We start from the raw sequence: 57,671 nt of genomic DNA, 5'->3' as shown, positions 1-57,671 counted from the left end.
CGGGTTGTGAGTTCATGGCTTACAATTCCATCAACGGACACGGCCAATTTGAGTGTGTACAAATGCTGTTTGCCTTTGTTTAATGGCCACCAGAGCTTTGGATTTTTCAGGATTAATTCCGGATAATTTTCGGGCAGGAAAGTAACCGTTTTTCTTTCTCTGGGCTTCAGTACAATGGTTTGTCTGATCGTTTTACCCAGCCCTTCAATTTTTGCAGACACGATGGCCTGCTGCACTTTATCTGTCGCATTAAAAGTTTCTACTGATATGGTTTCCTTTGCACTTGTGGTATCGGGCAATGGCAACTTTGTTTGTACAAAAGCATGATCTAACAGGATGGCATTGGTGGCAAAAAGTTCAACATCGCGCCAGACTCCGGTGTTTCTATCGCGGATGCCATCTGGTGCTGTAAAGTCCCAGCCAACGCTCATCAGCATGCTCACATTTTTGCCCATTTCACCGTCGCCCCCATTTCCATTCTCTCCAAAGGCTCCTGGCCTTTCTTTCTTAAATTTATTGCTGGTTCCTGGAACATCAACAGGTTTAACCTTAAGCGCAACGGCGTTCTTTCCAGAAAACGACACGATGTCTGTAATGTCAAATTCCTGTGCATGAAACATTCCAGCCATAGTCCCGATATGTTTGCCATTTACCCAAATTTCTGAGCGGTAATTGATGCCATGAAACTTTAACCAGACTCTTTTACCTGCAAAACTTTTGGGAAGCTCAAAATCTGTTCTAAACCAGTAATGATAAAATTCAATCCCCGCATCTGCAATATCCGGAATCAGTTTACGCTCCTTTCTATTTTGATCTCCATAATAGGGTTCAGGATAAATTTTATTGGCAATTAAACTATTGAGTACCGTACCAGGTACTGTTGCAGGCAACCAACCTTTGGTCTGATAACCAGGCTTAGAAATTTCAGCATCATTTTCGGTAAGTGCCGAAACTTTTTGAATTTGCCATTTAGACGTACCCTTATAGGTTTGCTGCGATCTTAGAAATATAGAATTTACTGCAGAATGCTCAGTTAATGAAGCATTTTGTGCGTTGACAAGAACGGGCAGGATAATACACAGCAAAAATAATTTAAGGCTACTGATTTTCATAGGTTATCATTTTGATTATAAATTGCAACACCTACCCTACTGTCTGCGCCACCGTAGTACAGAACCCATTTTTTCTTAAAATAAACAAGGCCCTGGATAAAAACTGTACCGAAGGGATACTGCCCACTTTTTTCAAAAGGTTCGGTTGGGACGAAAAATGGCTTAGACAGGCGTGAAATAACTTTTGAGGGATTGTTCAAATCAAACAGCACCTGACCAGCTGCATAAGTATTTGCTGCATAATTGGTATCCCTATCGCTGTTCCCCTTATTTTTACCATTGTACAAAACCAAAATACCTTTATCGGTGACAATTGCTGGCGGACCACATTCCGTCATGTCGCTATCAAAATGATTTTTCCTGGGGGTTACAATCAATTCAAGTGCTCCAGTTTTGTTTAATGTCGGTTCCCAGTTGAGGAGATCATCGGAAGTGGCAATATTCATAAAACGTTCTCCCCAATACATCATGTATTTCCCATTGATTTTTGTAATCACCTGTTTTCCGTTTTCTATTTTAGTAACTACGGAGGCTGATTTACATTTCAAATCTTTAAATCTGCCGTCATAAGCCTGGTGAAATGCCGGGCCATGCTTGGTCCAGTTTTTCAAATCTCTGGATGTAGCTACTGCTATCCTGAATATTTTTCTGTTCCATTGCGTATAGAACATGACATACAATCCCTCTTTTGTAACCGCAATCCGGGGGTCTTCACAACCGCCGGGCCATTCGTGTTCTTTCTGACTGTCTTCATCAGGATACATGACCGGTTTTTGGCTCTTCTTCAGTTTAATGCCATCTGTGCTTTCCGCAATCCCCAACCGGGAAGTACGTTTACCTATTCCGTTGCCAGAGCGGTCTTCGCCACGATAGATCACATAGATTTTGTTGTTTTTTACAGCCGCTCCAGGGTTAAATACATCGCTTGCTTCCCAGGCAATCTTTTGTTTGCTCATTGGGTCGAAGAACATGCTTTTGGCATCGGGAGAGATCACAGGATTTACTCCGGCAGGTCTTACAAAAGGACCCAAAGCCCATTCCGGAAGTTGATCTTCGAATTTTGCAGCTTTATCCTGAGCTTTTGAACTCTTTAAAAACAAGAACATTAAAAGGGGTATAATCAAAGGTATCCTTTTCATACGGTTTAACTGAAATTTGGTTATCAAGCGCTAAGTAAATCAATAAAACTTACAAAATCTATTCAGTTTTTTGTCTCTGCGTCTCATTTTCAGCTGACATTTCCAGTCAAAACATGCATTTTTCATATCATCCAGCAGCGTATTACCTATTTTGAGATGAATCGACAAAAAATTGAACAAACTTCACCAGGATCATTCCCTAATTTCAATGGTAATTAACCAAATCTAAACCCTAGCTTAATGAAAACAAGATTATTTACCGGGCTTGCTGCTGTTACGTTTTGCCTAACGGCTGCTTGTCAAAAAGAACCATCCAGAGATGTGGACAAAGCAGACATGCGACTTCAAAAAAATGCGACTGCGATCATCAGTGCAGCCCCGCCATTGGGTACACTGATTGATGGCGCGACCTACCGCATCAGGGGTATATCATCAACATCACCCGGCGGACCTGTGGTGGAGGTAACAGGTAATTCCAGTGCAGAAAATGCGGCAATCCAACAATGGTCCTGGTTTCCCAACAATGGGCAAAAATGGAAGCTATTGCAAATTGACGCAGTTTATTACAAGCTGGTGAATGTAACCAGCAATAAGTGCCTGGAATCACCCTCTGCAACATCAGGCGATATTTTACGGCAGGCCACTGATAATGGCAGTGATTCCCAAAGCTGGTCCATTGCCTACTCTGGCAGCAACAATGTGTTCTCTTTAACCAACAAAGCCACAGGTATGAAAATGGTGGTCGATCCTGGAGATGATACCCCAGGGAGAAAAATTAAACAAAAGAGTACTGTTTCAGGAACACAGGATATGTTCAATTTTCACAATGTCAATTATCAAAATCCACTGATTGATGCCAGCAGACCGGATCCTTATGTTGCGCAAAAAGATGGATATTATTATTTTATGTATACCAGGGGAAATAAAATCGGCCTCAGAAAAACGACTTCCATGTCCTTACTATCAACGGCAACAGAAACAGTAGTATGGACCCCGCCTTCAGGAACAGCTTATTCATCTAACATATGGGCCCCTGAATTGCATTTCCTTTCAGGAAAATGGTATTTATATTTTGCAGCGAATGACGGAACGGGTGATTCACATCGCATGTATGTCCTGGAAAATCCCAATGCTGATCCGATGACTGGTACCTGGACTTTCAAGGGCAAAATAGCTGATGCAAGCGATCAGTGGGCTATTGATGGTACCGTACTCACTATAGGATCGGCTAACTATTTCGTTTGGTCAGGCTGGGAAAGTACGGCCAGCAGGTATAAACAATATCTTTATCTGGCATCCATGTCTAATCCCTGGACGATTGATGGTCCACGTGTCAAGATATCATCACCAACCAATACCTGGGAGAAACATGAACCCAGTTCTATAGGTGCAGGTGTCAACGAAGGACCGATTATGTTACAAAAGGATGCCGGCAGTCCTGTTTTCATCATTTACTCTGCCAGCAGATACAGCAGCGACGATTATTGCCTGGCGCAGATTCAGTTGACCAGTGGAGGAAACCCGACCGTAGCCACCGATTGGATCAATAAGAAGCAAGTTTTTGTACGAAATGACGCCAACTCCGTATACGGACCAGGGCACAATGGTTTTTTCACCAGCAGCTACACGGATCCAAATGGTGTGGAACGAAAAGAAAACTGGTTCGTGTATCATGCAAGAAGTCTGCCGAATGCAAGCGGAACTCCCAGAACCCCGAGGATGCAAAAGTTAACCTGGAATACAGATGGCTCACCAAATTTTGGTATAGCCGCTGCCAGCGGCATTGACATTCCGATTCCTGTTGGAGAATAATCTCTAATCTAAAGGCAAACGTTAACGTTTGCCTTTTTTTATACCCATTATAATCCTGGGCTTTAAGCAAACGAATTGAGACAAAACGACAAAAGAACGATCAAAATATCCAAAATTGATTGGTTTTCTTTGGCGGGGTATGAACACTAGACTATTATATATTTTACTCTTTTTGACGCTCTCCTCCTGCAGTGTAAAAAAAAAGGAAACCACAACAAATACTGCTGCCGACCTCCCAATTGTGAACCCGGCTTTGCCCGGGGATAACCCTGATCCTTCGATCATCCGGGTTGGGAACGTATATTATGCCACTTCCACGACAAATGAATGGGCTCCCTATTTCACCATTTATAAATCTACCAATCTAAAAGATTGGAAATTGGTCAATCATGTATTTCCGGAAGGATTTAAAGACATGAAAGACCAGTGGGGAGAAAATAATTTCTGGGCCTCTGAACTGGCTTATGATGCCAAACAAAATCGCATTTACGCGTATTATACTGCACACCATCGTGAAATTAAAGGTAATCCAGGTCTGCAATGTGGCATCGCCTGGATCGATGCGGATCAAATTGAATCGGGAAAATTTACCGACAATGGGCCGGTAATTATAGCAGACGATTGTGGGGCTATAGACGCTTTTGAATTACAGGACGATGGAAAAATCTACGCGTTCTGGAAAAACGATGGCAATGGTTGCGGAAAAGAAAGCTGGATATGGATGCAGGAGATCAATGCAAGTCGCACCAAGCTTTTAGGACAAAAAAAACAGGTCTATACCAATAGTCAACCCTGGGAAACTGCTTTGGTAGAGGGCGCCTGTTTTTTTAGAATGGGGGATTACATCTATAGTCTTTATGCAGTTGGTGGTTGCTGCGATGCCCGCTGCAATTATAAGACAGGAATTGCAAGGACTAAAGACCTGGCAAGCGGAACATGGGAGAAATATGATAAAAATCCGATCATGGTGAGTAATGACCGTTGGAATTGTCCAGGTCACGGAACCGTTGTCCGATCTGCGGATGACAGACTATTTATGCTTTACCATGCTTTCAATAAAAATTATGATGTGTTTGTTGGACGCGAAGGCATTATTGAAGAGTTAAAACCAGGAGCCGATGGCTGGCCAGTACTTCACAATGTGGCAGTGGCCAATCGGCCAAAGTCGGAACTCGACTTTTTTGATGATTTTCAAAAAGACAAAAAACTTAACCTTGCCTGGCAATGGCCATCAAAACTACAAAGGCCGGTGATGACCTTTGAAAGTGGGCTGAGGTTGTCTGCTTCCAATGACAACCATGATCTTGGCACTTTCCTGGGGCAATACATTAAAACAGTAGATTTTGACATCATTGCCGAAGTTAACATTGGTTCTGCGTCAACAGGAATTTGTCTTGGAGGTGCTATTTTTAAAAGCAAGTGGCCAGGAGAACTCGGTGCAATTGGTATCTCGGCTTCCGAAAGCGGATATGCTATTTTTAGTAATCTGGAAGGCAAATACACAGTCATGAAGCAATCAGAAGCGTCACTATCGGGAGTTAAACAATTAAAAATGAAAGTCGATCAAGGTGGAAGGTACCTCAGCTTTTACTATAAAAATGAGGCATCGGACTGGGTAAAATTTCACGGCATGGAATTTAATGCGGACAAATATGCACCCTGGGGCATGGGTTACCGGGCTGGCATTGTGGCTAAAGGTGAAGCGTCATCTAATGGGGTCTTTAAAAGTTTTGAGTTAAAAAACAACTAAAAAACAGCAGACACCGGAAACTATGAAGACTAAACTCCTGTTCCTTTCAGCGATCTTCTTTTGGCATGCTGTTTCTGCTCAAAACACTGAAATCAGTGCTATCCGGTTGAAAGCCATCAGCCAGTCTCATGATGTTCAGACAGGAGACTGGGGACCTTATTCCAAGCAATATGCGGGAATTTCTCACATTCCGGACCTGTCTGCAGGCTTGCGTTTCGATTTCTCAGTCATGCCAGGGTATTATCGCAATAAAGTACTGATTCCAAATGTAGGGTTTGAATCCGGATACTTTCCCTGGGATGCAGATCTGAAGACCAGGCAATACAGTTACCGGTATGAACTGGAATGGAAAGATCAGGTATATGTAGACGTCAATTACCGGGTTCTGGACCAGAACAGTGTAATGGCGACCATCAAATGTGTGAACCGTACTTCCATTCCTCAAAACCTGACGATCAATCTGATGGGTTGGATTGCTTATCCTGAAATATGGCCGTTGAAGCAATTGCGTAAACCAGAGGGAAGCACCTGGATCAATGCTGTGGATTACCAATCACTTGACTTTGCCATCTCCAATCCGAAAGACAACCTGGTAACTGACGGACTAATGAAAGGAGAAGTTAGGAGTGCCGATTTTCTGGACGGCTCGGCCTTAAACAATAGGTTTGGCCGTTCCAAAGGAGACGTGGCGACCTATGCCGTACCGACATCCATCAAAAAAGGATACCTCAGCATCGTATACCGCACGGGAGAAAATACAGTCAATAAATTTCGCTTATCGGGTCTGATCAATCAGGAGATCACCTTGCAGGGGAACGGTAAATTAACCCATATTGAACTCCCATTTGATTCCACAGGAGCCACAAGCCTCAGGCTGATTTCATCAGGCGGTAACAACATAGAAATCAATGGTCTGCTCTGGAGTACACAAGCAAATTCAAAGCTGAACATCGTGGATCATGACAAGCAGATGCAACCGGAAATTGTTGGACGTCCTCAAAAACGCCAGTTGTTATTGCGTTATAGAGATGCTCCCGGATACTATGGCCTGGCCTGGGATGAGGCGCTGTTCAAAATCAGGGAAGTCAGAAATGACGAGCTGGATGTTTACTTCAGGAAAATGGTACACAACCACGTCGACAGTATACTTCAGGGAAACGGCAAGGGTCATTTCGAAAATGTTTTCATCAGACCAGTGCAATTGGCTCCTGGGACTGAACAGGTGCTCCACTGCCTGATCACACATGGTAAAAATGCGGCGGAGGCGAATGCCGCCTTGCAAAATTTTGAGGAACTGAAAAAAAACAAGTTGAAGACACCAGTTGCTGCTGTCCTGTTACCTTCTGGAGCAGACCATCAATTCAGTCAGCGTTTGCTTAATGCCGCCTTACTGGAAAATGTGGTTTACCCCATATATACCCAGCGCAACTACATCAGACATTATACCCCCGGTAAATGGTGGAACAGCCTTTATACCTGGGATTCCGGTTTTCTGGCTTTAGGTCTTAATGAAACGGACTTGGATCGCGCTGTTGACTGCATCAATGCCTATACGACAGCCCCCGGAAGCCAGTCTGCTTTCATCCACCATGGCTCCCCTGTGCCAGTGCAGGTTTATGCCTTTCTTGACCTTTGGAATAAAACCCGGTCAAAAGCCTTGCTCGATCATTTTTACCCCCGTTTAAAACAATATTATCATTTCCTTTCCGGCCAGCTTGGTAGTTCCTCTACGCGGGTTTTACCATCCAACCTGCTTAAGACCTGGGATTATTTTTACAATTCAGGAGGTTGGGACGATTATCCGGCGCAACTTGCTGTTCACCAGCAACGACTGGAGTCGTCGGTTACACCCGTAATTACTACTGCCCAGTGCATTCGATTTGCTAAAATCTTGCGTATGGCCGCAGCGTATTCCAACAAGCCAGCAGATGTGAAGGCTTATGATAAAGACATCCGCTTATTTACAGCAGCACTTCAGAAGTACTCCTGGAATTCCAATAGCGGATATTTTAGTTATGTATGTCACGACGCTTCAGGCAGGCCTACCGGGCCTTTTAAAAATGAAGCGGGTATAGATTACAATATGGGCCTGGATGGCGCCTATCCACTGCTCTCTGGCATCTGCAACCAGGAGCAGCAACAATTGCTGATCACAAAAATCTTCTCCAGGGAGCATCTCTGGACACCAAGCGGATTGGGCGTTGTGGATCAGTCTGCTCCGTATTACCGCAAAGACGGGTATTGGAATGGTGCTGTATGGATGCCACATCAATGGTTTATGTGGAAGACCATGCTTGATTTGGCTAAGCCTGAGCTGGCGATGCAGATTGCACAAAAAGCACTGGATGTATTTGAAAAGGAAACGCGCAATTCCTATTACACCTTTGAGCACTTTCTTGCTGAAAGCGGTCGTGGTGCTGGCTGGCATCAGTTTTCGGGTTTATCCACACCTGTGCTCAGCTGGTTTAACGCCTGCTATAAACGCGGAACACTAACCACAGGATTCGAGATCTGGCAGCTCAGTGGTGATTTCAATGCGGATCAGTCTGCATACCATGGAGAATTGAGTTTCGATCAGGCGACGAAAGAACATTCCCGAAGCCTGATGGTATGCCTCAATCCTGCAAATCGGTATGAAGCCTTTTTTGAAGGCCAGGTACTGGACGTGTCACAAACGTATCCGGGACTGCTCTGTATCACCCTTCCGGCCACCAATCGCAAAGGGAAATTAACGATCAGGACTAGGCGTTAGGCAGATTGTATTCTGCTTTCCAAAACGTTGGTTTTTTATCGTACAATGCTGTATTTGCGAGATCCACGCAAATGGCGGTACGTGCGCCTGTAGTTACATTACTATCGGGCATACGCTTGGTTTGAATACATTCGTAAAACTCGTTAAAAGCATACCAGGTACCATCTTTTGTCGGTTCGGGCAGGATCGGCGTGCCACCTTCCTTATTCCAGACAATTCGGGTAGCACCTGTCACGCCATCCACCAATTCTTTATTGTTCAACAATTTCTTTTCCGGGTAAAAGATACCCTCATTTGTCAGCAAAGAAATTGTACCTAAGGTACCTTTAATTTTGAACAGGTAACCATCCCTTGAATTTCCGCAGGTGGCTCCAAAGTTACCGATCATACTGTGTTTACCGGTATAACGGAACATCACCTGCGCATTGTCAAATGTTTCCCTTCCATCTTTAAAAATGTCAATTCCACCGGTTGCAAAAACCTCATCCGGGTGGGTATCAAATGCCCAGTTGATGAAATCTATCTGATGAGACATCAATTCGGCGATCAGGCCGCCAGAATATTCCTTATACATCCGCCAATTGATCTGGCGCTCCAGTGATGGATCAGGTACAGCACGCCTCCAGTCGGCATTCCTATCCCATCGACATTCAATCTGGCTAATGTCTCCTAAATAATTTTTAGCAATCATTTCCTTTACGCGGTAATATAAAGGTGAATACCGGTATTGATGTCCTACCTGTAAAATTTGTCCGGGGCGGCTTTTTGCCAGTTTCACCAAATCCAGCGCCTGGGTTAAATTGTAGGTCATGGTTTTCTCCAGGTAGAGGTGACGGTCGGCTTTCAATACGGCAACAGCGATCTCATAGTGCAGGTATAAAGGTACTGCGACCACGACAGCGTCTACAGCCTTATCGTCCAGCAACTTTCTGTAGTCTTTATATACATTTGGTGTATTTGTTTTGCAGAGCTTCCGGGCATCAGTTAAACGAAAATCCAGAACATCGCACAGGGCAGTAATCCGGAATTTATCCGGCGATTGATTGATTACCTCTATGATACCCTTACCCCGATCGCCGCAGCCAATGATGGCAATTTTCAGCACCCCTGCCCCGCTACCTGCTAAAACATCCATATTACCGATTAATAAACCTCCTGCAATGAGTGCAGTGTTCTTTACAAAAGTTCTTCTTTCCATCCCAATTAATTTATAAAGTCTTCCATCACCCCAGCCGCATGCCGCTTCAACTCATTATCAAATGTAGCTTTTTCAACAATGTTAAAAATTATAATTTATTTTTTCCAGGCGGCTTAAAAAGTAAAATTATCAATACATATCCATTTCCCGGTTGCTTTACTTCAAATTGGCCATTTTACGCGATGATTACTGCTATAAATGGAAAAAAATTGAGACGCATAAGCAAAAAGTTGATACAAAAACGTAGCCTTAGCGAGGCTCAATCGTTTAATTTTACCTCTCAATTAACCAAATAAAACCTACAAGTCAACTTTACACACAAAAGATGAACAATTCCAACAAATTAAGATTTCTGACATTGCTTACCTCCATTTTATTTACGATGGGAGGAACTCATGCTCAGGAAAGAAAAGCGCCCTCGTATCCGCTGATCACACACAATCCCAATTTCAGTATCTGGTCCAGTGCCGACCAGCTCTATGCTGCTTCAACTACCCACTGGACAGGCGCAGATCATTCGCTTCTGGGCCTGATCAGTGTTGATGGCAATATCTATCGGTTTATGGGCAAGGAGGAGGTAAATTACCAGACCGTCCTGTCCACCTCTGATGAAAAACCTTACACTGTTGATTATACAGAGACGGAACCTAAAGGCGACTGGCTTGCTGACTCTTACAATGCCGGCGAATGGAAATCAGGCGCTGCCCCGATAGGAGACGACCCGAAACAGGTAAAAACGCTTTGGAAATCTAAAGACATCTGGCTGAGGAGGACTTTTCAGATCGCCAATCCGGCAAATATCAACGATCTCTTTTTAAAACTGAACCATGATGACAACATTGAAGTTTATCTGAATGGTAAAAAAGTATACGAAAAAGTAGGTTGGACGCATATTTTCCAGTATTTCCAGCTCAATAAAAAAGATCTAAAAACGGGCCCTAATGTGATCGCTATCCATCTTGCCAATTCAATGGGTGGCAGCTACCTCGACTTTGGTCTGGTCGACAAGTTAAAAGACAATTCAGCGAAAATTCAACTGGCAAAACAGAAAAATGTTGCAGTCACCGCTACGCAGACCATTTATGATTTCAGCTGTGGTAAAATAGATATGAAACTAACTTTTACATCGCCACTGCTGATGAACGACCTGGGTCTGCTGGCACGTCCGGTTTCTTATATTACTTACAAGATCCAATCTAACGACAATAAGAGCCATGCAGTAAAAGTATTCTTAAGTGCCTCTTCTAACATTTCCGTATACAGACCAGCTCAGGAAGTAAAAGCGACTAAATATAACACACCTCAGCTGGCTGTAATGAAAGTTGGCACAGTTGAGCAGGCCATATTACAAAAAGCCGGTGATGACATGCGCATTGATTGGGGTCACCTATATGTTGCAGCACCGAAATCAAGCAATACCGTACAGTTCATCACCAGTGGCCGTGCTGCCGCGGATGCTTTTAGAACAGGATCTTCAGTTTCTACTGCAAGTCTGGGAAAATCACTGGCATTGAATACAATCAGCAACTTTAGTAATGTAGGTATAAGACCCGTAGAACAGTTTATTGAATTGGGTTACGATGAAATTTATGCCATCCAGTACTTCCAGAAAAACCTGAGGCCCTGGTGGAATACGTCGGGTAAGGAGACCATGGAAAATCAGCTGGGCAAGGCAGCAGCCGAATATAAAACGGTTATGCAGCAATGCAAAACATTTGATGAATCCGTTTATGCAGATGCGTTGAAAGCCGGTGGTGAAGCCTATGCACATTTGTGTGCGCTGGCTTACCGTCAAAGTATTGCCGCACATACATTGGTAAAAAGTCCGGAAGGTGAAATCCTGTGGCTGTCTAAAGAAAACAACAGCGGGGGCTTCATCAATACAGTCGATGTCACTTATCCTTCGGCACCCTTATACCTCATTTACAATCCTTCATTGTTGCAAGGCATGTTAAACGGTATTTTTTATTTCAGCGAAAGCGGAAAATATCCGCATCCATGGGCGGCTCATGACCTGGGTACTTATCCCCTGGCGAATGGACAGACTTATGGTGAGCCGATGCCGGTTGAAGAATCTGGCAACATGATTATCCTTACTGCTGCTATCGCAAGTGCACAAGGCAATGCTGAGTATGCTAAAAAACATTGGAAAACATTGACCATATGGGCAGATTACCTGAGCAAGGAAGGCCTGGATCCAAAAACACAATTGTGTACCGACGATTTTGCTGGACACCTGGCAAGGAATGCGAATTTATCTGTAAAGGCAATTGTGGGAATCGCATGTTATGCACAAATGGCAGAAACGCTCGGCTATACTGAAACTGCAAAAAAATATCGGGCCATAGCCGAAAGTATGGTTCCCAAATGGATGGAGATGGCTGATGCCGGTGACCACTATGCCCTTACTTTTGACGATAAAAATACCTGGAGCCAGAAATACAACCTGGTTTGGGATAAGGTTCTTAATTTAAAGCTATTCCCTCAAAAGGTGTATGACCTGGAAACCAAGTATTACCTGGGCAAACAGAATAAATTCGGAATTCCACTGGACAGCAGAAAGGCCTATACCAAAAACGACTGGATTTTGTGGACTGCAACCTTTGCACCTACACAAAAGGAATTTGAAGCGCTGGTAGCCCCAGTTTACAAACATGCGATAGAAACAGAATCCCGTGTACCGCTGAATGACTTTTATGATTCAAATACAGGTATTCGTGACAATTTTAAAGCAAGAAGTGTAGTGGGCGGCTTTTACATGAAGCTTTTTGCAGACCAGCAAAAAGGAAAATAAAATCAGATTCCCGGAAAGCAAAGCAGGCACTTTGTGAAGTAAGTATATACTTTACAAGGTGCCTGTTTTATCATGAGTAATTGGATTAAAGAGATAAAAGCTCTGGCATCTCCTGGTAGGTCTTCCAAAGCAATTCACCGAAAAGTGTATTAGACCAGGCAAACCATGCCCGGGTAAATTTAGCCGGGTCATCTTTATGAAAAGATTCGTGCATGAAACCTTTACCAGCATGTGTATTCTGCAATAAGCGGATGCAATTCTTTATTTCATTTCGGTCAGTGGCGGTCAGTGCCCGCATGGTAATGCTCATTGGCCAGATCATATCCTGACCAACATGTGGACCGCCTATGCCTTCGGCAGCAGTTCCTTTATAGAAATAAGGGTGCATACCAGCACGGAGGGTGCTGGTATGCTTAATAAATGTTCTTCTTCTCATGTTGATGCTACCATTGAATTTGCTGATCTTCATTAGGGATCAGGGTATTCAGGTCGCGTTGCATGGATAAAGTACCTTCTACTTTATATTTCAGCCTTTGTCCGGGGATTGTCGTATAATCCTCAAACTCGTACGACAAAAACAAAGTGATATAGATATGTTTCATGTAGGGAAGTTTCGCATCCATTTCCTCGTCCATTGTATAATATGATTGCGATGCGCCCAATTTAAATTTGTTATTTACTGCGTTATCACTCCAGACTTCCAATTTTTTCTTTTGAACGTCTATTTTCTCATCAGTAAACCTCATCAATACCTTGTAGCTCTTTCGGTCCAGATAATCAATATCCCGGGTCCCGGCGTATAGAAATATCGTTTTGTCATCAGCTACATAGGTGCGATGTTTGTTCAGGGTTAACGGCTCGGTATCCCCATCAAGAAATATCTTGTATAAGGTACCGCCGTACTCCCCAGAGTAATTGTTAAATGGCATAACACGCAACATTGCTCTACGAAAGCTTTTGTTTGGATTTGCTTTGTAGTCATAGGATGGATCATCTAAAATCTGCAAGGGTAATACCCACTTATCAGACTGGTCCAGATCGCCCATGGTAAAATTAATGGGTAATGAGATTGTACTGATGCCCTCAGGAACCGTAATTGTTGTTGGAAGCTTATAATACTTTGGATCTAATTGTCTAAAATACAATTCCTGGCGGTGACCATATTGCTCTTGATTTAATCTCGCAAGTGTGTCAGGATCCAAACCGATATGTATAGTCCGGGATTTATTATTTGGAGTAGACCCACTCATTATAATTGGAAGATTGTACCGCACTTCGCCGTTAGCATTGTAACGTAAGTAACTCCAGGTTACTCCTTGACCACCTGGTATAGCTTTAAATGATGCCATCTGGATAAATTGCTCATCTTCCCACTCATTTTTACATGAAACAAAGCAGATTGCTGTTGTTAACATCAAAAATAATATATATAAAATCTTTTTCATTGTCGCTAATTAAAATAAATTATTCAGGATTTGTCCAACCTGGGTTCTGTACTAAAAATTTGTTACGTCTGAGTTCATCATAATGGATTGGCCAAAACCACATTTTTAGGGTAAATATTGATGGTAACGAGGGGGTTTCGACTGGGGTATGGAAGAGGTCTGCCTGCGCTTTGGTCGCATAAGCATTATATCCATAAATGGGCGCAGATTCTTCGCTCGGAGCGTCTGTCCATCGACGCAAATCGAAGTAACGGTGTCCCTCGGCAAATAACTCAATCTGACGTTCTCTTTTTAATTTAATACGGAATTTTGCCGCATCAGAATACACATCATTTGTGTAGTCGGCTAACCCTGCCCTGATCCGAACAGGCTGAATCCCTCTTTTTATTTCCCCAATATCCCGAGCAATCGTATAGGTGGCTTTACCATCCCAGGAAGAGACGGAATACGATCCATTCAATTCATTTAAAGCTTCCGCATAAATCAACAGGATTTCTGCATATCGGATTGCCGGATCAACTTTATCTTTCATGCGACTCTGGTCAAGCGAAGTAAGTATCGTATTACTGATATCGTCAGGGTGCACGTACTTTTTAATCCCTATGCCTGTACGAGTCCAATACGTTGTATTTTTGTAGCCATTAGGATCACCGCGATAATAAAATATCTGCACATTAGGTTTTTCATCTTTCGTCGCTTCTGCATTCAATAAATTCCATGTCGAACCGTTGTAAGAAACTGAAGCATAAAAGCGAGGCTCACGCTTTGCAAATTGTTTACTTACACCAGCAGCCAATGCACCCAACTCAGGATAATTTGCCGATTCAGAGGCCTGAACAAAACCTGCCGCGCGCGGCTTTGTGTTATACCGATCTTGATAACCGAGTCTTCCAGCATACATGCTATTCATTCCAGGGATATCAGTACCGTCGTTCATATAATAGGCATCAGCCTGTTTTAACGTCATGCCATGTGAGTTATAGCCTTTTCCTTCCAGCCGGGGTAGTTGATGTACTACCATATTACCAATAGATTCGCTCCCCTCATTTCTCCCACGGGTAAAAATAAGTTCGCGATTCTCGGAAGCCGAAACTGCTCCGTTGAATACGGATCGATAAGATTCAAATGGGTCAATATCTTTCCAACCGGCTGGCCAGTTACTATTTGAAAAATTATTGTCAGAAGGAGGCGGAACCGTTGCCGGATAGGCGATATCGCCAACAGTCTTCTTATAAGCCACGAACAATTGATATTGTCCAAGATCAATGACATCCTTTGCTGCTGCAGCTGCCCTGGCCCATTTGGATTCATCATAAGTTGGGGACAGTAGCGGCTTTTTATCTTTATTCACCATTAATGCGGCTACCTCACCAGGCGCTTTACCATTGGCTAAAGGGCTAGCGGCATACAGCAATACTTTAGCCCGGAGAGCCAATGCAGCTCCGCGCGTAGGTCGTGCAAGCTGTTGCACCCCGTTTTGAAGTGGAAGTCCTTTCGCTGCTTCAACAAGTTCATTGGAGATATAATCTGCGCATTCCGCATAAGTATTTCTTGCCTGCGCGATTTCATCATACTCTTTGGTGTAGTCGATGCCTTCGTCTGGAATAATTGGTACCGGACCATACGTACGGAGAAGGATCCAATAAAAGTAAGCTCTTAAAAACCGGGCCTGCCCTTTAAGATCTGCCATTTCCTGTGCGGTAAACTGCTTGTTGATATCAATGTTATTCAGGAAAATTGAGGCTTGCCGGATTCCCTGATATCCGGTTACCCAGATTGTTTTGCTTTCCCCATCCAGGCCATTTTCAGTGTACTCTCCATTTTTCCAGCGTTTATATTCATCATTTTCATCTCCATAAAACATATCATCAGCGAAATTGAAAGGTATCACCTTTTTACTGGCAACATCTTGCATTACGTTGGTTCCCAAAAAATAATAGGCCCGTGCCAACCATCTGTTTGCATAATCGGAATTGGAAAATACATCCTCCGTAGTCATTCGTTCATCGAACAGATAATCCGAATCCAGATATTTTTTACACCCGACAATTGCCAAAACTGATGTAGCAAAGATTAAAATTATAGCTATTTTTTTCATATTTTTTTTTCTTATAAACTGACAGATAGTCCCAATGAAAATGTTCTGCTCAACGGATAAACTTTTCCGTCTGGATTTCCCAACTCCGGATCCCACAACTTAAATTTCGAAAATGTGTACAGATTAGTACCAACAAAAAATATACGGGCATTGCTTATTCTGGCCCTATTCACCAGCGACTTCGGGATTTGATAGCCAACATCAAGCGTCTTCAAACGCATATAGGATCCATCTTTCAACCAGAATGAAGATCTTTGATAATTGTTGCTGTTATTTCCGTAGGTCAGTCGTGGATAGTCGGCGTTCGGATCCTCATTTGTACCAAGAATCCAGCGGTTACTGTTCGCGAGGGAAGTCAACACATTTCCCCATCCATCTCCACCCGAAAACATAAAAACCGAACTCCCATTGATAAAGTAACTTGATTTGCCTACACCTTGAAAATGCATGTTGATGTCCAAACCTTTCCAGCGTGCAGAAAGGCCAAATCCATAGGTCAAATTTGGTTTGGTTGTTGCACCTATCATAACAAAATCCGTCGCATCTACCTTACCATCACCATTTACATCTTTGTATTTGATGTCGCCTGGCATAACTTCACCAAAGGTTTGCTGAGGGCTATTTCTAATGTCATCATAATCTTTGAACAACCCTAAAGAAATCAATCCTCTCGCTTGATCAATGCGATGCCCTTCTTGCAATCTATATTCATAGATTGTATTTTCTTCATCGCGTTCAATGATCTCATTTTTACTATAGGTAACATTTCCGCGGAAGGTTAGATCTACATTGAAGACCTTCTGAGTGACCGTAATATTTCCATCGAATCCATGTACTTTTACAATACCTACATTGGCCGAAGGATTACTTTCCAATCCAGTGAAACCTGGAAGATAATCACGCTTCATGTAAATACCTTCCCGACGTTCACTAAACAAGTCGAAGGCACCGTTAATCTTATCTCGAAAAAAGGAATAATCGAATCCAAGATCCTGTTTAGTCGCAATTTCCCAGGTAACATTTGGAGATGCTATAGATGAGTAACGAATTCCATCCCATGAATTACTGCTTTCATAACCACCGAAATTATATCCTCCCCCGGTCATTTGCTCAATGTCATACAAATAAGGGAATCTAATATCTCTATTTGAATTATCTTTACCCATATTATCATTTCCTGCCTTTCCATAAGAATAACGTACTTTAAACATGTCTACCCATCCCAGTTTTTTAAGAAAAGGCTCCTCTCCAACGTTCCAGGCACCTGAAATGGCCGGAAAGAATCCAAACCTGTAATCCTTGTGAAAATTCTCCGAACCTGTATAACCGAAGTTAAAATCGATGTAATACCTATGGTTCCAATTGTAGTTTACACGTCCTGCAATGCCCTGATTCCGACGGGCTATTCCATTTTTAAGGTCTGTGCCAATATTCTGGGTAAATACTTTAGAGGATTGTGTATATTTTGTAACAGCACCAAAATGATGGTTTCCCAAATCTTTATTATACAATAGATCCCATTCAAAGAAATCACGCCGATCGCCATCCGAGCCAGAGGTTTGAGTCATTTTTTGTTCTTCGGCAACCCGCGTGAACACCAAAGACCCATCTGCGTTGCGGTAACGAGCGGCATTCCACAATTCTGGACGCTTGAATCGCTTAACGTAATTGTCATTATTGGTATCGTATCCATACCTTCCAACGAACCTAAGTCCATTAGTAATAAAATCCAGTTTCTGCTCTAAGTTTAACGTGGTCTGAATGTTATTTGTCCAACTTTCGTTGTATCCGGTCATCGTGCCTTGTACCCAAGGATTGAGATTATCATCTTTTCCTGTCCATGAGGGGATTTTCCCATTTGAATATTGCATCGGCATCATGATTGGGTTATATCCCATGAGTGTAGTCCAGATGGCTTTTGTTCCAACGCCTGGATCATTCTGCTGCCTCAATGAACCGGAAACTCCGACCTTTAACAGCATAGATTTGGTGATGTCCATATCTACGTTTAAGCGATAGGTATACTTTTTAAAATTGGTATTGGTATTGTAGTCACCAATTGCCTCATCCACTTTGTACATTCCCTGTTGATTCTGATATCCTCCAGATACAAAATAACGCGCAGTTTTACCACCCCCGCTTAAATTCAATATACTGCGCTGGCTCTTCGCTCCGCCACGAAGCAAGACATCCATCCAGTCCACATTAGGAAAAAGATCGGGATCCAGGCCAAGACGTAGTATTTCCATTTCCGAAGCTGAGTACAGTGGTTGCAGATTTCGGGTAGTCTTAGCTTCGTTAGCCAGTGAAGCATAGTTGTATCCATCTGCAAAATCGGGAAGTTTCGTAGCGGTATTGTAAAATCCTTCTATTTTCGCATTAATCTCCACTTTACCTTCTTTACCCCTTTTTGTCGTGATCAAAATAACCCCATTCGCACCCCTGCTACCATAAATAGCTGTTGCCGAAGCATCTTTCAGAACTGAGAATGAGGCTACATCTTCCACATTAATTTCATTCAGATCCCGTTCAAAACCGTCTATCAATACAAGTGCAGAATTATTTGCCCCAAATGTAGATATACTCCTGATCCAAAATTCCGACACACTGCCCGGTCTGCCTGAACTTTGCATGGCCTGAATACCGGGCACAACGCCCGCTAAAGCATCTGCCATAGAAGTAGATGGATTTGACTTTAATCGTTCCACATCTACTGTCGTAATCGCTCCCGTTACAGCAATCCTTTTCTCCACGCCTGTAGCGGTAACAACAACTTCATTAAGCTTGCTTTCATCATCTTCTTTCATTATGACATTGATGGTACGCTGGTCTTTCACCAATACCTCTTTTTTCTGATAACCAATATAACTGAAGATCAAAGTTTGAAAAGGTCGCATTTTTATGCTGTATTTTCCATCTGTCACTGTGGTGGTTCCCAATCCGGGCACATTGCTCACAGCAATACTTACACCTATAAGGGGTAAATTTTGCTCGTCGAGAACAACTCCTTTTACAGTTATCTCATCCTGGGCCAGAACCTTAAAGAACATCCCAAACAAGATCAAGCAGTTTAGTAAAATAAATTTCATAGTTTATATTTGAGTGTTAGTTTCTATTCTTCTCTTGCTATTTTGCGAATCAGCCAATTGCCGGAGTCACCAACGTAAAAGCATTTTTTTGTTTCATCATATGCGAGGGCCGTGGGATTATTAAAACGTGCCTCGGTTCGTAAATCACCATTTGCGTATCCAATAGTACCATTATTTCCACGTCCGGCGAACGTGCCTACTCTTCCTTGTGGGGTTAGCGTACGAATGGCATGATTACTCTTGTCGCAGAAATAAAAATCATACTGATCTCCTCCCGTTGCTTCATAATCCGGATTTTTGACAAATACGCCCTGTACTGGATTATTCAGACGAGCATTGGTACCTATTCCATCAGCATAACCGGATGTGCCGGCTGCTCCGCAAATTGTATAAGGAATTTTAAACGTTTTATTTACACGATCATAATCAGTGCGCATGATATAATGCTTATCATATTCCATTAGATAGGCGTAATCTCCAGTAGGATGCATCACCATGTAAATAGCAACACCACTATATGGATTTGTAAATACAGGTTTATCTTCTTTAGTGGTAAAGTCGTACCTTCGAACGTCTCCTGCTCTGAATCTAGAATAATACAATTCTCCGTTTTGTGGATGAATTAGTGTTCCTCTCACTCCACGAGAGTACACTTCAATCGCTTGCTTCTGAACAAAATTCGATTCCCGGCTAAATATATAGTTACCGTATTTGGTATCACTAGCATGGTTGTGCGAAACAATCATATCCCGATTTCCATCGAGTTTCCATGTCATGACTGAAGCATCGTCGAGACCAGTTCTAAAATAGCTTACATATTGCTTTTCGAAATCAATCAATCTGCTGCTATTTGTACCTGCTGTAAAATATAGCTGTTTGGGATTTTTAGGATCAAAGGATAACCATTGTATACCTTTGAATGCTCCACAATCATTAAACGGGCCTTCTTTTTCCTCAAAAGCAGAAGCTACTTCATAATATTTTCCCAGAAATGTCGAAGCCAGCCATTTCCGGGTATAAGCAAACACCTCTTTGGCAGCAGCATTAGCAATCTCATTGTTGGCATCGTCAACAACGAACACCTTAATATCCCCGTTGTAAGCCTTCTCTGGAATAAGGCAATACAGGCTGTTATTTTTCACACCCACTACTACGGCGGGTTTTCCACCAATCATTACTTTAATCTTGGATAAATCACTGCCAAAATTTTCCCCATAAATTACCAGATTGTTTCCGGCTCCCCCTTCCTTAGGATAGAAATCTGAGACAGTTACGGGTTTTGAAGGATCAAACCGATCTTCTTCCTTTACTTCAGATTTTTTACAATGTGTAAAGCAAAGAACAATCAATCCCAGCAACATCCAATGGATATGCCAAGGTCTGGTATTGTATTCTATTTTCATATTTATTGTTTTTATCCGACGAACGTCGGGTTAATTACATTTAATTAATTAACCACCTGGGTACCCAGATAGCAGTCCTAAAAAAATTATTCGGTAAGAAGATTACTGATTGAGTTGGTCATAGATGTTGACCTGAGTAACCAAAGTGGTTACCATTAAGAAATGTAAATTTTCATTCATACACTGGTTTTTTACTGCAATTACCGTCGGTATTATCGCCGGATGAAGCGCATGCAATTGGTTTATATTTGGTTGATTAATAGTCAAATTAACAGATTACGATTTGCATATTTTGTTCAACTTTTTGTCGAATTATCTCAAATATTTAATAAGCCTTTCTAATTATAACAAACTGAAAAACAGATTTATACTTCTACCGTCGGCCAGATAATGTAATTTTACCAGGGTTCTATTCAGAAATATCGAAATCGTTTTCGGAGAAAAATATATCAAGAGTTTTTTCACCCAAGCCATAACTCATCATTTTTGTAGTATATGAAACATTGTGTGTGAGTGTATTGCTGCACTTGGCATGGACCGAAATCCTTCCACCCGAAGATCCGATCCCTATCATTTTATTTTTGCCAACGCCAAGGAAATTAGGGCTTTTATCTCTAATCGTCTGAGTAAGTCCCCCAGATAGATTTTCTATTTCATATGAGAATGAATAACCACTTACGGTGGGTAAATAAACCGACACTAAAATTTGACCTTCGGTTACATCGTTCGGATCAGCGTCTGTCCAACCACCCCCACCAGTTTGCTGAGGTTGCGGTCTTCCATAACCCCAGTAATTGTAATACGAAGGCGCAGTAGATCCCAATTCTGAACTCCAGGGTGAGACTAAACTACGATCATAAAGATCGTAAGCATCGAAATCTGGAGCTAACGTTAGAAAGTCTTTATGAATCACCCTTATCCTTACTCTAATTTGACTTCCGGATTCACTATATGGAAAAGCATATGCAGGTAGATCTTCCAAAACATCAGTGTATCTTATTCCGGTTAATCCATAACCTGGACTACCATATATATAACTCCATGGCACGTCATCCCCATATCTCCATTGGATTTGCATTTTATAATCTGCAGCTAAATGAGGATAGTCTGGCCCTTCGGATGGAAAGCCATGCCAATAAAAATGGATATAGTTACTATAATTATTATCAAGTTTGTAATCAGGGTTATCACCGACGTACAAATAATTTGGATCAGTTGGTTGATAAGGACCTGTTCCTTCTCGATCTTGTATCCACGACAAAGGGGATGGTATTGTATCCCAAGGATTTGTCATTGTAGACAGCCTTTGATTAGCTTTCCCCAGTTTATCAAGATGTTCATTTTCAAAATCATTTTTCATTAAACTGTTGCACGAACAACATAGGAATAAAATTAACAAAGCACATCCACTTAATATTTTTTTCATATCTTAAAAATTATAAATACACATTTTCAATAGATTAATAACGAGGCACCAGGATATATATCCAGATAAAAAAACTTGTTGCTTCTAACAGGAAGCTAATTCATTGATTTAATTGCCTTTAGAAAACTCCGTCGTTAAAATTATCTATCCAAAATAAATAATTTGATTTCCATACTATAAGGTTCGATTTTTCTAACAGGTTGTTTTTCCGATGCATTGCTTTGTTAAAAACTCAGATTACCAAAAGGAGCCTAATTAACAGAAGGAAATAAGTTTAAATTATCTTCTGGATAGTCCAAAGGCAGTCTCAAAAGAATATTTTGGTCAAGAAGATCACACAATTGACCTGACTGGGCTTAAGTCAACTAACAAACTTGTTTTGCCATATCCCATGACCTTCGAAAGAATTGCGGTAATAAATAAGAAGAGTAAATTTGTTTTCATAAAATGGTTTTATACTGCAATTGCGATTGGTACGATGGCCAGAAAAGGAATATGCAGTCGGTTTATATTTGGTTTATTAACAATCAAATTAAATGAATTTGATTTGCATAATTTGCTCAACTTTTTGTCGATTCGTCTCAAACTTCTTCAGCAAAAACCTTATAATCCACTGTAAATCAAAACACAAAAAAAATCGATAAGCTTTACAAGCTTGAGGTATTCATCAATAAAGAAACAGCTGTAGAGCAGCCAAAAGCAGATTCAGGACGGGCTTCCGGAGTTTTCGTGCCCCACCTGGTATGTATAAGTCCTGAAGAATTGCGGTTTTCATAGGCAGTTTTAGCATTCAGCAGCATCCATTCTGCCATCAGTTTATCTTTGGTTTCGGCTATATAACTCCGAGCATAGCGAGCAAAAATGCCTTTGAAGCCTGGCAAATCATCTCCATTATCTTCGTTATTGATGACCTGACCTTTGTACATAGTATCCTTTGTATAATGCGCTATTTTCCTGGCGTTCTCCAAATATTCAGGATCTTTTGTATGCTTGTACAACATTACTGCAGCGCCCATATAGGTACCCTGATTGTATGTTGAGCTCCAGGGAAATACCTTGATCGTTTGTGTGGCTTTATCCAGATTGATGGCATCGTTTACTTTTCCAGTTTCTGGATTAAAGAGATAAGTTTTAGACCATTTGTATAGGTCTATCGCTTTATTGTAATAACTGTTATCACCCGTACTTTGCGCCAGATAACAACAAGCAACCATGGCTGGACCGTTGATACAGGCATTTTTGGAGGTTTTTGATTCGTTCCAGATCAGCCCGCCACCATAACTTGGCGTATACGCCCTTGCATACATTTTATCAAACTGATCTTTTGCTTTTTGAAGGTAGACTTTATTGCCTGTAAACTTATATGCCCGCACGCAAAAAAGAACCGCCCATGCAATGTCGTCATTGAATTCATTGTACATCCAGTCCTCCCGATGAACAGCAATAAAATTTTGATAGAGTCTGTCAAATCTTTTCAGGTAGGCGCGGTCTTTTGTCACTTCATAAGCATCAAGTACTACTTCCATCATCTCAGCCTGATCCCAGAAACCTTTTCGGTTTTCAAGATCGTATTCCCAATACCAAACCTCGAACGCCTCCCTTGCCGCTGTGTTTTTATGATTTTCAGGAGATTGGAGGGACTTTGTGCCCAGGGATTGGTTTAATTGTGCGACAGCAACATGCTTATGCACTAAAAATACGATGAGCAAGGCTGTTAATTTTTGCAATAATTTCATTGTGTGATGTGAAGTTGTGTTTTTACTGCTTTCCAAAGAATTTACAGTGTGGTTTAAATTTGGCTATTTGTGTTCCAAAATAAGTAAACAATCGTTGAATTTCTGTTCATTTTTTTGTCGATACGTCTCATTTCATGAATTCAAAAAGATACGATAAAAACATAAAAACCTGATAATAAGCAAATAAAGAAAATAGCAATCTTGAAGTCACCGATCAGTACTTTCAGGCTGAATAATATAACGATACGATTTATATATATTTGAAAAAACCAAATTATGCGGCCTACAATTTCATTTGTTTTTTTTCAAGTGATGATCTTTCTTGCAATTTCCACCTGCAAGGGCCAATCCTATTATTTTAAACATTATCAGGCAGATGATGGTTTAGCTCACAATTCGCTGACCTCAATTATACAAGACAGTAAAGGTATCATCTGGATCGGTAGCCGTGGTGGATTAAATAGTTTTGATGGCTATTCTTTTAAGACTTACAAAAACAAAAAGAACAAATTCGGGAACATAGGAAACAATATCGTTACTGCGCTTGCGGAAGACAAGACCGGGATGCTCTGGATCGGCACAGGAACAGGGGTTTTTAAATATGACCCCTACCGGGAGGTTTTTACACCACTTGAGATCGCTCCACACAGCTATATCGACAATGTTTTACCAGATAACGAAAATAATTTGTTTTTCCTGGCAAACCGCAGGCTTTACCAATACATTCAAAAAGAGAACCGAACTGTAAATTTAAACATCCAAGCCTCCTGTATTGCTTTCGACAGCAATATGAATCTGTGGATAGGCAATGATCAGGGACTGATCATCAATTATAATCCCCGGACGAAATCAACCAGCAGCGTTAGAATTATTGATCAGCAAGTCCCGCCAAATCTGCGCTCAATCAGCAAAATATTTTTCGTAAATGATCATGAGTTATTGGTGGGCTGCTTTAAGCAGGGTCTGAAAAGCTATAACACCAGGACCGGATTGATCAAATCTTTGCCTTTAAAAAACAGTGAAGCGACCGACATCTACGTACGGGACATTACTGCCGGTGACGATCAGGAATACTGGGTGGCTACTGAATCTGGTATTTACATTTACAACCTGGCAACCAATACCAGCCGTAACCTACGGAAAAGAAATGGCGACCCCTATTCCATTGCAGATAATGCCGTATATGCCGTATGCAGAGATAACCAAGGTGGCATGTGGGCAGGTACTTTTTTTGGTGGATTAAATTACTATTCGAAAGAAAATGCACGATTTGAAAAGTATTATCCATTAATGGGCACCAATTCCATTTCTGGCAGCGCTGTTCGTGAAATCTGCTCGGATAATAAAGGAAATTTATGGATTGGTACAGAGGATGCAGGATTTAATAAACTGGACTTAAAAACGGGAAAATTCACCAATTTCAATGCCACAGGAAAAAAAGGAGCTGTGTCCTATCCCAATATCCATGGTTTAATGGCTCTTGGGGATCAACTTTTCATTGGCTCCTTTCTGCACGGCCTGGAAATCATGAACATGCGTACAGGTCTGATCACCGATCGTTTCAAATTTATAGGCGACAAGAATGACAAGGTGAGTGATTTTGTGCTTTCTATTTACCTGACCCGCGACAACACACTCCTTATTGGTACTGCTTATACCGGATCGGGCTTATTTACCTATGACCGGAAAAAGAAGAAATTTGCCCGCATTCAGGAGATACCTTATAACACCTATATGTTTGATGTTAAAGAAGATCATGAAGGAAATATCTGGACGGGTAGTGTTGCGCAGGGCACATTTTATTACAACCCCAAAACCGGCAAACATGGCAATATCCGGTTTGGAGATACCATCAATCATCAGATCGTAAACGAATTTCCTGTGTACGGTATTTTGGAAGACAGCAACCATGCCTTATGGTTTACCACAGAAGGCGGTGGATTTATCAGACTGAGTCCTGACCGGAAGACCATTAAAAAGTTTACCACTAAAAATGGCCTGCCGAGTAATGTATTTTTCCGCATGCTCGAAGACGACTCAAAGCACCTATGGATCAGTTCACTGAAAGGCCTGGTCTGTTTTGATATGCTTACGGAAAAATTCAAAATTTACACAAAATCTAACGGCCTGATCACCGATCAGTTTAACTACAATTCAGCCCATAAAGCTGCCGACGGTAAAATGTACTTCGGGTCTGTCAAAGGAATGATTGCTTTTGACCCAAAGGCATTTAAGCAGAAAGAGACTGGTCCTCCAACTTACATCACCGGATTTCAGATCAATAACCAGGATGTTACGGCCAATACCCAAAATACACCGCTTAGTAAAGCCATTTTATACACAGATACTATTGTGCTCTCGCACGATCAAAACAATTTTAGTATCGAATTTGCCGCACTGAATTATTCATCACCAGAAGTAACCCGATATGAATACCGGATGCAGGGTCTGGATAAAAAAGCAACATTCCTGAGCAGCAACCGAAAGGCTTACTTTACAGACCTTTCAGCAGGCAGCTACACTTTTTTAGTACGGGCAAAGAGTAATGTCGACAGCTGGAAGGGTAAAGAACGCCGACTCTTCATCCAGATTCTTCCACCTTTTTGGAAAAGTTATACTGCTTACCTGCTTTACGTCCTGGTATTCTCCATCATTTTGTTCTGGTCATTACGCTATTATCACCGTTCGCTTGAACGTAAAAACCTGAATAAATTACAGCTATTTGAACACGAAAAAGAAAAGGAAATTTATCAGGCCAAAATCGAATTTTTCACCAACATTGCACATGAGATACAAACTCCCTTAACCTTAATTATCGGCCCTGTAGAACGCATGTTAAAAAAGGCTGATGAACACCTCGGAATCAAAAAGAGCTTATTGATGGTTGAGAAAAATGCAAAACGCCTGGCCGAACTGACCAGTCAGTTACTCGATTTCCGAAAAACGGAAATGCATCAATTTGGATTGAACTTTGTGAACATCAATCTTCATGGTTTATTAAAAGAACAGATCGCTGCATTCAGACAAGAAGCGGAAAAAAATCACATTTCCCTAAATCTGGAACTCCCCGACAATCAGGTTACCGTTTTTGCAGATATGGAAGCTCTGGTCAGGATTTGCAGTAACCTGATCTCCAATGCCATCAAATATGGAGATCATCGCGTAACCGTAAGTTTGGCTACCTTGAAACCAGCGGACGAGCAATTTATCATCAGATTTAGCAACGATGGCAAAGGTATACCCAACGAATTCAGCAAGCAGATTTTCGAACCCTTTTTTAGGTTACATAGTAAAGATAAACCAGGAACAGGAATCGGGCTATCACTGGCTCAAACCCTAACAGAATTACACAATGGCTCTTTGACCCTGGTTTCGGGAGCCACAGACCAGGTGGTTTTTGAACTGGCATTACCCATACATCAAAAAATTGAATTCAAATTAAGTAGTTGGAAAAAGATAAAGCAATAGTATGACCGACAGCATTTTAATTATAGATGACAACGAGGATATCCTCGAATTTTTATCCGAAGTTTTGGGCGACACGTATAAACTGCATTTGGCTGCTAATGGAGAAATTGCCCAGAGCATCCTGGATACGCAGGTTGTAGACCTAATCATATCAGACATCATGATGCCGGGAATAGACGGTTTTGAGCTTTGCCGGCTGATCAAGTCGAAAGTAGAATATTGCCATATACCAGTTGTGTTGCTAACCTCTAAAAACACCTACCAGGCTCATATAGAAAGCCTGGAAGTTGGTGCAGACGTCTATATTCAAAAACCATTTTCGCCGGAACTCCTGCAGTTGCAGATCGCAAATCTGCTCAAAAACCGACTAAAAATAAAGGATCATTTTGCGAGTTCACCATTTGAAGATGTCCGCGTCATGGCCCATTCAAAAACTGATGAAGCTTTTCTCAAAAAACTAGATGAATATATCCGGAAAAACATCAAGAATCACAATATTGATATTGATCAGCTTGCCGAACATATGAACATGAGCAGACCCACCTTTTATCGCAAAATAAAATCTCTTTCCTCCTTATCACCAAAAGAACTGATCGACATCACCCGCCTTAAAAAAGCGACCAGGCTCATGGCACAAAACGAATTTTCTCTTTTTGAAATTGCCAAAATGGTAGGATACAGTAGTCAGAGTCTTTTTAATAAAAATTTCCAACGGTACTTTAACCTTAGCCCGCTTGAATACATCAATTCAATTGACAAAGCAGTATAAATTTAGCTTGTAATAAGGAAACACAACAATTAATCATAACATACAAATGAAAAAATTAACTTTACTCCTCCTGATCCTTCAGGTCATGGCTGCGTCTGCCCAGATTAAACCGGAAAAAACATTTACCAATCCCATCTTGCCCTCGGGACCTGATCCATGGGTAATTTTCAACAATGGTTTTTATTATTATACCCACACTACAGGAAAAAATCTGGCCATTTGGAAATCCAGGAGTGTTACTGACCTGAAAAACGCGGTTCGCAAAGTCATATGGACGCCACCGGCGGGCACAAATTACTCCAAAGAAATCTGGGCGCCAGAGTTACATTACATTCAAAAAAAATGGTACATGTATTTTTCAGCGGATGACGGTGACAATAAGAACCATCGCCTTTTTGTATTGGAAAATAAGTCACAGGACCCAACTGAAGGTGAATGGGTATTTAAAGGTCAGATCACAGATGTGACCAATAAATGGGCCATTGATGGTTCCGTTTTTGAGCACAAAGGAAAGCTTTACCTGATCTGGTCGGGATGGGAAGGTGATAAAAATGGCGAACAGCACATTTATATTGCAAAGATGAAAGATCCCCTTACCGTGGAAAGTTCCAGGGTCAAAATCTCTTCACCTGTTTATCCCTGGGAATGTTATGGAGATCTTCGCAATTCAGCTGATGTCCAACACCTGAATGTAAACGAGGGACCTGAAATTCTGAAGCACGGGAATAAACTCTTCCTGATTTACTCAGCCAGTGCCTGCTGGACCGATCAATATGCGCTGGGTATGCTCACAGCCAACGTAAATGGTAATTTACTTGATCCGGCGACCTGGAAAAAAGCTGCGTTACCCGTATTTAAGCAATCGCCCGAAAACAGCGTGTATGCCACCGGCCACAATGCATTTTTCAAATCCCCAGATGGCACGCAGGACTGGATTTTGTATCATGCCAATTCTTTTCCAGGACAAGGCTGTGGTAACGAACGCTCGCCAAGAGCGCAGCCCTTTGTCTGGAAAAAAGATGGCACACCCGATTTCGGTGTGCCATTAGCAACCAGTGTAGCGATACCCTTACCTGCTGGCAGTAAGTAGTTTTTTATTTAGCAATCAGGCTAAACTTATAAATGGAAGTGGTTTTATAAACCGTTCCCGGTTTAAGCACGGTAGATGGAAATCCAGGTTGATTTGGTGAATCTGGATAATGCTGGGTTTCCATCGCAAAAGCGGTTCGAAAATCGTCTTTATGACCACCTTTCATTATATTTTTACCTTGCATAAAGTTTCCACTGTAAAATTGCAAACCTGGCTCAGTGGTATAAATACGCATCACAATGCCACTTTGATCACCTGTTACCTCAGCCACAGGCGTTGTCATCTGATGCGTATTCAGCACAAAATTATGATCATAACCTTTTCCGTTAGCCAATTGTTCATTGCGGTCGTTAATGCGTGCTCCGATGCTGACAGGCGTTTGAAAATCAAATGGCGTCCCATTTACTGGTTCAATTTTACCAGTTGGAATCAGCGTCGCGTCAACAGGGGTATAATGCGCTGCATCTATTTTCACAGCATGGCCAAGTATACTGCCACTGGCTTCCCCGTTGAGATTGAAAAAGGCATGGTTGGTGAGGTTCACTACAGTGATTTGATCAGTCTCAGCCTGATAACTTATTTTTAATGCATTGTCATTAGTCAATTCGTAGACAACCTTCACTTTTAAATTACCAGGAAAACCTTCTTCCATATCTGGCGATGTATAACTGAGTTCAAGCTGCTGTGCATCGACTTGCTTTGCGTCCCATACGACCGCCTGAAATCCTTTTTTTCCGCCATGAAGGGTATTTGGTGGGTTATTTATAAAAAGATTAAAATGTTTATCCGCCAATGTAAACTTCCCCCTGGCTATCCGGTTGCCGTAACGCCCGATAAGTGCACCAAAGTAGGGTTCTGTAGATTGCTCATAACCGTCAACACGATCAAAACCAGCGACAACATCTCTGAGTCCCCCCTGTTTGTCGGGAACCCAAAGACTCACGATTCGCCCGCCATAATTGGTAATCCAGGCACTCGATCCAGCTTTATTTTTTAGCTCGAAAATATTTACCGCTTTGTTGTCTATGGTTTTATGAAAAGCCCGGGGATCTATTTTAATTGCCTCCGTTTTTTGTGCTGCACGATTACAGCTTATGGCCAGCAGGCAAACTGCCGTACTGATACCGAATATTTTTTTCATTTGCATAAAATATGTTTTAGCGCTCTAAAAGAGCATTAACACACCATAGATAGGCCGATTGACCATGGTAATCACCTGTATGACGTGGACGGTCATAATAATATTGTTTGTCGTTTTTCTTATTTGTGCCTACACAAACTTCTTTTACAGCTCCTTTTTCATCAACATAAGACACCATGGCTAACCACGCTTTTCTGGCTGCAGGCGCATATTCTTTGGCGTCCAACCAGCCTTTTTTTACACCTGTGATGAAGGCATAGGTAAACATGGCAGATCCGGATGTCTCAGCCCAGCAATCCGGCTCGTCAATCAACTGATTCCACATGCCATTTGGTGCCTGAAAGGCTTTCAGACTTTTCATCATGCTGTGGTAACCCTCCAGTATACGTGGACGGTCCTTATGGTCTACAGGCATACTCCGTAGTAATTCTGTCATCCCTGCGGCCATCCATCCATTTCCGCGTCCCCAGTAAAACGGAACATCCGGTGCATGATAAAAGAGGCCGTTAGGCTTTTGCAATTCATTTAAATACAGCACCATTTCTTTAGCTGCCCGATCAATATATTTGAGATCACCGGTAGCTTTATACGCTTGTGTTTGTACGATGGTGATCATATACATATCGTCAATCCATAAGCGCGTTTGCCAGGAGTATCCTTTTTCTGCCCATTCTTTTTCCTGAGGTTTTCCACTTGCAGGAACTTCCCATTGCGTATCCGCATATGGTAACCCCAAATCTAAATAGCGTTTGTTATTGGTTACCTGGTAAAATGCCAGGGGTAAACTGCCAAACATGTTCAGGTCTACGTGATTCATAATGGGCAACAACTGCCTTTCTGTTGTAAACAAAGTTTCAAATTTATTCTGCAACAGTCGAAGGAGTTCTTTATCATTTTTTAATGCAGCATACTTCAATGACCCGGCCCAGTTAAACGTCTCGGGGTAGCTAATCCATTTGCCTCCATGAAGCATGTGTTTACCATCCACAAAGCGATAAGCAAGTAATTTTCCAACCGCCTCAGGCTCATATCCTTTTGGAAATTTAGTCAATAATTTTTGCTGAGCCATTACACTATGAAAAGGCAGCAGCAGTAATAGGCATATAAAGTGTTTTTTAAGCATATTTAAGTGTGTTATGAATATTTAAAAATTTTTCCGTTCACCATCACTTCCTGTGTGGTTTCATCAAAGTTTGCTTTTCCACCGGTATGTACAGCTGCATTACACATGATGTTTGCAATGGAATGGCGATAACCTGCTTCAACCGGAGCATTGGGTTCTTTGCGGCTTCGTATGCATTCCAACCAGTTGCGCATGTGGTTTGAACTCAACACATCTGCACCAGTATTGGCCGATGCAACCGCCTGGAGTGTTGGTGCAGCCAGTTTTACTTCCGGAAGCAAATTCGGCTTCATCTTCATTGCTGCAGCTGCTCTTGCCCCGAGTCCACCGCTTGCAGATACTGTATTGGTGATCAGGTTTAGTTCTCCACCATTTGAATAATAAATTTCAGCTGGCTTCTCCTCACCGTTGTGCATTCTGGAAGTGAATACCACCTGGAAGCCTTTACTGGGATCATTCAAGGGACCATAATCAAACACAGCTGTGGTCGTATCCCAGTTCCGGCGCCCATCTTTCCATTGGTAAATTCCTCCATTAGCCGTTACACTGCGTGGATGTGGCAAACCGGTAAACCAATGTACAGTATCGATCTGATGACTCATCCATTGTCCCGGCATCCCGGAAGAATAAGGCCAGAACAACCTATACTCTAAATATATGCGGGGATTAAAAGGTTCATAAGGTCGATTTAAAAGAAATCTGCGCCAATCCGTATCTTTTTCCTTCAATTTAGCCACAAGATCCGGTCGACGCCATCGGCCAGGCTGGTTTACATTCCAGCTTAACTCTACCATGGTAATATCCCCGAATTTACCTTGTTTAATAAAGTCGGCCGCAGCCTGGTAATTTTGTCCGCTACGACGTTGCGAACCGATCTGCAGGATTTGCTTAGACTCCCGTACAGCTTTCAAAGCTGTGCGCGCATCTTCCATGGTTTCTGCAAAAGGTTTTTCGCAATAAACATCTTTTTTATTACGTACAGCTTCAATCGCATGGGAGGCATGTGCGAAATCCGGGGAACTGATGATTACCGCGTCAATATCTTTTAAAGCATACAGCTCATCATTGTTTCGACAGGTGGTGATGCCATGCCCAATTTTATTTTTGATATGTTCTGCCCCCAGATCCCTACGATAATTCCAAAGATCAGAAAGTGCAGTAATGTCAAAATTCAATTCCTTTTGGTGATTTAAAAAACAAGGAAACAAGGTGTCTTTAAATCGATCTGAAAAACCAACTATGCCTACATTAACCCGATCGTTGGCACCAATAATGCGTGCGTAGCTTTTGGCAGACATGCTGAAAGCGCTCCCCACATAGGTTCCCGCTGCTGCAATTGCTGCCTTTTTTATGAAATCTCTCCTCGAATTTTCCATGGCCTTCCTTATTTAAGTTCTTTTATTTTGATGTTTTTATAAGAAACCTGATTGCCATGGTCCTGTAACAGGATATGTCCCTGGTCAGCCTGACCAAAATTTTTCCAGGTTTTATATTTACTGGTAGCTACAAGGTCTTTAAATGCTTTCGATCCACGTTCATATTCAAGGATCTTAACGCCGTTCAGCCAGTGTTCTACATGCTTGTTTGGGAACACCCTAATTTCACCCGAATTCCAGTCACCAATGGGCTTGATCACCGAAGCAGGTTTGTTGGCGGGAATCAAATCATAAAGAGATGCCAGCTTACGGTTCCCATTTTTACCCAATTTTGCATCCGGGTGAAGTTCATCATCCAAAATCTGATATTCTAAGCCAATGCCGGATTTTGAAGTTTTTTCTTGTTCGGTTACAAAATACTTAACCCCACTGTTGGCACCCGGTTTAAGTTTAAAATCGAATTTTAAGATAAAAGCGGCATATTCTTTAGTGGTTACGATGTCTCCTCCAGAGCCTTCCTCTTCTCCGTTAGAGGGTAAAACCGTAAGCAATCCATCTTTCATTTCCCAACCCTTGCCTGGAAACTGATCTTTAAATATGGCACGCCAGCCAGTTGCATCTTTGCCATTCCAAAGCAATTTGAAACCTTCTTTTTTTTCAGTTGCGCTGAGGCTGTTCATTTTAGGCGACTGCATCGAATTGTTGTGCTGAGCAGATGCGCTGCCAATGGAAAATGCTGCAAACCATGCAGCATATACCAATTTGTAATTTTTCATAAATTTATCCGGGTATTATAATCGTGTTTAGAAATCTATTTTTAGGCTAATTATTTTTTAGCAGTGGTGAGTTTCCTGATCAGGTCAGTTTCCTCTTTTAAATAAGGTGTTCCATCTGCACGAAAAACGTCATGAAACCATACTGATGGTTCCTGGCCATCTTTTAAGGGAGTATCCCATGCGTATTTGGTATTGGTTTTTCCATCAACAAAGCCCCAGTTTATGGCCGCTACATTTTGTTTTTTCAGTATAGGCAGCGTATTTACAAATGTACTATTGCGTGTACGTGCCATGTATTCCGTACAAAGCAATGGCTTTCCATAAAGCTTTAAGAGCTCAATAGTTCTTAAATGTTGTTCAGGCTGATCATAACAATGGTAAGAAATCACATCTGAGTTGGCCAATTGAAACCTGCTAAGCGCATTAAATTGTTCGCTCCAGTTCCAGATACCTGCAGTAAGCGGTTGCTGGGGGTTGATGGCCCGGGCCCAGGTAAATATTTTAGTTAGTAAAGGCATGGTGGTATCTACTTTACCACTGTTTCCTGGTTCATTGTAAAGGTCCCAGAGTAGTATGCGTTTATCCTGAGCAAAAGTTTTCAGGATATCTTTTACATACACCTCCAAAAGGGGGTAGTTTGTGGCTTCCTTAGAAGCCGGATCGCCTGGATCCTGCATCCAGCCGGAATTGTGTATTCCCAGTTTTCGCTCGGGTTGTTTTCCGATCTGCGGCACTTTATTCCAGCAATCGTCAAAAAACACAAACATGGGTTTGATTTGGTGTCTATCGGCAATTTTCAGAAATTCACCGATACGGGTTTTAAAGCCAGCGGGGTCTGCCTTATACGCTAAACTGTGTAAAAATACCCGCATGGTATTCATACCGATACTTTCGGCCAAGGCCAGCTCTTTATCAATGCCTGCAGGATCAAAGGTATCAGCCTGCCACATTTCCAACTGATTTATTGCACTGGCTGGTATGTAATTTGAGCCAACCAGATAAGGTTGTTTTTTATACCACTCGATCGCTTTTTCATCAGACCAGACTTTATCCGGAGCGATGATTTTAATCTGGGCAAAGGTGCTGAGGTTTAACGTCAATAGAACAATGAGGGAAATCCATTTAAATTTCATAAAAGTGTGTTGACCTGCAAAATACAACGACCTGTAAGCAGCAGATTTTGCAGGAAGGTTCATAATTGGTTTTGTTATCTTCCAAAGTAAACCAATGCCCTTTATAAAAAATGTTCAATCTGTTGTCGATTTGTCTCAGTTTGTCAGCCTTTCATGCTACGGACTGTCCACACACTCAGGCAGGACAAGAGGCAGAGGACAGCAATGACAATAAAAATGCTATTGGAGCTACCCGTAACATCAATCGCGTAGCCGAGTAACGGTTCTCCAAAAGCAGCGAACAGATATCCAATCATATTCATAAAACCGATCCCGGTTCCGGTCAGATTGCTCCCGAGCAAGTCCGGACTTAATGGCCAGAAACAAGCCTGAGGCCCATAGACGAAAAAACCGGCCAGCAACATCAGTCCTCCACCCAGCCATAGATTATGTGCCGGAGAAATGTAGATCAATATCGCAATGACTGCACTCACCAGCATTCCAAAGGCAATGGCCTTGATTCTGTCTTTTTTGAACAGGCTATCTGAAAGCATGCCAAATGTAAGTGCTCCGGCAGCCATCCCTACAGGCAATAAAAAAGTAACCCAAAGGTTTCCAGGATTATCTTTCCAATTGTTACCCAGATAATGGACTGGAACCCAAAAAATAAGTCCGTAACGTGCCATGCTCTCAAATCCGAAACCTAGCGAGGTGACCATAAACTTTTTATTTTTCAAGACCATCCGGTACCGCTCCACCCAGGTAATTGATGGGGCTAAAGATGCAGAGGAATCCGTTTTAACACTTGGTTTATCCCTGGCAATGATTAAAAATGCAGTGGCAGATATCAGCAGCAAGAGTACAGGTAATCGAAACAGCATGCGCCATTCATATCCTTGCTGCAATAAAATAATGGAGAGCAGATAGGTTACTACAGAGGACAGACCGGCAGCCATGGTGTAAAACCCAAAGGCCTTTCCGCGTTCCTTTTCAGACCACCAGTTGTTGATCAGCTTGGCACCGGGTGCCCAGGCCATAGACTGAAAATAACCATTTAATGCCCAGAGCAGCATGATCATGACTGCGCTATTCGAAAAACTAATGGTAATATTAGTCAGGATCGATAGATATGCGCCTACCGAAACCATTAACCTGGCGCTAAGCCGGTCGGCCAGGTTTCCATTGATCAGCTGACCGATTGAATAACCGAGTAACATCGAAAAACTGATCCACCCGATGGTGGTATATGGAATGTGTAAATCGGCGGCCATACCTTTTGCAGCCCAGCCGAAATTGTGCCTGCCTGTATAAAAAAAGAGATAACAGAACATGGTAATCAGCAACATTGTCCATTGCTGTACCCTAAATTTTTTGTCCATTTTACTGTTGAGTTAAATTGATGCCTACCCGCAGTGGTTTATGTGTCACAGCATATTGAAATGCTTCGTTGGTATCCGAAAGGATAAATTCTTTTGACACCACTTCATGGAAAGGAAATGCCTGGTGATTTCTATTGATAAAGTCTACTGCGTAAACAAAATCTTCGAAATTATAATTGTGTAAACCTTTAATGGCAATCAGTCTGCGGATCACAGATTCGGCATCGATCTGCACCTTTCTGGTTTTAAATACCGCTCCGATCCAGACGGCAGTCCCTCCTATTCCCAATGCCTGTATTCCCTGCTCCATGGCATCCGGGGCACCGCTCATGTCAAAAGCCACATCAATGCCCGCAGGCAATTGTACAGCTGGATCTGTGAGCAGATGGGTTTCATCTGCAGCAAAAGCATGTGCCTGTTCCAGGCGCTGGGGATTGATGTCTGCCACATGGATAATTTTAGCGCCCGCATCTTTGCACATGGCTGCGCAAACCATGCCCAGAAGGCCACTTCCAGTGATGAGTACCTTTTTGTTGTGCAGGTTTCCCGCCAACCGTAAACCACCAGCTACGGTAGCTACAGCGCAGTTGATGATCGCCGCGACCGGCAAAGGAATTTCTTTTGAAATCCCAAGTACTGCGGTACCGCGTTTGAGAATGCAATGGGTTGACAATCCGCCATGAAGCGCATCGTTGGCAGTCACCTGTGCGTGACCATATTTAAACAGGTCAGTTCCTTTCTGAGGCATTCCTGCCTTAGCCAGCTCTGAGTCCGGATCTGAGGAAAAAATGCTCCAGGTCACGCGGTCACCTATATTTAATTTATTCCCAAGGTAATCGGTCTGTTGATGATCGGCGGAGAACGATAATATCTCCCCAACAATTTCGTGTCCCAAAACGGTAGGTACTTTTTCCTGACGCAATCCGCAATACGTATGCAGGTCGCTTCCACAAATCGAAGTGTACCTGTTTTTAATCAATATTTCTCCTGCATTTAATGCAGGGATAATTTGTTCCTGTAAAGACATAACTTTCCCCTGCCCCTCAAAAACCATTAATTTCGCCTTATTCATTATTGTTCTTTTAAAATCATATCTATTCGCCACTAAGAGATGCCAAAAGTTGTTGCATCGATGGTAAATGTTGCCGCTTTGTATTCTTTAGCCTGATTTGTGAGGATGTTATCTACAAAGTAGTAGTCTGTACGAAATCTCTTTTTATTGATTGTGGCAATGAAATACCCATGGCTTTTGATGTCTGCAAATACCAGGTGAGGATTTATATTTTTGTCCTGCAACATTTTTTCAAAATCATTAATTTCGGCTTTAGACCGCCTATCCCCATTTCTGGAAGTAATGGAAGGCGTAAGCAGTTCCCAGGCCAACGGCTTTTGCTTATGGCTTTTAGTATATTTCATAAACTGCGCTTCTTTATGTACAGCAAGTACAAAGGATTCATGATGGTCTCCGGTAAGAAATACCGTATTCTGGATTTTTTCCCTGTCCAGCATATCCAGAATTCTAGCCCGCTCGGCCGGATAACCAAGCCACCAATCGTTATATTTCGGTAGCCTAAACCCTTCGGCCACGGCATATCCTGAAAACATTACCTGGTTACCAATCAGCTTCCATATGGATTGGCTACTTTTTAATTCCTTGGCCAGCCAGTTATACTGGCTTTCGCCGATGATGACCCTATCCGCACCATTAAAGCCAGGCTGGTCGTTTTCCATTTGTTGCGTACGATCGCTGCTCCTTTCATCCATCAGGTACAGGGATATGTCTTCCCCAATGTCAAATTTCCGGCGAACCTCGCTGCCTTTGTCTGCCCGTATGGGCATCCACTCCAGGTAAGCTTGTATGGCTGCCTTTTTCCGCTCAGACCATTTTCCTTCATTGGGCTGGTGATTTTTTGCACCATCCTTATAAGCATCATTGGCCAGTTCATGATCGTCCCAAATCAGATAAAAAGGTTTTTTTGCATGTAAAAGCTGCAGATCCGGATCTGTGCGGTATTGCGCATACCTGGCCCTGTAATCCTGCAGCGTTACGATTTCGTGTTTGGGAACATTGATTCGTCCGGAGGCTGGATTGCCATATGCTCCCGTTTCGTATTCATAGATGTAATCGCCAAGATGGAGTACCAAATCTACGGCTGTTTTTTGCGCAAGAAACCTGAATGAATTGAAATAGCCGTCCTCCCAATTGTTACAGCTCAGCACGGCCATGGTAAAGTCTCCCTCTTTCAGGTCTTCAGGCAGCGTTTGTGTCTCTCCGACCTCAGAAATGGTACCCTGATATAAAAACCGGTAATGGTATTTGCAACCCGGTTTCAATCCTTTCACATCAACTTTAACCGTATAATCGTGGTGCGCAGAAATATCAACCTGTCCCTCTTTTATCAGCTTTGAAAAGCCGGGGTCTGTTGAGATTTCCCATTTGACATGGGTCTTGAGCGGATCTGTAGGTGTGACCCTGGTCCAGATGATGACGCAATCCTGCAGGGGATCGCCTGAGGCAACCCCTTGCAGGAAGTAGTTCACGTTAGACTTCAGATCCGTGGCCGTCAGCCTTGAAATTGGCAAGAGCAGCGCGGCTGAAAGGACGAATTTTCTTCTGGAAATATTCATATCTGACTGCTAAAACTGGTATTCAAAAATATCCTTATAGGCATTGTAAACGGGATGATCAGTAGTGTATTCTTTGACCACGATTGTAGAATTTGCCTTGGAAGCATTTTCATCCAGTTTAAGATTGGTTGAACCGGTCAGCGTATAATAAGTACTGATTCCGCTGAAAGCAAAAGTGATATTTTTTGCGTGTGTAGGCTTGATATATCTCATGATCCCGATGGAGTTAAAAACACTCAATGGCCGGGTAGACTGGTAGGAATTCTCCTTGGCCAAAAACCGGAAATGCCTCAGGCCACTACCAGGTGACTGGTAAATGCTTTGCAGTTCGTTGTAAAATTTCTTACCGTAGTTGTCCATTTTAAGGTGGTACATATTTACTTTTAAATAGCGGTCGCCCCCAACCGTGGCCATTTGCGAAACATACCTGGCTACCGGATTGAATGCCGGATCCCAGGCATTCCCCTGAACGGCCGCGCTATCGGGTTGACCAGCCACATAATTTCCTGCCGGAGAAACAGGAATTGGTGTAAAGTAGCTGCTGAAATGTAAATCGTCATAATTTAAGCTATTGCTGCTGTGCATGTCCCTTACTGCAGTATGGAAATTTGTCTGATTGGCATTGTTGTCAAAAATGAGCTTAAAGTATTTATTGAATGAGGCCATCAGTTCTGCATGTCCGTTAATCAAGATACCAGATTGCACCCAGTCCTTTCCGCTTGGAATCCCATCATTTCCATGATCATCCACATTACCGGTGGTACTGAATACCGTGTTCATCACATCTTCAGTATCTCCCGTATAGTGGCTCACTGTCATGAACTTTGCGTGCATCTGTTGATAAGCAGCAGTTCCCCAATCGACTTTTCGCATCTTCAAATAATCTTTGACCTTTTTTGTCGGATCTGTTAGGCATGGATCTTCCATAAAACCATTGATGTAATTAAATACACTCTCTGACACATCAAATTGATATACAAAATCAATCTGAACCTGATTCAGTGCCGCTTTTACGATAGAATAGATCAACTTTTCCGAGCTGTCGCCACCATGGTCATTTCCCTTCACGTAGCCGTAAGAAGGATCTGCCGGATTAAAACCCACGTAAGAATTGAAACCGATCTTATACATCGCAAACTTTACCTGTACATCGGTTTGCGGGTGTGCATTTTTATAGGAGATCGCCCTGTTTAGCAAATCGCCATATTTAAAAACCGGGCTATTTTTGGTGTCGCCCACATTTCGTGAATAGGTCTTCACGTTGACCGTTCTGCCTTCGTAATTGAATGTATTTCCGCTTGATACCGTAGCTATGCTTAAGCCCTTTGCAGCGAGTTGATACTGACTGGCCTTGATTGTCAGGTCAGCACCTTCCTTTCGCTGATCCGGAGCTTGCAGGGCTGCCAGTTCCGGATTGTCTTTACAGCCATAGGTGAATAAGCTAAGTAAAAATGCGGTGTAAATAAAAATATTTTTCATGATGTTATGTTAAATTCTTTCTGATTAGAAACTCCAGTTTACGCCAATACGTCCCCTTGCTGAATAATACTCCACTTGTTCCGGCCTGCTTTTCACACCGTGATAATAGCGAAGCGGTGCATTGGTTAAGTTGTTTGCATCCAGAAATACAGTGATATTTTTTGGCAAATTATACGAGGTATTGATGTCCAGGTGAAAATCTTTATCCTGATAACGATCTGCTCCGCTGTTATCACGAACTTCTACAAGGAATGCCTGACGGTAATTTGCTGCTATACGGAAAGAGAAACGGTCTTTTTCATAAAACAGCGCAGCGTTTACAATATTTGGCGACTGGTTTAACAAACCGATCTTTTCTCCAGGGCGGTCGTCCAGTGTTGTTTCCGATTTGGTATAAGTATAGTTCAGGCTTAGACCTATTCCGCTAAGCAATCCAGGCAGGAAGGTAAACTTCTGGTTGTAGCCCAATTCAAAGCCATAAAGCATGGCGTTATCCGAATTCAGGGGTTGCGATACCTGGAAGTTCGCAGTGGTACCATCTACAGTCTGGCTTTGTGTAAAGGATTGGGTATATACTGCATCCCTGATCTTTTTGTAAAATAGACCTCCGGTCAAATAGCTGGTGGTGTTCAGGTAATAACTGCCAATCAAGTCATAGTTCCAGGAGAAAGTTGGGCGCAGATCCGGGTTTCCAAGCGTTGTCGTTAACGTATTCGGATTTACCCTGGTTGTGGGACTGATTTCATTAAATGCTGGCCTTGCAAAAGTGCGGGTAACTGCGGCACGGATATCGGTTTGATCGTTTGGTTTATAAATCAGATGCAACATTGGCAGTACAGCAGGTACCTGTTTACTTCCGGAAACCGGACTTACCTTTTTGGTAATGTCATTATACAGAAAGCTGTTGGACAGATCAGAAGTATATTCAAAGCGCATCCCCCCTACCATTTTCAATTGCGGTCTCAAATCCCACTCGCCCATAAGATAACCTGCACCAACCTTTTCAGTAGCCTGATAATTTCCGGTTGCATAAGAAGAGTTGCTTGCATCGTTTAAGGTATAGGTTAAGTTTTGGGTAACAGCGGGTATACTATTTGGATCGATAAAGGACTGTGCAGTCGGGTAATCAAATTTCAGATTATCGTAAGCATTGTTCAACTCCGGAAACCAGTTCTTTGCAGGAAAAGCTTCTTTTTCCCACAATGGCAGGTAGGCTTTCGGCGCAGTCGACTTATAAATCCAGGTCACATACCGGTAATCGTAAGCACTGGTTTTGTATCTGAATTTACCTCCGAATTTCAGGAGCAGGTTGCTTAAGACCTGGTATTTAAAATCTACTGCGGCCACCTGATCATTTTCGGTAATGTTACGAATGGAAGTTACAAACCTGTCCAGATAATAGTTATCGGCGCTGTAAGGAGTTGAAGGAGAAAAGTGTGTCTGGATATTATTCGGTTCATCGCCTTCATAACCCGCAGGACCATCACCATTTAAAAACTTGTAGTCTTTTCCGCCAATGTTGACCAGGTTGTCATATTTCACCGTCTGCACCCAGTTGCCATAATAATAGCCCCTCAAATCTTTTGTAACAGAGGAAGGTCCTTTGTAACCGGCCCATGATTTATACCAGGCGAAACGTGCATTCATGCTCAATTTAGGAGCCAGTACGGATTCAATACCGGCCTCGCCGCCATAGTTCTTAAAATAATAATCCACAATGTTCCACCTCAATACAGCGTTGTTGGTAGCGCGATCAAAATAGTGCATGGTTTTGCGGTTCCGCTCATTGTCCAACAGCTCGGTATAATAGCCCCTGGCATACAATTTAGTCCCTGGCATAAGTCGGTAATCCAAGGATGCATTCAGTCCTTTATTCGTTCTCGTGCCCTGGTAATTACGGACATCAAGTGTCGTTACATTGTGTAACTGGCTTCCATAAACAACTTCGTAGTCATCAGTACCATAGGTACGCTGGTTTATGCTACCCAATACCAAAAAGCCCAGTTTATCATTTAACGAGCGATCTCCATACAGTACACTTCCGTTATAACCAAATTTATCCTTTGGTCTTTCTGCGTAAGGCAAGGCCCCCATGACACGGAAGGTTCTTTTTTCCGGTGATGTGCGGGTGATGAAATTGATGGTACCACCAATGGCATCACCTTCATATTCAGGAGTGATGGCCTTTACCACCTGGATGTATTGAATAAATTCAGAAGGGAGTAAATCCATTGGTACAGTACGGTTTCCCAGTAAATCACCCGATGTTTTGGCCGCCGGCATACGATCGCCGTTAATGGTTGTTGAGCTCCATTGCGAAGGAGTTCCCCTAACGGTTACATAACGCCCTTCACCCTGATCGCGGTCGATACTTACGCCGGGAATACGTTGTACAGCTTCTGCAGCATTGATATCCGGCAGCTTGCCAATGGCATCAGCACTTGCCACATCCATAATGGCAGTGGAATTTCTTCGCATCGCTACTGCTTTTCGCTCGCTGGAACTGTACATTCCTTTGATGACAACCTGTTCTAAATCAGCGGCAGCAGCAAGATTGACCTGATTGAGATAGGTGGTTTTACCTTTCAGGATATTGACTAAAGTGTCTACTTTACGATAGCCCACCATAGAAATAGAAATTTGATGTTGTCCTTCCGGCAGGGACAGCGAAAACTGACCATCAAGACCTGATGCGGTTTGCAATTTGAACTTTGCTACACTGATTGTTGCAAAAGCCAGGGGACTGCGGTCGGCAGAGACACTCCCCCGCAATGTGCCTTGTGCAAAAGAAATGCTTAAGCCCAGACAAAAAATAATAGCCGTTAGATAAAAGCGTTTTTGTATTAAAAAAAAGTTATTCATACCTTAGGAAGTAATTGTGATTGGAATTGACAGATTTTAGTTTTGATGCAATTAACAAATGGAGGTGCTAGAACACCTCCATTTATCGTTTATGGCAGGTTTTCTGTTTTACTTTTTTCATGTGTTTCTTAGTTTGTTTGTGACTGCTTGCGATTGTTTAGCAAAACTAAACTTTGTTTATTAATGAGAGACTAAACTTATGTTAAGCTTCAGTTAATGAGCTGCCTAAAAACTAATCAATTAAAGGCAGTAGCTCCATCAGGTCGTTTATGATCTGGTCTGGATTAGCCGTCTGCAGCTGAGCAGCTGTATGCGCGCCTGTTGTAATGCCAATACTTAATCCGCAGCCTGCATTTTGTCCTTCTTCGATGTCAATTGTCGAATCTCCAATTTTAACCACGCTGTTCCCGTCGAGGATGTTGAACCTTTTCATTGCAAGCTGAATCATGTCCGGATCAGGCCGGTTTGATGAAACATCTGAGGCTGTGATCAGTGCATCAAACTCCAATCCTTCTTTCCATCCGAGCTTTTCAAGAATTGAACTTGCCGTAGCTTTATCATATCCGGTATTGAGTACCGACAGAATATTCCGTTGTTTAAGTGCGTAGAAAAGTCTGGTGGCATTGGGTTGCGGTAAAATGTCCTCCCTGGAGTAGGCCTCTTTGAGGCTGATCATAAATGCATTATAGATCTTTGAGATGACCAACTCATCATGGATTGCTGCATAAGTAGCCAGTACAGAACGGATGGCTTGTTTTTTTTCTTTACCGGCTCCCTGGGCAAGTACCTGGTCAAGGCTAAATGTAAAGCCAGCGTGATTGATGGCATTTCTTAAGGTTTTGTAAACGATGTTATCTTCGTTCACTGTGGTTCCCGCCATATCGAAAACCACCATGGCTATTTTATTCTTCTTCATATTAAACAATGTTTAGCAAAACTAAACATTGTTTACAAGAAATATGGAATTGTAATATTAAGTTTATGTTAATTTATTTTAAGACTCATTACCCTCGAAGAAATAAATCACGAGCATACTTGCTTTAACTTTACCTGTATTTGTGGGGGTATGTGGGATTCTACCATCAAAGAGCAAGGAATCTCCGGCAGAGAGTTCATAAACAGTATTGTCTATGGTATAGGAAATGCTTCCCTTGAGGATGAATTTATATTCATAGGCTTCGGTTTCTACCATAGGTCTATTGGCATCCGGTTCAAGTTCAAGCAATACGATATCTACTGTGCCCTTATTCACCGATTGGGTAAAAATACGCTGGTACAAAAAGCCTTCGGCATCTTCCTTTTCAAAATGTTCATAATCAGTTGCGCGTTTAATGACAACAAGCTGATGGTCCTGATGCGTTCTGAAATCCTTAAAAAAGGCGTTTAAATCGATGTTAAGTGCCTTTATGATGTCAATCAATACAATGAGCGAAGGTATGGTTCTGGAGTTTTCAATTTGGGAAATCAATCCTTTACTTACTTTAGCGCGGTCGGCAAGCTCCTGAACGGTAATGTTTTGCTCTCTTCTCTTTTCTTTAATCTTGTTGCTGATCTGAACCAGTGTATCTTCCTTCATAAAATTTCATTGCTTATTCAAACAACAAATATAAGTACACAAAGTTAAGTAATTGTAAACAAAACCGAATCAAGCAGGCTTATGCCTTTGCAGGAGCAATCAGATTGATCTCTACATTTGAATTGTTCATCTGCTCGCGCATTTTATCAACAGCGCGATACAGGAGTTTATAGGTTCCTCCAACCTTGATCTTTAAAATATCCGCTACCTCTTGGTGGCTCAAATCTTCCTGGTAAAAAAGATAAACAGCTTCTTTTTGCCGGTCTGTCAATTCGCTCATTAGTTTTTTAACCAGCAAACGGTTGTGGTCTGGATTTTCCTGCTGAACGTTGAACTCAAAAGGTACAATGTCGCAATCGCTCCCCACATAAACTTCGTGGCGTACGACAGACAATTTATTGTAAATGATGTTTCTTAACGATTTAAATAGATAGTGTTTTACACTTTTTGGCTTACTGAGATGCTCACGGTTTTGCCAGAGCTTTACAAAAAGATCCTGAATTGCTTCCTCTGTAAAATTGATGTCCTGATGAAACCTGAGCGCATAACTGCTAAGCGCCTCATAATAATCATTATAAAGTTGTTCAAATTCTTTTTGATCCCCTTTTAGAAAATTAGACCAAACCTCCTGTTCCTTGAATGAAGACACCCCTGTACTTATTTAGATTCATTAAAAATAATAAGCAAGTATAGGACTATTTACGTCAATAACAAAAGAATGATGGTCATATTTTTTTAAAAAGCAGATTGTGCTTGTTTATACAGCCAAACTGGGCCTGATGTATGAACAAGCACAAATCCATTTATTTAGACACCATGTTGGATGTGGTGGCTGTTGTGAAAGCTTTCAGATAAGAACTGGAGCGAAGCGCTTCTTTTTTAAGGGCATCGCTGGATAGCTTATCGTTCATTAATTTATTCAAAGCGTTTAAAATAAGCGGTTTCTGATAAGAATAAGGGTACCAGCCCAAAGCTTCGGTCGCAGCCAATCTAAGCGGCTCCTGCTCAGCAGTATTGAGCATAATTTCAATCGCTGCAGGGATTTGTTTGTGGTAACTGTAAGTTCTTAACGTGTTAACGTTAAAACTGCGTTTCTTCAGATCTGCGCTTTTATCCTGGATCAATTGCAAATCCCGATCTACTTTTGCCAGACTTGCGCTTTGCTTTTCGATCAGCTTTTGAATTTCCAGTTTGCGTGTAGAAAACCCGGGATTTTGCAGACTTGCTTTCAGTTCATTAATTACGCGATCACTATTCATGAAGGTCAGCGAAGTATTGAGGTTGTACATCACCCGCTTTGATGGCCAGTCTTCCAGTGCCGACTGAACCAGGACTGGTATAAACTCATCATTTCCAAAATCGCCAATGATGTTTACCGCTTTTCTCCGGATATATTCGTAAGGATCATCTACCGCATCTTTAAGCACAATTGCAAAGTCTGGTGTGTTCAACTTACTCAGTAAAGTAAAGGCCGCGGCCCTGGTTGAGGCAAAATCAGTATGGTAATAAGTATCTTTAAGCAGTTTGCTGCTGGCCTCATTCTGGGCTTCAGCAATTTTATAAAGTGCGATAGCCTGCAAATCCGCGTCGTTCGATTTCAGCAGATCTGACCAGATTGCCTGCTTACCATCTAAATTTACAATGGCCGTATTGTAGTCTGTTGGACCCGCACTAAAAGCAAAAGTAGGATCACCAATGATGTGTGTTTCCAGGAAAGCCTGGTGTTTAAACCAGATTCCTGCCCTTACGCCATGCTGTAAAAGTCCGATCAGGTTGGTTGTCCATACATCCTGTAATACGTTAATGGAGTTGGCCATGGCTACAATGCTTTTGCCATTTCCAAAAATATAATGTCCCGACATGTAATCGCCATCCTGAAACGCACCGTTATAGCAGTTGTCAAAAATGATCATTCTGGCATTTGGCGTAATCGCATCGATGTCTTCCATAATGATATTACCATTGGCTTCAAAGAGTGAATCGGCTTTAACCACAGAATCCTCCAAAGCATCCTGCATCCAGATCATGGGCACCCCAAGTGTTTTCTGAAAATGCTGCTTCGCTTCTTCTACGTCCCGGGCACTTTTTTTGGCCAGACGAATTTTGCTGCGTAAATAACGGCGTACGTTGTCAATAGAAGGCTGTGGAAAAGAAACGTTTGGCGAACCGCTGATCAGTTGCATATCGGAATAACCGTGCTGATGGAAAATCGCCAGGTCCAGGTCAGGTCTTTGTATTTCGGCCAGCAAACCGGATTTGAGATCGCCAGGACTTCTGGAACTGATGAATCTGGCTGATGATCCCGCTTTAAATACGTTGGGCAATTGCTCCCTCAATGCCACCTGCTCACTTGCCCACGTGGTTTCAGATTCTGAACCATATCCCATCCCGCTGTAGGCCATCAGCGTATTCAGTTTGTTGTTTTCTGTTTTGGCTGCTACAACTTTTTTCAGGTAATCTTTAATGGCTTCATATTTATTTTTCCCCTTGATATTTGGCGCTTTAATACGGGCAGTATAAATGTCCATATTGATTACCGGTACTGTTTTGGGTGAAAGACTATAGAAAAACTGTTCCGTATTTACTTTATCCTGGCTCAGGAAATCGAAGTCCAGGCTAAAATCGTCGTAAAAACGATCTGAAGCCACTGCAGCCTTTAAGCCAGATTTGGCTTCGTCCAGCCTGTAACCAGAAGTCAGCCTTTGGGCATTCATGATCATGGGAATAGGTATGTCGCCTACCAGTACAGCACCTTCAAGCTTTGGTTTCTGGCCATACAGTTTTTTCAAAATCGTTCTGATTTCCTCTGGCTTTTTCCAGTTGTGCGAAATGATATAAGTTCCTAAACCTTGTTTTTCAAGGGCTGCTTTATAAGCCTGCAGCTCTGTATTGGCTGCTTTCCAGGTGGCATCATCTACCACAATGGCAAAACTGGTTGCCGTGTTGCGGGCATTCGGCTTTTCTATCTGTTGTGCCTGCAGGGTTGAATTCCCACAAAAAACAGCAACCGCAATGGCCAGACTGATCTTAATTTTAATGTTCATATTTTTGATATTTAATATAATGCACTGAGGCTAAAACCCCAGTAGTTTCTATTTCCGTTGGCATTGTTGTAAGCAGGATCGCTGGTCATGCTGTGCCTGTTGGTCAAATGACCAGCCAGTAAAAACCTTACATTCCTCACCTTGTCCAGTTTAAACCCATATTGAATGTTTAGCGTGGTACTCAGGTAATCTGCACTTGCATAGGCCTGGTCGGGGTATAATACTTCGCGAGCCAGCAATGTTCTATCGGCAGTAATAGGAATATACAGTAAGCTGGCATCCAGTTTTTTTGAATACAAGCCTTTAATACTGGCCTGGAAATTTCCGGCATTGGGTAAATTCCAGTTTTTAGCTGCTGTTAACCAGACTTCAGCACGGCTGATTTCCTGTTTCGACGCTGGAATCAGGTAAGTTTTGTCAACTGATCCATAATTGCCCCCTATCTCAGCAAGCCAGTTGAAACTATTTTCCGGTTGCGTTTTGATCAAGGTATAACTGAAACTGGCCTGATCGCAGGTGGAACTGTAAAATTCTGCTTCAAGTAGCGTTTTCCAGGTTTTGGTTGCCGCATCATAGAACTCATGAAACTCAATCCCGGTGTCTTCCAGGCGTTGCAGGCTTACTGAAAACCGATGAAGCAGATTTTGGCCCCTCACATTCAGACTGCTGTTGAACTGGTAGGTTTTCTGTTTCCAGGTACCCGATTTTCTCGGCACTGAAGTGCCGTCCGCAACCCGTTCCTGGTAAGTTCGGTAGCCCAGGGACGTTAGCCAGCTGATGCTTTCTTTACGCCACTGATACTGCACATCTCCACCCAGTTTATTTCCACTGTAAATACGGGATGCACCCGCGGTAAAGGCCGTTGGAAATTCCAGTTGCCCCAATCCAAGTGATTTATACAGGTAATGGTTGACATTTCCATTCTTAACTTCCAGAGACACCTCTTCGCGGTAGTGGCTGTATAACCCGTTTATGCCCAATGTGCCAGATTTATTCAGGCGCCAGGTTAAACCAGGAGTCAAAGTAATCTCATTGTTGGTAGACAAAGGGCGCGGATCATTTTGACGGGCACCGGTACCTACATTTAAAGTAGCCCCCAAACCAAGCACCAGTCTCTGACCGGCCATTGCCGGGCTTACCGCTTTTACCTGCAGTGCATACAATTGTTTTTGCCACGCCCCGCCAATAGAATCGGCCAGGATATAAGGCGTACCCCGGTAAGGATCGAGCACATCGGAATACTGGAGTCCTTTATCTTTTTGTTGCGTGTAAGCTGCTCTTCCATAAAAAAGCATCCGGCCTATTTTCTGGTAACGTTCCGTTTCAAAATTAAACTGCGAGGTTCTTTCAGGCTCCTGTGCCATTTTAAAGGCACCATCTTCCTGGTTATAGCCAAGTTTCGTTCTACCAAACATCATGATGCTGTCCTGCCATAAACCTGCAGCATTAGTCCCTTGTTGCCATTGCGCGGTATACTGCAGCCATGAAATATACGCAGGTGTGACCCTTAAAGAATCCGCCTGCTTATCCTGGGCTTTTAATTCTGTTTTTGCCAGGAAGAGGGTCAGGCAAAGCAGGAATAATGCAATATTTTTTTTGTTGAACATGCTTAAGTGATCTTAAATTATTTTATTGCCAGCCTTTAGGAATGAAGGTTTTGCTTACGGCAAAATCATTGCTGGAGTTGTTTGTATCCTGTAACACCCTTCTGCCGTTTACGGTAGACTGCACTTTACGTACAATGGCTTCCCGCACATAAGAACCCGAGCAATACATAAATCCGGCATCAAGCGCTGTTGGGAAACGCTTGAAGTTCACTGCGTTTGCATTTGCCAGGGATTCTACCGCATCGATCACATTGCCACCGGGTACTTCAACAAATAAACGGGCATTGGTACTTCCAGGCTCAGTTAACTGTTTCAGGGAATTGAAAGAAGGCGTTTTGAAAATCACCATACTCGGACCAAAAACAGAGGTGATCCAGTTGTTGGTTACTGTAGTGTACAATACCAGTTCCATATTGGGGACTTCCGGATTGTCTACATCTTTACCTGTACTGGCCACATAACACTCAAAATCAGCAATACCTTTACCCAGATCAACTGAATTGGCATTACCTGCAGGATCAGATTTATGGTTCATACCGGTACTGGCAATGACCATTGATTCTCCGGGTTTGATCGGGTGTGATTTTCCTGTTCCGGGAACCATCCAAACATTGGTTAAATAAACATTACCAGCAGCTTTGTTAAACCCAAAAGGAGTAGAACTTGCTGACAGGCCCGGGTTGCCACCACTTTCGCCCAGATACAAACTATCTGCATAAATCACCTCGGTTGAGTTGTTATAGATTTCATAAAACTGATCGGTCAGATAGGTACCATTGGCAGGCGTTCTGGAACCTGTATAGTAAATCTGTTTGAAGACCAGGCCACCCACTTTACTACCGCCCAATTTCAAATTCACATTGCCATTGGCGGTTATGATCTGATTGGTTGCAGCGGCATTTAAAAACACCTGGGTTTCAATTCCCGTAAGCGTCAGCGCCTCTGCAGCACTTATTGTTTTTTCGGCACTGATTTGATAATTACCCGGCAACAGGGCATCAAAAGTAGCTACACCATCGGCATTGGCTGTGGCTGTAACTTTTGCATTTGTTGTAGAATTTGTGATTGTCACATTGGTATTTGCGGCTTTAACCTGCGCATAGTTATCGGGATAAGTAACCGTCACGGTATAACTTACCGTTGGGGCTTCATTATTCGATTTTTTACAGGCTTGTATCGCTATGGCAAACAATGCGAGAAGAAGTAAAAAGGAATTTGCTTTTTTCATGATTATTGATTTCTATTAAAATTTAATACTGATTTCTGTTCCGAAGAATAATTTTGGATTTCTGATACTGTATTGTCCCGCCCAGCGATTACTTTCTTCCTGAGGCCGGTCCATGAGCAGGTTGTTGACAAAAAATGAAAAGCTCGCGGTTTTGGCAATTTCTTTAGTTAGCCGAATGTTAAACAACCACAACGGCTTCCAGCTTTCTGTTAGATAATAAGGATCCTGAATTTTGAGGTTTAACTCAGGGTCATTGATGATTTTGCTGCTGCTTCTTTCGGCCGCTGTTAACCATACCGTTTTGCCGGTACTGTTTTCCAGGTAAGCCATGGGAATAGATTCATAGCCGAGGTATTTATTTTGGTCTTTCCATATGGTTTGCGCAGAAAGCGTAATCACCAGGCGGGCCTGAGGTATGTTGTGAATCATACGCAGAGTGCTGCTTGCCCGGGTATATTCATTGCCCCTGCCAGCATTATATACCGGAATTTTAGCCGGTTCTGCGCCAGTTGGCTGCTGTTTAATGAGGTAATAGCCTGTACTGGTGGTTCGCGTGTTCAATAAGGCACCATTCAAAACAAAAGAGGTCCGGATTTCATCAAACCTACCCATGTCAAGATCGAACTCAATTCCCTTGTTTTTTGTATCCTGATTATTGGTTGGCAGGTTATAAAGTGCGTAAAAATTACTGGTTGTACCGGGTGCCACCACGGGTTGCTGGCCAACGGGTTTATCTACCACATCATAAGCTACCACCGGTATAACCACGGCGCTTTTAAAAGTTGTGGCAAAATCATAGCCATTTTTAATGTGTTCCTTATATAATGTAACCTGCAATTTCCTGTTGCCAAACAATTTGTAGTCAAAGCCCAGTTCGGTCTTATTGTTCGTTGCTATTCTTAAATCTGTATTTTTACTGCTCAACCGTTTGGTGGTAACAATCACCAGCCTTTCAGCCGGATTCTGCGCATAATAATTCAGGTTCAGCAAATCAAAATAGGCATCCTGTGGATATAAATACAATAAGGTAGGTGCTTTTGCCGTGATGCCATAGCCAGCACGGATCACCAGTTTATCCGTCAACTCATAAGCCAGGTTAAACCGTGGTGCCAGCACCCGGCCCATATCGCTTTTAAAAATTCCAACCGGTTGTATATTGTCGTACCTGAAACCAGCTTGTATGTCTATATTTCTGTTTAAAAATGTTCCGGTAAGGTGATCCTCAGCATAAATAGAAAGCTGGTTCAATGCCGGGATCTCACTGTATGGAAAAGGGCGACTGGCATTGCTGCCACTTAAACGTGGTGGCCGCGTTACATCATAGGTCTTTCCCTGGCCGTAGTTCGCATCAGTACGCCATTCGGCACCCAGCAAAAAACGGTGGTTAAAATCTCCTGTTTTCAGGTAAAAACTATTTGTGAGTTTGGCAAAAAGATTGAAAGGTTTTCCATCCACCCATACTTTGCTCAAGTATTCACTTGGCACATATTGGCTAGCCATGGTGGTATCCTTTGTTGCGGTAGAAGTTGGATAAACGTAATTGCTCAGCAAACTTTGCTGATAGCCTTTCTGTATGGCGTAAGTGGCACTTACCGTATAATTCAAGACTTTAGCAAACTTGCGGTTCAAATTCCATCGCCCCGAACTGTTGAATCGGAAAGCAAGGTCTTTTGCCCGATTTTCCGTCTGTGTTTTGGCATCATCAGGATCCTGCTTCAACTCATCCAGGTTCATGGCATAAGAAAAGCCTGTAGATGTGTACAGCTTCTGCTCTTTGAAAAAGGTATTCCCGTACAATAAACTTCCCGTAAGCCGGTTGTAAGCGTCATAAGCATAACGCTGGTCATTGTATGCTTTGGTATAATCCAGGTCGGCGTTGAGTGTTCCTGCATTTTTACCCAGACTAAAGCCTTTCCCTGCCCAAAACTGACTGAGTACCGGATTAACCCTTGCTTTGAGTTGAAAAGGCATTTTCCCTTCCTTTGTTTTTACCAGGATGGCACCATTTGTTAAATCACCATATTCTACAGATGGCACTCCCCTGATTACCTCTATGGACTCTATATTGTCTGCCGAAATCTGCCTTAAGTCTGTCCCACTGCCTGTACTGGTCGAAAAAGAAGCATTTGCGCCAGAGCTTGCCGGATTTAGCACCTGCAGGTTTGCATTGTTTGATACAGGTACCCCATTTACCATCACTGCCGTACCGAGGCTTCCCATATTATTGCTGGTGATTTGCCTGATTGCGGTTTTATTGACATTGGAAAAATCGGGATTGCTGGCTAAAGCACCAGGAAGTAATTGCAGCACGTCGGCCAGGCTGGTTGCCTGTAAATGTTCAATTGTCTTTTGTGAAATGATCGACGCCGTTGCGCCTCCAGACCTACCTTCGGCAGCAACTACCACCACTTCTTTTAAATCTAATACATTTTCATCTAGCTCAAAATTGAGCACATAATTTTTGCCCGCTACGGTGGTGATTTCCTCTTCCTTGGTCACCTTGTTTAAAAATCTGGCCTTAACCGTCATTCTGCCCGCAATTAAATGCTTAAAAGTATACTTTCCAGCGTCATCAGTCATGGTTGAGATACCCAATTCCTGGATGACAATTGTTGTTTGCCCAACCGGCATCCCCGTTTTTTTCTCCCTGACCGTACCTGATAAGCCTACATTTTTGGAAAGTGTGATCTCCGCAAGCGAAAACACGTCCGGTATGGCATGCTGCAGTACATTTGCCCTCCCGTTCTGAAGTAAATCAGATCCGGACTGTACCAGGTTTGCGTTTGCTTTACGAATGATGGTAAAATATTTTTCCCCCACAGCATCCCAGGTCAAACCTGTACCATCGAGCAATTTGTTTAAAACCGTTTCAGCATTTGTGTTTTTAAGGCTGTTTATATCGAATACTACCGTGGTATGCTTAATCAGATTATGTTCGTAGGCAAATTTGACCTTCAGTGACTTACTGACTACATCCAGAGCTTTTGCTAACGCAATTTTTTGTTGTGCACTGGCCGACAGGAAACTGCATATGGATAAAAAGAAGAGCAGGATAAAAGGTATACGTTTTGCACTCATTTTTTAGTTGTTAAAGTAAGTTGTCCATTGTGCCGTTCCAGGTTGGATCCGGTGATGCTACTGAGGATTTTCAAGGCCTTATCCTCGTCGTCTAAAGGAATGGCCCCATCAATTTCCCGCAGCAGCATTTGTTTGTCATCTACCTGCAGTACAATTCCATAATTGTCCGCCAACAATTCAATAATGGCAGCGATGCTTGTTTTGTGAAGCAGCAACAAATTGCTATCCCAGTCGGTACTCACCTTCGTTGCCGCCTTACCAGCCAAATGCAGTCCATTTGCTTTGCTGGCCAGCACACTTTGGCCAGGTTTTAGCAACAGCGACTGGCTGGATTTAATGACCTTCACCGATCCGGATTCAAGGTGTACCTGTGTACTGCCCCGCCTATTGCTCACGTTAAAAACGGTTCCTAAAACTTCAACATCAATTTCATGGTCCATGTGTACTACAAAGCGCTCCCCGACCTTAACTTCTGCTGGACTTTTGTTGAGGTGTGTGACCTTAAAATAGACATCGCCTGTAGTCCAAACCTCGCGTCTGACCTTTTGCTGTAACTTCTTATAAAATCTTATCGATGAGTTTGGGGCCAGTTGCACAAAGGAACCATCCGGTAAGGTGAATTTTTTGTTTTCCCCATTGCCTGTGGAAAGCATGATTGTCCTGTCCGATTCGTATGCACGAATCAACAACCCGATGCCTATGACCAGGAGTAAAACCGCGGCATATTTTGAGGTCAGTAAAAGATTGTGTTTTAATCGCTTTGTTTTAGTTGCTTTAGCCGAAGGTGCTTTATTGATTTCCTGCTCAATATTTTGCCATAGGGCCCTTTGCCTTTCATTTGGTGCATTTGGTTTTGACGGAGCTGTGTTTTTTGCAAGCTCAATGGCTTTTTCTATCGCATCCTTTTTTTCAGGATAGCGTTGCATGACTGATTGCCAATACAAATCAGATGCTGCATCATTTTGACGAATCCAGTTTTTAAACTCCGGATCCATCAGGAAATCGAATACTTCGTATGTTGTGTAATTTTTATTTTTTTTTGCCATTATGGGGACGTTACACTTACTATACAGTAAGGTTGACCGTTTTTATCCCATGCAGGGTAAAAATATTTTTTTTATATCATCGGGAAGTATTGCAATTAAAGGCCTTCTTTAAGTCTTTTGTTCTTCAACCAAAGTAAACGTGCTGTAATTTGCGGTGAGACTGCAATTTTTCCTGATCGCTGTTCAATTTTACCTACGCTGAGATATTTATCTTTTCTGATGTCGGCGAGATAAATGTATTCATCTCTGACATAAGTATCACCACCCGCGTGTCCGGTTCCTGTGCTTCCGTCTACATTCCCAGCAAACCGACCATCTTTTACAGTGGCTAAAACCACGTCAAAATAAGTATTGGCCATGATGGTCATATCTGACAAAGTTACTCCGTATTTCCCCGCAGTATAGGCAAGCCACATCCCCTCACTTTCGTAGGCAAAATGGTTGGTATCCTCAATTCTTGAAACCAGGGCATAGTTAAATTTCCAACAGGGAGTTCTCAATGGCGATGAATAAGGTTCCACATTTTGTTTAAACCAGTTGATGTTTACTTTAACCAGTTCGTCATAAGTTTTCACCTTATCCGGCGCATCGTTCAATAACTCATGACATGCTGATAAACGAACCAACCCATTTGTAAACATAAACATCTGGTTCCACGGGCAAGCTTCGTTGGGCTTATAGGTATTCGGTGCAGCAGGAAAATAAAACTTTTTATCAGCTCTTACATAGCGTGCCAGCAACCATTTTTCTGCCACCAGATCTGCTTCTCTAACGTAGGTCAGTGCCCTTTCCCGGTACGAAGATCCAAAGTGGTGTACATCGCCGAAGGGAACATGCTGCGACCAGATTTCAGATTTAGCGAGGATCAGTTTGGCCGCATACAACAAGTGCGCGAGTGCGCTTCCTGAAGCCACTCCGCCATCGGCTGGCGTAATCCCGGGTTTTGACGATGGCCACATGGGCTCAATTTTACCGGTCCATGCGATCTGTTGTCCGCCGTTTTCTGCAGGGGCCAGATCATTTCTCCCTGCAAGCAGGGCGTCTGCAAAGTAAATCATTCGGTCCAGGATTTGTTGGTCCTGTGTTGCCTCATACATCAATCCGCAGGCTTCCATTAATTTCCCAGGATTTCCATAAACATATACATTTCCACCCGCGTATCTCGGTGGTTCAACCGCAGCAATATGCTCCTTAAAGGCCTTAATCTCATTTTGTGTGATCGCTCCGTTCAGGTTTTCAACGATGAGTTCAGGGCCCAAAGATGGCCGTTCAGTTTCCTGAATCCGCTTCTCCTGTGATTTTGGATTTATCCAGCATGCACACATCACCACTACAAAAAATGTTCTTTTCATATATCCCAGCCAATTGTTTGGAAACAATAGTATCAAAAAATGGCCGGAATAAAGTTTCCTAAATCAGCAAGTGATTGTTCAATTTTGGCATTATATTTAACACTATATATTTGAAACGTATTAGGATGATACGTTTATTAAAATGAGTAACCCAGTATATTGAACTTTTATGAAGAGAATAATTGAAAAGAATCCCGTTTTAATCTTTGCTATTCCACTGATCATTTTCTTTTTAATAGGATGTGGATTGCTCTATTTAGCGGTGCTAAAAAGCGAAGGCGTTCCATTTTACGGCTGGATCCTGATCGGGGCTTTTATTCTGATCCCAATATTCTTAATCTATGGTTTTGTATTTGGTTTTAGCCAGTCCGAGGCTATGGAATCCACCAGAAACGAATTGATTTTCAATCCAGATGGTATTATCTTCCAAATGAATTTATTTGATTGTTCCTGTTTTATTAAATGGAATAGTATTGATACCATTATTTACTCAGATTCCAGGAATGAGGATTACGCTCAGTATATCATTTTTGTCAATGAATTACCCGTATGTACGCAAAAGGAACAAAGGTGGTGGCTGAACCGGTTATTTCCCTACAAACAAAAACACAGTAAAATAAGAATAAAAAGCGATGCGATCAATTTTCAAGCCCTCCCTGATCTGGTAGAACAATATTTAAGATCGCAAGTTGATTTTGAATTTAAAGACAGTAGAAAAGGGACATTGATAGGTTCAAAAACATTTACAGCAGGAAACAGGCATACGACCATCGAAAAATGGAAGCCCGCAAGTCATTATGAACCTTTTGAAATGATCTATGATAAATATGGCCGGACGGTACAGGATATCTCAAAACGGGACGGTGCTATATAGCGCTTTAAAAAAAATATGAATACAGAATCAGTTCTACGAAGTGTAGGAGTAAAGTTTAAAGAATTTTTTTAATTTTTTCTCCTCTCAATCATAAATTCATTTTGTAAAACAATAACTTTATTGCAACAGTTCATCTAAATTGCTTCGTTATGAAATCCAAAGTTTTAGCTTCCTTATTTATCGCCGTTGTTATCGGCTGTTTGTTTAGTGCTTTTAAGCCACAGGAAACCGGACAGGTTTATTTTATCCGTTCTTCGAATTATGTTGGCTCACTGGTAAACAACAAAGTTTACATTGACGATTCACTGGTTTGCCATTTGAAAAATCAGCACTACTCGGTACATGCTATTTCCGCTGGCGAACATACTGTCTCTGTTTCCAATACAGGCCTGAGCAAGCATACTAAATCAAAACCTTTGAAAATTAAAGTTGTAGCAAATAAGAACAATTACATTTTACTATCTAGTGGAAAACAGTTAACCACACAGGAGCTCGTTGAATCCTCAGCACAGGAATTACTTAAAAAGGTAGTGGCAACTACGAATTGCGGGTCTCCAAAATAGCAGTCATTAACACCATATGAAAAGATTATTTACGATTCTTATTTTAAGTGTGTCGGTTCTGACAAGTTCAGCGCAAAAACAGGTGGTGCTTGACTTATTCAAAAAACATGGCATAGATGCTGGTATTTTGGAGCAACAAAACAGGCAACCAGCAGATGATCATGCCTTTGACCTTAAATACAGCCTTATCACAGATTCGAAAGAGACGGTCACGCTTGCCAAGTACGATCCTTCTAAAACCCAATCCGACCGCTGGACGGTCATCACTGTTAACGGCAAAACGCCAGGTAAATCAGAGGTAAAAGCATTTTTAAAGAGTCACAGCAAACAACCGGTATCTGCAAAG

The 57,671-nt window shown here is 42.3% G+C and carries 39 protein-coding genes (2 of these 39 running past the window's edge); 10 read left to right on the top strand and 29 right to left on the bottom strand.

All coding sequences use genetic code 11. The features are described from left to right. A protein-coding gene (locus IM797_RS20575; protein ID WP_194129065.1) for a glycoside hydrolase family 2 protein crosses the window boundary here: on the bottom strand, positions 1–1,112 show its 5' end (the start). The gene continues 1,618 nt to the left of window position 1, outside the view; the window shows 1,112 of its 2,730 coding nt (coding positions 1–1,112); its start codon is at positions 1,110–1,112; its stop codon lies off the left edge, out of view. Continuing rightward, complete coding sequence (locus IM797_RS20570) at positions 1,109–2,251, bottom strand: glycoside hydrolase family 130 protein (RefSeq protein WP_194129064.1); 1,143 nt, start codon at positions 2,249–2,251, stop codon at positions 1,109–1,111. The genes IM797_RS20575 and IM797_RS20570 overlap by 4 nt, the downstream gene beginning before the upstream one ends. Before the next feature lie 240 nt (positions 2,252–2,491). On the opposite strand from IM797_RS20570, the gene IM797_RS20565 reads away from it, so the two are divergent. The 3 genes from IM797_RS20565 to IM797_RS20555 all read left to right on the top strand — a co-directional run bounded on the left by IM797_RS20565 (position 2,492) and on the right by IM797_RS20555 (position 8,565). Beyond that, positions 2,492–4,063, top strand: coding sequence for a family 43 glycosylhydrolase (locus IM797_RS20565; protein WP_194129063.1), 1,572 nt, complete (start codon positions 2,492–2,494; stop codon positions 4,061–4,063). Positions 4,064–4,202: 139 nt separating this feature from the next. Continuing rightward, positions 4,203–5,813 carry a glycoside hydrolase family 43 protein gene (locus IM797_RS20560; protein ID WP_194129062.1) on the top strand — a complete coding sequence of 537 codons (1,611 nt, stop codon included), beginning with the start codon at positions 4,203–4,205 and terminating at the stop codon, positions 5,811–5,813. Positions 5,814–5,835: 22 nt separating this feature from the next. After that, entirely contained in the window at positions 5,836–8,565 is a 2,730-nt protein-coding gene (locus IM797_RS20555; protein WP_194129061.1) for a trehalase family glycosidase, read from the top strand. Here the strand turns inward: IM797_RS20555 and IM797_RS20550 are convergent. Then, positions 8,555–9,763, bottom strand: a complete 1,209-nt coding sequence (locus IM797_RS20550; RefSeq protein WP_194129060.1) for a Gfo/Idh/MocA family protein — start codon at positions 9,761–9,763, stop codon at positions 8,555–8,557. The two genes, IM797_RS20555 and IM797_RS20550, sit on opposite strands and share 11 nt — an antisense overlap. A 325-nt stretch (positions 9,764–10,088) precedes the next feature. Here IM797_RS20550 and IM797_RS20545 point away from each other — a divergent pair, with 325 nt between their 5' ends. After that, a complete protein-coding gene (locus tag IM797_RS20545) occupies positions 10,089–12,557 on the top strand; it encodes a glutaminase domain-containing protein (protein ID WP_194129059.1) in 2,469 nt (822 codons plus the stop codon). A gap of 85 nt (positions 12,558–12,642) precedes the next feature. On the opposite strand, the gene IM797_RS20540 is transcribed toward IM797_RS20545, so the two are convergent. From IM797_RS20540 to IM797_RS20510, 7 genes are all read right to left on the bottom strand, one after another. Continuing rightward, positions 12,643–13,026 (bottom strand): glycoside hydrolase family 125 protein, encoded by a 384-nt coding sequence (locus IM797_RS20540; protein ID WP_304622293.1) that lies wholly within the window; start codon positions 13,024–13,026, stop codon positions 12,643–12,645. After that, a complete protein-coding gene (locus IM797_RS20535; RefSeq protein ID WP_194129058.1) occupies positions 13,001–14,002 on the bottom strand; it encodes a DUF4973 domain-containing protein in 1,002 nt (333 codons plus the stop codon). The genes IM797_RS20540 and IM797_RS20535 overlap by 26 nt, the downstream gene beginning before the upstream one ends. A 19-nt stretch (positions 14,003–14,021) precedes the next feature. Beyond that, a complete protein-coding gene (locus IM797_RS20530) occupies positions 14,022–16,100 on the bottom strand; it encodes a RagB/SusD family nutrient uptake outer membrane protein (protein WP_194129057.1) in 2,079 nt (692 codons plus the stop codon). 11 nt (positions 16,101–16,111) lie between these two features. Then, positions 16,112–19,189, bottom strand: coding sequence for a TonB-dependent receptor (locus tag IM797_RS20525; RefSeq protein ID WP_194129056.1), 3,078 nt, complete (start codon positions 19,187–19,189; stop codon positions 16,112–16,114). Positions 19,190–19,212: 23 nt separating this feature from the next. Further along, the gene (locus IM797_RS20520) at positions 19,213–20,592 is read right to left on the bottom strand and encodes an IPT/TIG domain-containing protein (RefSeq protein ID WP_194129055.1); all 1,380 of its coding nucleotides are present in this window, start codon (positions 20,590–20,592) and stop codon (positions 19,213–19,215) included. Between the two features lie 409 nt (positions 20,593–21,001). Next, positions 21,002–22,018 carry a hypothetical protein gene (locus IM797_RS20515; RefSeq protein WP_194129054.1) on the bottom strand — a complete coding sequence of 339 codons (1,017 nt, stop codon included), beginning with the start codon at positions 22,016–22,018 and terminating at the stop codon, positions 21,002–21,004. A gap of 647 nt (positions 22,019–22,665) precedes the next feature. Continuing rightward, positions 22,666–23,754, bottom strand: coding sequence for a glycoside hydrolase family 76 protein (locus IM797_RS20510; RefSeq protein ID WP_194129053.1), 1,089 nt, complete (start codon positions 23,752–23,754; stop codon positions 22,666–22,668). A gap of 312 nt (positions 23,755–24,066) precedes the next feature. On the opposite strand from IM797_RS20510, the gene IM797_RS20505 reads away from it, so the two are divergent. Genes IM797_RS20505 through IM797_RS20495 form a run of 3 tightly spaced genes read left to right on the top strand, consistent with a single transcriptional unit; the run spans position 24,067 to position 29,081 of the window. Continuing rightward, positions 24,067–27,222 (top strand): two-component regulator propeller domain-containing protein, encoded by a 3,156-nt coding sequence (locus IM797_RS20505; RefSeq protein ID WP_228099001.1) that lies wholly within the window; start codon positions 24,067–24,069, stop codon positions 27,220–27,222. 1 nt (position 27,223) lies between these two features. Beyond that, positions 27,224–27,991, top strand: a complete 768-nt coding sequence (locus tag IM797_RS20500; protein ID WP_194129051.1) for a response regulator — start codon at positions 27,224–27,226, stop codon at positions 27,989–27,991. Positions 27,992–28,037: 46 nt separating this feature from the next. Continuing rightward, positions 28,038–29,081, top strand: a complete 1,044-nt coding sequence (locus IM797_RS20495) for a family 43 glycosylhydrolase (protein ID WP_194129050.1) — start codon at positions 28,038–28,040, stop codon at positions 29,079–29,081. Between the two features lie 4 nt (positions 29,082–29,085). Here the strand turns inward: IM797_RS20495 and IM797_RS20490 are convergent, their stop codons facing one another. The 19 genes from IM797_RS20490 to IM797_RS20400 all read right to left on the bottom strand — a co-directional run bounded on the left by IM797_RS20490 (position 29,086) and on the right by IM797_RS20400 (position 55,888). Next, positions 29,086–30,222 (bottom strand): aldose epimerase family protein, encoded by a 1,137-nt coding sequence (locus IM797_RS20490; RefSeq protein ID WP_228098997.1) that lies wholly within the window; start codon positions 30,220–30,222, stop codon positions 29,086–29,088. A gap of 16 nt (positions 30,223–30,238) precedes the next feature. After that, positions 30,239–31,345, bottom strand: a complete 1,107-nt coding sequence (locus IM797_RS20485; protein WP_194129048.1) for a glycoside hydrolase family 105 protein — start codon at positions 31,343–31,345, stop codon at positions 30,239–30,241. 11 nt (positions 31,346–31,356) lie between these two features. Further along, positions 31,357–32,721 carry a Gfo/Idh/MocA family protein gene (locus IM797_RS20480; protein ID WP_194129047.1) on the bottom strand — a complete coding sequence of 455 codons (1,365 nt, stop codon included), beginning with the start codon at positions 32,719–32,721 and terminating at the stop codon, positions 31,357–31,359. Between the two features lie 8 nt (positions 32,722–32,729). After that, complete coding sequence (locus tag IM797_RS20475; RefSeq protein WP_194129046.1) at positions 32,730–33,497, bottom strand: DUF1080 domain-containing protein; 768 nt, start codon at positions 33,495–33,497, stop codon at positions 32,730–32,732. Positions 33,498–33,547: 50 nt separating this feature from the next. Then, complete coding sequence (locus IM797_RS20470) at positions 33,548–34,630, bottom strand: cellulase family glycosylhydrolase (RefSeq protein ID WP_194129045.1); 1,083 nt, start codon at positions 34,628–34,630, stop codon at positions 33,548–33,550. A gap of 143 nt (positions 34,631–34,773) precedes the next feature. After that, the gene (locus IM797_RS20465) at positions 34,774–35,988 is read right to left on the bottom strand and encodes an MFS transporter (protein ID WP_194129044.1); all 1,215 of its coding nucleotides are present in this window, start codon (positions 35,986–35,988) and stop codon (positions 34,774–34,776) included. A gap of 1 nt (position 35,989) precedes the next feature. Next, positions 35,990–37,060 (bottom strand): zinc-binding dehydrogenase, encoded by a 1,071-nt coding sequence (locus tag IM797_RS20460; RefSeq protein WP_194129043.1) that lies wholly within the window; start codon positions 37,058–37,060, stop codon positions 35,990–35,992. A 32-nt stretch (positions 37,061–37,092) separates the two neighbouring features. After that, entirely contained in the window at positions 37,093–38,616 is a 1,524-nt protein-coding gene (locus IM797_RS20455) for an alkaline phosphatase (protein WP_194129042.1), read from the bottom strand. A gap of 9 nt (positions 38,617–38,625) precedes the next feature. Continuing rightward, positions 38,626–40,095: a hypothetical protein gene (locus tag IM797_RS20450; RefSeq protein WP_194129041.1), complete on the bottom strand. Its 1,470-nt coding sequence runs from the start codon at positions 40,093–40,095 to the stop codon at positions 38,626–38,628. A gap of 24 nt (positions 40,096–40,119) precedes the next feature. Beyond that, a complete protein-coding gene (locus tag IM797_RS20445) occupies positions 40,120–42,957 on the bottom strand; it encodes a TonB-dependent receptor (RefSeq protein WP_194129040.1) in 2,838 nt (945 codons plus the stop codon). Between the two features lie 232 nt (positions 42,958–43,189). Beyond that, positions 43,190–43,873 carry an HAD-IA family hydrolase gene (locus IM797_RS20440; protein WP_228098996.1) on the bottom strand — a complete coding sequence of 228 codons (684 nt, stop codon included), beginning with the start codon at positions 43,871–43,873 and terminating at the stop codon, positions 43,190–43,192. A gap of 78 nt (positions 43,874–43,951) precedes the next feature. Next, positions 43,952–44,533, bottom strand: a complete 582-nt coding sequence (locus tag IM797_RS20435; RefSeq protein WP_194129039.1) for a helix-turn-helix domain-containing protein — start codon at positions 44,531–44,533, stop codon at positions 43,952–43,954. 79 nt (positions 44,534–44,612) lie between these two features. Beyond that, positions 44,613–45,182, bottom strand: a complete 570-nt coding sequence (locus IM797_RS20430) for a sigma-70 family RNA polymerase sigma factor (protein WP_194129037.1) — start codon at positions 45,180–45,182, stop codon at positions 44,613–44,615. 154 nt (positions 45,183–45,336) lie between these two features. Beyond that, positions 45,337–47,577, bottom strand: coding sequence for a HEAT repeat domain-containing protein (locus IM797_RS20425; protein WP_194129036.1), 2,241 nt, complete (start codon positions 47,575–47,577; stop codon positions 45,337–45,339). Positions 47,578–47,588: 11 nt separating this feature from the next. Next, complete coding sequence (locus IM797_RS20420) at positions 47,589–49,184, bottom strand: DUF6850 family outer membrane beta-barrel protein (protein ID WP_194129035.1); 1,596 nt, start codon at positions 49,182–49,184, stop codon at positions 47,589–47,591. A 22-nt stretch (positions 49,185–49,206) separates the two neighbouring features. After that, a complete protein-coding gene (locus IM797_RS20415) occupies positions 49,207–50,412 on the bottom strand; it encodes a DUF4876 domain-containing protein (RefSeq protein WP_194129033.1) in 1,206 nt (401 codons plus the stop codon). 15 nt (positions 50,413–50,427) lie between these two features. Beyond that, a complete protein-coding gene (locus IM797_RS20410) occupies positions 50,428–53,490 on the bottom strand; it encodes a TonB-dependent receptor (RefSeq protein WP_194129032.1) in 3,063 nt (1,020 codons plus the stop codon). Continuing rightward, a complete protein-coding gene (locus tag IM797_RS20405; RefSeq protein WP_194129031.1) occupies positions 53,487–54,536 on the bottom strand; it encodes a FecR family protein in 1,050 nt (349 codons plus the stop codon). Before IM797_RS20405 ends, IM797_RS20410 begins: the two co-directional genes overlap by 4 nt. A gap of 95 nt (positions 54,537–54,631) precedes the next feature. Beyond that, positions 54,632–55,888 (bottom strand): alpha-1,2-mannosidase, encoded by a 1,257-nt coding sequence (locus IM797_RS20400; RefSeq protein WP_228098995.1) that lies wholly within the window; start codon positions 55,886–55,888, stop codon positions 54,632–54,634. A 169-nt stretch (positions 55,889–56,057) separates the two neighbouring features. On the opposite strand from IM797_RS20400, the gene IM797_RS20395 reads away from it, so the two are divergent. From IM797_RS20395 to IM797_RS20385, 3 genes are all read left to right on the top strand, one after another. Then, complete coding sequence (locus IM797_RS20395) at positions 56,058–56,762, top strand: hypothetical protein (RefSeq protein WP_194129030.1); 705 nt, start codon at positions 56,058–56,060, stop codon at positions 56,760–56,762. Positions 56,763–56,911: 149 nt separating this feature from the next. After that, positions 56,912–57,325 carry a DUF2846 domain-containing protein gene (locus tag IM797_RS20390; protein ID WP_194129028.1) on the top strand — a complete coding sequence of 138 codons (414 nt, stop codon included), beginning with the start codon at positions 56,912–56,914 and terminating at the stop codon, positions 57,323–57,325. Between the two features lie 16 nt (positions 57,326–57,341). Beyond that, on the top strand, positions 57,342–57,671 hold the 5' end (the start) of the coding sequence (locus tag IM797_RS20385) for a hypothetical protein (RefSeq protein WP_194129027.1). It continues 360 nt past the right edge of the window; the window shows 330 of its 690 coding nt (coding positions 1–330); its start codon is at positions 57,342–57,344; the stop codon falls past the right edge of the window.

This window comes from Pedobacter sp. MC2016-24 (genome assembly GCF_015223055.1).
Classification (GTDB): Bacteria; Bacteroidota; Bacteroidia; order Sphingobacteriales; family Sphingobacteriaceae; genus Pedobacter.
This window is presented reverse-complemented; position numbering and strand designations above follow the sequence as displayed.

Coding starts and splice junctions, on each gene's coding strand:
- IM797_RS20395 (WP_194129030.1), top strand. CDS start 56,058: ATGAAGAGAATAATTGAAAAGAATCCCGTTTTAATCTTTGCTATTCCA.
- IM797_RS20420 (WP_194129035.1), bottom strand. CDS start 49,184: ATGTTCAACAAAAAAAATATTGCATTATTCCTGCTTTGCCTGACCCTC.
- IM797_RS20570 (WP_194129064.1), bottom strand. CDS start 2,251: ATGAAAAGGATACCTTTGATTATACCCCTTTTAATGTTCTTGTTTTTA.
- IM797_RS20530 (WP_194129057.1), bottom strand. CDS start 16,100: ATGAAAAAAATAGCTATAATTTTAATCTTTGCTACATCAGTTTTGGCA.
- IM797_RS20520 (WP_194129055.1), bottom strand. CDS start 20,592: ATGAAAATAGAATACAATACCAGACCTTGGCATATCCATTGGATGTTG.
- IM797_RS20485 (WP_194129048.1), bottom strand. CDS start 31,345: ATGCTTAAAAAACACTTTATATGCCTATTACTGCTGCTGCCTTTTCAT.
- IM797_RS20550 (WP_194129060.1), bottom strand. CDS start 9,763: ATGGAAAGAAGAACTTTTGTAAAGAACACTGCACTCATTGCAGGAGGT.
- IM797_RS20460 (WP_194129043.1), bottom strand. CDS start 37,060: ATGAATAAGGCGAAATTAATGGTTTTTGAGGGGCAGGGGAAAGTTATG.
- IM797_RS20400 (WP_228098995.1), bottom strand. CDS start 55,888: ATGAAAAGAACATTTTTTGTAGTGGTGATGTGTGCATGCTGGATAAAT.
- IM797_RS20455 (WP_194129042.1), bottom strand. CDS start 38,616: ATGAATATTTCCAGAAGAAAATTCGTCCTTTCAGCCGCGCTGCTCTTG.
- IM797_RS20415 (WP_194129033.1), bottom strand. CDS start 50,412: ATGAAAAAAGCAAATTCCTTTTTACTTCTTCTCGCATTGTTTGCCATA.
- IM797_RS20410 (WP_194129032.1), bottom strand. CDS start 53,490: ATGAGTGCAAAACGTATACCTTTTATCCTGCTCTTCTTTTTATCCATA.
- IM797_RS20535 (WP_194129058.1), bottom strand. CDS start 14,002: ATGAAAAAGATTTTATATATATTATTTTTGATGTTAACAACAGCAATC.
- IM797_RS20405 (WP_194129031.1), bottom strand. CDS start 54,536: ATGGCAAAAAAAAATAAAAATTACACAACATACGAAGTATTCGATTTC.
- IM797_RS20475 (WP_194129046.1), bottom strand. CDS start 33,497: ATGAAAAATTACAAATTGGTATATGCTGCATGGTTTGCAGCATTTTCC.
- IM797_RS20435 (WP_194129039.1), bottom strand. CDS start 44,533: ATGAAGGAAGATACACTGGTTCAGATCAGCAACAAGATTAAAGAAAAG.
- IM797_RS20500 (WP_194129051.1), top strand. CDS start 27,224: ATGACCGACAGCATTTTAATTATAGATGACAACGAGGATATCCTCGAA.
- IM797_RS20440 (WP_228098996.1), bottom strand. CDS start 43,873: ATGAAGAAGAATAAAATAGCCATGGTGGTTTTCGATATGGCGGGAACC.
- IM797_RS20450 (WP_194129041.1), bottom strand. CDS start 40,095: ATGAAAAATATTTTTATTTACACCGCATTTTTACTTAGCTTATTCACC.
- IM797_RS20515 (WP_194129054.1), bottom strand. CDS start 22,018: ATGAAAAAAATATTAAGTGGATGTGCTTTGTTAATTTTATTCCTATGT.
- IM797_RS20540 (WP_304622293.1), bottom strand. CDS start 13,026: ATGAAGATCAGCAAATTCAATGGTAGCATCAACATGAGAAGAAGAACA.
- IM797_RS20545 (WP_194129059.1), top strand. CDS start 10,089: ATGAACAATTCCAACAAATTAAGATTTCTGACATTGCTTACCTCCATT.
- IM797_RS20480 (WP_194129047.1), bottom strand. CDS start 32,721: ATGGAAAATTCGAGGAGAGATTTCATAAAAAAGGCAGCAATTGCAGCA.
- IM797_RS20490 (WP_228098997.1), bottom strand. CDS start 30,222: ATGAAAAAAATATTCGGTATCAGTACGGCAGTTTGCCTGCTGGCCATA.
- IM797_RS20390 (WP_194129028.1), top strand. CDS start 56,912: ATGAAATCCAAAGTTTTAGCTTCCTTATTTATCGCCGTTGTTATCGGC.
- IM797_RS20510 (WP_194129053.1), bottom strand. CDS start 23,754: ATGAAATTATTGCAAAAATTAACAGCCTTGCTCATCGTATTTTTAGTG.
- IM797_RS20525 (WP_194129056.1), bottom strand. CDS start 19,189: ATGAAATTTATTTTACTAAACTGCTTGATCTTGTTTGGGATGTTCTTT.
- IM797_RS20465 (WP_194129044.1), bottom strand. CDS start 35,988: ATGGACAAAAAATTTAGGGTACAGCAATGGACAATGTTGCTGATTACC.
- IM797_RS20470 (WP_194129045.1), bottom strand. CDS start 34,630: ATGAAATTTAAATGGATTTCCCTCATTGTTCTATTGACGTTAAACCTC.
- IM797_RS20445 (WP_194129040.1), bottom strand. CDS start 42,957: ATGAATAACTTTTTTTTAATACAAAAACGCTTTTATCTAACGGCTATT.
- IM797_RS20505 (WP_228099001.1), top strand. CDS start 24,067: ATGATCTTTCTTGCAATTTCCACCTGCAAGGGCCAATCCTATTATTTT.
- IM797_RS20425 (WP_194129036.1), bottom strand. CDS start 47,577: ATGAACATTAAAATTAAGATCAGTCTGGCCATTGCGGTTGCTGTTTTT.
- IM797_RS20555 (WP_194129061.1), top strand. CDS start 5,836: ATGAAGACTAAACTCCTGTTCCTTTCAGCGATCTTCTTTTGGCATGCT.
- IM797_RS20560 (WP_194129062.1), top strand. CDS start 4,203: ATGAACACTAGACTATTATATATTTTACTCTTTTTGACGCTCTCCTCC.
- IM797_RS20495 (WP_194129050.1), top strand. CDS start 28,038: ATGAAAAAATTAACTTTACTCCTCCTGATCCTTCAGGTCATGGCTGCG.
- IM797_RS20565 (WP_194129063.1), top strand. CDS start 2,492: ATGAAAACAAGATTATTTACCGGGCTTGCTGCTGTTACGTTTTGCCTA.